Source organism: Vogesella margarita, from assembly GCF_028548475.1.
GTDB classification, from domain to species: domain Bacteria; phylum Pseudomonadota; class Gammaproteobacteria; order Burkholderiales; family Chromobacteriaceae; genus Vogesella; species Vogesella margarita.
Window position 1 is genome coordinate 1 of sequence record NZ_JAQQLE010000007.1, and the last position, 56976, is coordinate 56976.

The 56976-nt window shown below is 64.2% G+C and carries 51 protein-coding genes and 4 tRNA genes (1 of these 55 only partly in view); 8 read left to right on the forward strand and 47 right to left on the reverse strand.

Translation table 11 applies throughout. From position 1 onward, the window contains the following. Positions 1 to 282: 282 nt before the first annotated feature. Positions 283 to 2751: a ribonuclease R gene (gene rnr, locus PQU96_RS08665; protein WP_272771914.1), complete on the reverse strand. Its 2469-nt coding sequence runs from the start codon at positions 2749 to 2751 to the stop codon at positions 283 to 285. 85 nt (positions 2752 to 2836) lie between these two features. On the opposite strand from rnr, the gene PQU96_RS08670 reads away from it, so the two are divergent. The 4 genes from PQU96_RS08670 (at position 2837) to PQU96_RS08685 (ending at position 3344) form a co-directional block, all read left to right on the forward strand. Further along, positions 2837 to 2923: transfer RNA gene (locus tag PQU96_RS08670), tRNA-Leu, on the forward strand. Between the two features lie 49 nt (positions 2924 to 2972). Further along, positions 2973 to 3059 (forward strand) — tRNA-Leu (locus PQU96_RS08675). Between the two features lie 55 nt (positions 3060 to 3114). After that, a tRNA-Leu gene (locus PQU96_RS08680) sits at positions 3115 to 3201 on the forward strand. Positions 3202 to 3257: 56 nt separating this feature from the next. After that, positions 3258 to 3344: transfer RNA gene (locus PQU96_RS08685), tRNA-Leu, on the forward strand. Positions 3345 to 3438: 94 nt separating this feature from the next. Here PQU96_RS08685 and PQU96_RS08690 read toward each other — a convergent pair. The 16 genes from PQU96_RS08690 to ndk form a co-directional block, all read right to left on the reverse strand. Beyond that, a protein-coding gene (locus PQU96_RS08690) for an IS3 family transposase (RefSeq protein WP_373316285.1) occupies positions 3439 to 4559 on the reverse strand; the annotation gives its coding sequence in 2 pieces (ribosomal slippage) (positions 3439 to 4301 and positions 4301 to 4559; 1122 coding nt in all). Positions 4560 to 4879: 320 nt separating this feature from the next. Then, positions 4880 to 6175 (reverse strand): adenylosuccinate synthase, encoded by a 1296-nt coding sequence (locus PQU96_RS08695; protein WP_272771916.1) that lies wholly within the window; start codon positions 6173 to 6175, stop codon positions 4880 to 4882. Positions 6176 to 6204: 29 nt separating this feature from the next. After that, positions 6205 to 7356 carry an ATP phosphoribosyltransferase regulatory subunit gene (locus tag PQU96_RS08700; RefSeq protein WP_272771917.1) on the reverse strand — a complete coding sequence of 384 codons (1152 nt, stop codon included), beginning with the start codon at positions 7354 to 7356 and terminating at the stop codon, positions 6205 to 6207. Between the two features lie 84 nt (positions 7357 to 7440). After that, positions 7441 to 8316 carry a protease modulator HflC gene (hflC, locus tag PQU96_RS08705; protein ID WP_272771918.1) on the reverse strand — a complete coding sequence of 292 codons (876 nt, stop codon included), beginning with the start codon at positions 8314 to 8316 and terminating at the stop codon, positions 7441 to 7443. A gap of 11 nt (positions 8317 to 8327) precedes the next feature. Continuing rightward, on the reverse strand, positions 8328 to 9545 hold the full coding sequence (hflK, locus tag PQU96_RS08710; protein WP_272771919.1) for an FtsH protease activity modulator HflK: 1218 nt from the start codon (positions 9543 to 9545) through the stop codon (positions 8328 to 8330). Further along, positions 9532 to 10668, reverse strand: coding sequence for a ribosome rescue GTPase HflX (gene hflX, locus PQU96_RS08715; protein WP_272771920.1), 1137 nt, complete (start codon positions 10666 to 10668; stop codon positions 9532 to 9534). Before hflX ends, hflK begins: the two co-directional genes overlap by 14 nt. Positions 10669 to 10743: 75 nt before the next feature. Next, positions 10744 to 11001 (reverse strand): RNA chaperone Hfq, encoded by a 258-nt coding sequence (gene hfq / locus PQU96_RS08720; protein WP_047966110.1) that lies wholly within the window; start codon positions 10999 to 11001, stop codon positions 10744 to 10746. Positions 11002 to 11085: 84 nt separating this feature from the next. Beyond that, the gene (gene der, locus PQU96_RS08725; protein WP_272771922.1) at positions 11086 to 12450 is read right to left on the reverse strand and encodes a ribosome biogenesis GTPase Der; all 1365 of its coding nucleotides are present in this window, start codon (positions 12448 to 12450) and stop codon (positions 11086 to 11088) included. A gap of 12 nt (positions 12451 to 12462) precedes the next feature. Next, a complete protein-coding gene (gene bamB, locus PQU96_RS08730) occupies positions 12463 to 13602 on the reverse strand; it encodes an outer membrane protein assembly factor BamB (RefSeq protein WP_272771924.1) in 1140 nt (379 codons plus the stop codon). 2 nt (positions 13603 to 13604) lie between these two features. Beyond that, entirely contained in the window at positions 13605 to 14237 is a 633-nt protein-coding gene (locus tag PQU96_RS08735; protein WP_272771925.1) for a YfgM family protein, read from the reverse strand. 12 nt (positions 14238 to 14249) lie between these two features. Then, positions 14250 to 15521, reverse strand: a complete 1272-nt coding sequence (hisS, locus tag PQU96_RS08740; protein ID WP_272771927.1) for a histidine--tRNA ligase — start codon at positions 15519 to 15521, stop codon at positions 14250 to 14252. A 56-nt stretch (positions 15522 to 15577) separates the two neighbouring features. Further along, positions 15578 to 16852, reverse strand: coding sequence for a flavodoxin-dependent (E)-4-hydroxy-3-methylbut-2-enyl-diphosphate synthase (gene ispG, locus PQU96_RS08745; protein ID WP_272771928.1), 1275 nt, complete (start codon positions 16850 to 16852; stop codon positions 15578 to 15580). 7 nt (positions 16853 to 16859) lie between these two features. Beyond that, positions 16860 to 17714, reverse strand: coding sequence for a helix-turn-helix domain-containing protein (locus tag PQU96_RS08750; protein WP_272771929.1), 855 nt, complete (start codon positions 17712 to 17714; stop codon positions 16860 to 16862). Between the two features lie 5 nt (positions 17715 to 17719). Further along, complete coding sequence (gene pilW / locus PQU96_RS08755) at positions 17720 to 18490, reverse strand: type IV pilus biogenesis/stability protein PilW (protein WP_272771930.1); 771 nt, start codon at positions 18488 to 18490, stop codon at positions 17720 to 17722. Beyond that, positions 18457 to 19551: a dual-specificity RNA methyltransferase RlmN gene (gene rlmN, locus PQU96_RS08760; protein WP_272771932.1), complete on the reverse strand. Its 1095-nt coding sequence runs from the start codon at positions 19549 to 19551 to the stop codon at positions 18457 to 18459. The genes pilW and rlmN overlap by 34 nt, the downstream gene beginning before the upstream one ends. Before the next feature lie 48 nt (positions 19552 to 19599). Then, positions 19600 to 20025, reverse strand: a complete 426-nt coding sequence (gene ndk / locus PQU96_RS08765; protein WP_047966118.1) for a nucleoside-diphosphate kinase — start codon at positions 20023 to 20025, stop codon at positions 19600 to 19602. Positions 20026 to 20160: 135 nt separating this feature from the next. On the opposite strand from ndk, the gene PQU96_RS08770 reads away from it, so the two are divergent. Continuing rightward, a complete protein-coding gene (locus PQU96_RS08770) occupies positions 20161 to 20982 on the forward strand; it encodes an SPOR domain-containing protein (RefSeq protein ID WP_272771933.1) in 822 nt (273 codons plus the stop codon). Positions 20983 to 21057: 75 nt separating this feature from the next. Here PQU96_RS08770 and zapE read toward each other — a convergent pair whose 3' ends face one another. From zapE to cmk, 12 genes are all read right to left on the reverse strand, one after another. Continuing rightward, complete coding sequence (gene zapE, locus PQU96_RS08775; RefSeq protein ID WP_272771935.1) at positions 21058 to 22215, reverse strand: cell division protein ZapE; 1158 nt, start codon at positions 22213 to 22215, stop codon at positions 21058 to 21060. Between the two features lie 46 nt (positions 22216 to 22261). Continuing rightward, a complete protein-coding gene (gene cysM / locus PQU96_RS08780) occupies positions 22262 to 23158 on the reverse strand; it encodes a cysteine synthase CysM (RefSeq protein WP_272771936.1) in 897 nt (298 codons plus the stop codon). A 243-nt stretch (positions 23159 to 23401) separates the two neighbouring features. Then, the gene (rfaD, locus tag PQU96_RS08785) at positions 23402 to 24403 is read right to left on the reverse strand and encodes an ADP-glyceromanno-heptose 6-epimerase (protein ID WP_272771937.1); all 1002 of its coding nucleotides are present in this window, start codon (positions 24401 to 24403) and stop codon (positions 23402 to 23404) included. Between the two features lie 18 nt (positions 24404 to 24421). Beyond that, positions 24422 to 25003, reverse strand: coding sequence for a DUF924 family protein (locus PQU96_RS08790; RefSeq protein WP_272771938.1), 582 nt, complete (start codon positions 25001 to 25003; stop codon positions 24422 to 24424). A 17-nt stretch (positions 25004 to 25020) separates the two neighbouring features. After that, entirely contained in the window at positions 25021 to 25983 is a 963-nt protein-coding gene (rfaE1, locus tag PQU96_RS08795) for a D-glycero-beta-D-manno-heptose-7-phosphate kinase (protein ID WP_272771939.1), read from the reverse strand. Positions 25984 to 25990: 7 nt separating this feature from the next. After that, positions 25991 to 27310, reverse strand: a complete 1320-nt coding sequence (locus PQU96_RS08800) for a UDP-glucose dehydrogenase family protein (protein ID WP_272771940.1) — start codon at positions 27308 to 27310, stop codon at positions 25991 to 25993. After that, positions 27307 to 28053 (reverse strand): orotidine-5'-phosphate decarboxylase, encoded by a 747-nt coding sequence (gene pyrF, locus PQU96_RS08805; RefSeq protein ID WP_272771941.1) that lies wholly within the window; start codon positions 28051 to 28053, stop codon positions 27307 to 27309. The genes PQU96_RS08800 and pyrF overlap by 4 nt, the downstream gene beginning before the upstream one ends. A gap of 26 nt (positions 28054 to 28079) precedes the next feature. Continuing rightward, positions 28080 to 29243 carry a lipopolysaccharide assembly protein LapB gene (gene lapB / locus PQU96_RS08810; RefSeq protein ID WP_272771942.1) on the reverse strand — a complete coding sequence of 388 codons (1164 nt, stop codon included), beginning with the start codon at positions 29241 to 29243 and terminating at the stop codon, positions 28080 to 28082. Positions 29244 to 29287: 44 nt separating this feature from the next. After that, entirely contained in the window at positions 29288 to 29581 is a 294-nt protein-coding gene (locus PQU96_RS08815; protein WP_272771943.1) for a LapA family protein, read from the reverse strand. A gap of 126 nt (positions 29582 to 29707) precedes the next feature. Continuing rightward, positions 29708 to 30004, reverse strand: a complete 297-nt coding sequence (locus PQU96_RS08820; RefSeq protein WP_272772119.1) for an integration host factor subunit beta — start codon at positions 30002 to 30004, stop codon at positions 29708 to 29710. A gap of 9 nt (positions 30005 to 30013) precedes the next feature. Further along, positions 30014 to 31714: a 30S ribosomal protein S1 gene (gene rpsA, locus PQU96_RS08825; protein WP_272771944.1), complete on the reverse strand. Its 1701-nt coding sequence runs from the start codon at positions 31712 to 31714 to the stop codon at positions 30014 to 30016. Between the two features lie 107 nt (positions 31715 to 31821). After that, a complete protein-coding gene (gene cmk, locus PQU96_RS08830; protein WP_272772120.1) occupies positions 31822 to 32475 on the reverse strand; it encodes a (d)CMP kinase in 654 nt (217 codons plus the stop codon). A gap of 194 nt (positions 32476 to 32669) precedes the next feature. Between cmk and aroA the strand changes: the two genes are divergently transcribed. Next, a complete protein-coding gene (gene aroA, locus PQU96_RS08835; protein WP_272771945.1) occupies positions 32670 to 33962 on the forward strand; it encodes a 3-phosphoshikimate 1-carboxyvinyltransferase in 1293 nt (430 codons plus the stop codon). 121 nt (positions 33963 to 34083) lie between these two features. Further along, positions 34084 to 34503, forward strand: coding sequence for a pyrophosphohydrolase domain-containing protein (locus PQU96_RS08840; protein WP_272771946.1), 420 nt, complete (start codon positions 34084 to 34086; stop codon positions 34501 to 34503). A gap of 97 nt (positions 34504 to 34600) precedes the next feature. Here the strand turns inward: PQU96_RS08840 and PQU96_RS08845 are convergent, their stop codons facing one another. Continuing rightward, positions 34601 to 35074 carry a YaiI/YqxD family protein gene (locus PQU96_RS08845; RefSeq protein WP_272771947.1) on the reverse strand — a complete coding sequence of 158 codons (474 nt, stop codon included), beginning with the start codon at positions 35072 to 35074 and terminating at the stop codon, positions 34601 to 34603. Then, a complete protein-coding gene (locus PQU96_RS08850; RefSeq protein ID WP_272771948.1) occupies positions 35071 to 35964 on the reverse strand; it encodes a prephenate dehydrogenase in 894 nt (297 codons plus the stop codon). Before PQU96_RS08850 ends, PQU96_RS08845 begins: the two co-directional genes overlap by 4 nt. Positions 35965 to 36035: 71 nt before the next feature. On the opposite strand from PQU96_RS08850, the gene PQU96_RS08855 reads away from it, so the two are divergent. After that, complete coding sequence (locus PQU96_RS08855; RefSeq protein WP_272771949.1) at positions 36036 to 36308, forward strand: DUF4936 family protein; 273 nt, start codon at positions 36036 to 36038, stop codon at positions 36306 to 36308. A gap of 61 nt (positions 36309 to 36369) precedes the next feature. On the opposite strand, the gene PQU96_RS08860 is transcribed toward PQU96_RS08855, so the two are convergent. The 16 genes from PQU96_RS08860 to PQU96_RS08935 all read right to left on the reverse strand — a co-directional run. Further along, complete coding sequence (locus PQU96_RS08860; protein WP_272771950.1) at positions 36370 to 38724, reverse strand: heavy metal translocating P-type ATPase; 2355 nt, start codon at positions 38722 to 38724, stop codon at positions 36370 to 36372. A 163-nt stretch (positions 38725 to 38887) separates the two neighbouring features. Continuing rightward, positions 38888 to 40120 carry a GGDEF domain-containing protein gene (locus tag PQU96_RS08865; RefSeq protein ID WP_272771951.1) on the reverse strand — a complete coding sequence of 411 codons (1233 nt, stop codon included), beginning with the start codon at positions 40118 to 40120 and terminating at the stop codon, positions 38888 to 38890. Between the two features lie 12 nt (positions 40121 to 40132). Then, positions 40133 to 41221 carry an ABC transporter substrate-binding protein gene (locus PQU96_RS08870; RefSeq protein ID WP_272771952.1) on the reverse strand — a complete coding sequence of 363 codons (1089 nt, stop codon included), beginning with the start codon at positions 41219 to 41221 and terminating at the stop codon, positions 40133 to 40135. 173 nt (positions 41222 to 41394) lie between these two features. Continuing rightward, the gene (locus tag PQU96_RS08875; RefSeq protein ID WP_272771953.1) at positions 41395 to 42303 is read right to left on the reverse strand and encodes a carbohydrate kinase family protein; all 909 of its coding nucleotides are present in this window, start codon (positions 42301 to 42303) and stop codon (positions 41395 to 41397) included. A gap of 93 nt (positions 42304 to 42396) precedes the next feature. Beyond that, complete coding sequence (locus PQU96_RS08880) at positions 42397 to 43353, reverse strand: porin (RefSeq protein WP_272771954.1); 957 nt, start codon at positions 43351 to 43353, stop codon at positions 42397 to 42399. A gap of 226 nt (positions 43354 to 43579) precedes the next feature. Next, positions 43580 to 44725: an ABC transporter ATP-binding protein gene (locus tag PQU96_RS08885; protein WP_373316286.1), complete on the reverse strand. Its 1146-nt coding sequence runs from the start codon at positions 44723 to 44725 to the stop codon at positions 43580 to 43582. Beyond that, complete coding sequence (locus PQU96_RS08890; protein ID WP_272771956.1) at positions 44725 to 46353, reverse strand: alpha-glucosidase family protein; 1629 nt, start codon at positions 46351 to 46353, stop codon at positions 44725 to 44727. Before PQU96_RS08890 ends, PQU96_RS08885 begins: the two co-directional genes overlap by 1 nt. 6 nt (positions 46354 to 46359) lie before the next feature. Next, a complete protein-coding gene (locus PQU96_RS08895; RefSeq protein ID WP_272771957.1) occupies positions 46360 to 47190 on the reverse strand; it encodes a carbohydrate ABC transporter permease in 831 nt (276 codons plus the stop codon). A 1-nt stretch (position 47191) separates the two neighbouring features. Then, entirely contained in the window at positions 47192 to 48136 is a 945-nt protein-coding gene (locus PQU96_RS08900) for a carbohydrate ABC transporter permease (protein WP_272771958.1), read from the reverse strand. Positions 48137 to 48210: 74 nt separating this feature from the next. Next, positions 48211 to 49479 (reverse strand): ABC transporter substrate-binding protein, encoded by a 1269-nt coding sequence (locus PQU96_RS08905; protein WP_272771960.1) that lies wholly within the window; start codon positions 49477 to 49479, stop codon positions 48211 to 48213. Between the two features lie 172 nt (positions 49480 to 49651). Beyond that, positions 49652 to 52246: an ATP-binding protein gene (locus PQU96_RS08910; protein ID WP_272771961.1), complete on the reverse strand. Its 2595-nt coding sequence runs from the start codon at positions 52244 to 52246 to the stop codon at positions 49652 to 49654. Positions 52247 to 52254: 8 nt separating this feature from the next. Continuing rightward, the gene (locus PQU96_RS08915; RefSeq protein WP_272771962.1) at positions 52255 to 52983 is read right to left on the reverse strand and encodes a response regulator; all 729 of its coding nucleotides are present in this window, start codon (positions 52981 to 52983) and stop codon (positions 52255 to 52257) included. A gap of 134 nt (positions 52984 to 53117) precedes the next feature. Beyond that, on the reverse strand, positions 53118 to 53945 hold the full coding sequence (locus PQU96_RS08920; protein WP_272771963.1) for an ABC transporter permease: 828 nt from the start codon (positions 53943 to 53945) through the stop codon (positions 53118 to 53120). 3 nt (positions 53946 to 53948) lie between these two features. After that, the gene (locus PQU96_RS08925) at positions 53949 to 55211 is read right to left on the reverse strand and encodes an ABC transporter permease (protein WP_272771964.1); all 1263 of its coding nucleotides are present in this window, start codon (positions 55209 to 55211) and stop codon (positions 53949 to 53951) included. Positions 55212 to 55331: 120 nt separating this feature from the next. Beyond that, a complete protein-coding gene (locus PQU96_RS08930) occupies positions 55332 to 56372 on the reverse strand; it encodes an ABC transporter substrate-binding protein (RefSeq protein WP_272771965.1) in 1041 nt (346 codons plus the stop codon). 75 nt (positions 56373 to 56447) lie between these two features. After that, positions 56448 to 56976, reverse strand: partial view of an ABC transporter ATP-binding protein gene (locus tag PQU96_RS08935; protein WP_272771966.1) — the end only. The gene runs 587 nt beyond the window's last position; the window shows 529 of its 1116 coding nt (coding positions 588–1116); the start codon falls outside the window, past its right edge — the gene reads right to left on this strand; its stop codon occupies positions 56448 to 56450.

The window sequence follows — 56976 nt, forward strand, 5'->3', positions numbered from 1 at the left end:
GTTTCTTGAATCTTGACAGTGCAAGTATTTGGCTTGGCCAGACACTTACACCTATCGGTTATTCGTTTTGTTAAAGAGCAGTGCTGCGTCGCGTTTCGTTTGCGGCGTCAGCTGAGGAGGCGAACTATAGCGAAGCCGGCTACCGGCGTCAACACCCCGCCGCGCACTTTGTGACACAAAATCGGCAAGTCGTTGATTTCACAACCACCCAACCGTCAAGAAAAATGAAAAAGGTTGGCCGCAATACTTGCGGCCAACCTTTAAGAGTCACAACGACATGAATTACGAAGTACGTCGACGGCGCGGAGAACGCTTTGCCCCCTCTTCTACGACCACGTCCGGATTCGATGCAACTACGGGAGCCGAAGTCGGCTCCGGAGTTTCAGCTGGCGGCACCACCACCTCCGGTGCCACGGCAGGCTTTGCTCTGCGACGGCGAACCGGAGGCGGCAACTCGACTGGCACCACCTCTTCTACGAGCGGGGGTGCCACCTCTACCGCGGCCGCCGGCGGCTTTGCTTTTGAGCGGCGGCGAGACGACTTACGCTTGGACGGCGTTTTTTCCTCGCCATCGACAGACTCCCCGCGAGTTGCCAGCGCAAATTCGACCTGCACCGTTTCCAGGTTTGCCCGCACCACCCGCACCTGTACCGCATCGCCCAGCCGGTAGTGCAAACCGCTCTTCTCTCCAACGATGGCTTGCTGCTCTTTCTTGAAGTGGAAGTAGTCCTTGCCCAGCTCAGAAATGTGCAACAGGCCCTCGACATAGAGATCATCAAGCAACACAAACACGCCGAATCCGGTCACAGCACTGATCTTGCCGCTGAACACCTCGCCCACCTTGTCCTGCATATAGTAGGTTTTCAGCCACGCCTGCACTTCGCGGCTGGCGTCATCAGCGCGACGCTCTGTCATCGAGCAATGCTCGCCCAACGCCATCCACTTGCCCGGCTTGTACTTCTCTCCGGCCAGCACCGCCTTGATGGCACGATGCACCAGCAAGTCCGGATAGCGGCGGATCGGGGAAGTAAAGTGGGTATAAGCGTCATAAGCCAGGCCAAAGTGACCGACATTCTCCGGTGAGTAAACGGCCTGCTGCATCGAACGCAGCATCATGGTCTGCACCACCGGCGCATCCGGCCGCAAGGCGACTTTCTCGGCCAGTTCGGCGTAGTCCTTGGGACTCGGCTTGTCCTCCCCACCCAACGACAACCCCAGCAGGCGCAGGTAGTTGCGCAGATTGAGCAGCTTCTCGGGGGTCGGGCCCTCATGGATGCGGAACAAGCACTTGTGCCGGTTCTTGAGCAGAATATCCGCGGCACACACATTGGCCGCAAGCATGCACTCCTCGATCAGACGGTGGGCATCGTTGCGTGTCACCGGCACGATCTTGTCGATCTTGCCGTGCTCGTTGAACACCATCTGCGTTTCGACACTTTCAAATTCGACGGCTCCACGACGGGTACGCGCCGCCAGCAGCACCTGGAACAACTGGTGCAGGGTCTGCAATTGCGGCAACAAGAGACTGTCACTGCCCTGTTGCAGCCAATCCCACACCTGGTTGTAAGTCAGCCGCGCCTTGGAGTTCATCACCGCCGGATAGAAGCGATAGCCCTTGATCTTGCCTTTCGCCGAAATCTGCATGTCCGCCACCATGCACAGGCGATCCACATTGGCATTCAGCGAACAGATGCCGTTCGACAACTCCTCCGGCAGCATCGGAATCACGCGACGCGGGAAATACACCGAGGTACCGCGTGCTACCGCATCGCCATCCAGCGCGTCACCCGGTTGCACGTAATGACTGACATCGGCAATGGCCACCACCAAGCGGAAGCCCTTGCCCTGGCGCTCGGCAAAAACGGCATCGTCGTAATCGCGCGCCGTTTCACCGTCAATGGTGACCAATGGCAAGGGGCGCAGATCGACGCGCGATTTATCCAGGTCCTTCTTGCGCACCTTGGCCGGCGTTGCGGCAGCCTGTGCTAACGCCGCGTCGGAGAATACGTGTGGCAGGTCGTGCTTGCGCAGCGCCACCTCGATCTCCATGCCCGGATCCGCGTAGTTCCCCAGCACTTCGATGACCTTGGCGATGGCAGGACGATGCTCGTCGGGATAGGAAACGATCTCCAGCATCACTACTTGACCATGCCCGGCGCCGCCATGCCCTTCCGGTTCCAGCAGCAATTCCTGACCGATGCGGCGATCCTCGGCCCTGGCTACGCCAACACCGTGATCGAAGTAGACGCGGGCGACCAGCGTCGACTGCGCCCGTTCCAGCACCTCGACAATGCGCCCTTCGCGACGACCTCGGCGATCGGTGCCGGCCAATCGCACCATGACATGATCGCCGTGCATCGCCTTGCGCATCTCGCGCTCGGGCAGGTAGATATCCTCGCCAGTGACACCATCTGGCACCGCGAAGCCAAAGCCGTCCTTGTGACCGCTGACGCGGCAAGGCAGCAGATCGAGCTTGTCCGCAACGCAGACCTCACCCTTGCGATTGATCAGCACCTGGCCGGCCCGCTCCATCGCACGCAAGCGGCGCTCGAATAACGGCTGCTCTTGCTCCGTGATTTCCAGCAGGGCGGCAAGCTCGCCCAATTGCATTGGCACCCCTTGCTGCGCCAGAATCTGTAAAACAAATTCCCGACTAGGCAAGGGATTGTTATATTGGGACTTTTCCCGCTCCAGATAGGGGTCGGAGAGGCGGATTGCCGATTCAGGCGAAGATTTTTTAGTAATGACCATTGACACGTCCAGAAACTTCCTTATAATGCAGGGCTTCGTCGCTACCGCTGCAACGCAGTGAAAGCGATGATACAGCAAATGCATAGCCCAGGTGGCGGAATTGGTAGACGCACTAGGTTCAGGTCCTAGCGCCCGCAAGGGTGTGGAAGTTCGAGTCTTCTCTTGGGCACCATTCAACTGTAGTTGATTGATGCAATATGTATAGCTGAAAAATCTGGTTGGCCCAGGTGGCGGAATTGGTAGACGCACTAGGTTCAGGTCCTAGCGCCCGCAAGGGTGTGGAAGTTCGAGTCTTCTCTTGGGCACCAACACGATTTTTGCAGCACGTGCGAACGGGCTGTTGTTTGAAGCAGTAAAAGGTTTGCCCAGGTGGCGGAATTGGTAGACGCACTAGGTTCAGGTCCTAGCGCCCGCAAGGGTGTGGAAGTTCGAGTCTTCTCTTGGGCACCAACAGTATTTATTCAGCACGTGTAAACGGGCTGTTGCTTGTAGAAGTAAAAGTTTTAGCCCAGGTGGCGGAATTGGTAGACGCACTAGGTTCAGGTCCTAGCGCCCGCAAGGGTGTGGAAGTTCGAGTCTTCTCTTGGGCACCAAAACAAAAACACCGTTGAGACATCTCAACGGTGTTTTTGCATTTGCGCGACAAAAACCGCAGCACCGTCTTGCTTCCCCGACGTCCCCCCGTTTTCAGTAGCAGAGGGCTTTAGAGTCCGAGCTTAATTTACCTGATTTCTCTGCAAGTGATTTGGCGTAGGCAGCCGGCGTCAAACCACCCAGCGCTTTCTTGGGTCTTTCGTTGTTGTATTCCCTCCGCCAAGCTTCGATGACGACCTGTGCATGGCGCAGGCTGGTGAACCAGTGTTCGTTCAGGCACTCGTCCCGGAAGCGCCCATTGAACGATTCGATATAAGCGTTCTGATTCGGCTTGCCGGGCTCGATGAGGAAGAGTTGAACACCACGGGCATGCGCCCAGGAGAGCATGGCGCGGCTGCAGAACTCCTTGCCGTTATCGGTCCTGATCGCTTTGGGCAAGCCGCGTGTTTTCGCCAACTGGTCGAGGACGCGCGTCAGATGCAGACCACCCATCGCACGTTCTGGAACAATCGCGACCGCCTCATGCGTGGCATCATCGACCACGGTCAGATTCTTGATGACACGCCCCTCTGCGGTCCGGTCGAACACGAAGTCCATCGACCAGACCTGATTGGCGGCCAAGGGACGGGCCAGTGGGTGACGGTCTGCTACTGGGACTTTCTTGCGCTTCCGCCGGCGAATTTGCAGACCCGCCTCGGCATAGAGCCGATCCACCCGTTTGTGATTGACCTGCATGCCTTCCTGCCGCAGCTTCAAGTAAATCATGCTGGCGCCGTAACGGCGGTGCCGTTGCGCGAGCGCGATGATCTCCGCTTTCAAAGCGGCATTGCGGTCGGTGGCGGGCTGGTAGCGGAATGAACTGGGGCTGATGCCGGCCAGACGCAGCGACCGACGTTCACTGAGCCCCTTGCCTACCAGATGGCGCACCAGCTCCCGCCGTGATGGTGCGCTCACCACTTTTTTCGCAGGGCCTCTTTGGCAATCTCGTTTTCGAGCATCGTCTCGGCCAGAAGCTTCTTCAGGCGCGCATTCTCGGTCTCCAGCTCCTTGAGGCGCTTGGCTTCCGACACATTCATCCCGCCAAACTTGCTGCGCCAGAGGTAATAGCTGGCTTCCGAGAAGGCGTGCTTGCGGCACAGCTCGGCAACAGGCATGCCTGCCTCTGCTTCGCGCAGGAAGCCGATGATCTGTTCTTCGGTGAAACGTTTCTTCATGTCCAATCTCCTTGTCATGGTGGATTGGACTCTAAAGTCACGTGCTACTCAATACCGGGGGGACGTCGCCCGCCCTTGCCGGCCGGCTCCTCACGCGCCTTATCCTCAAAGCCTCACTGGCAGCATCGCACCACCAGTTCACAACACAAGCCTTACCCCTCCCCCGCCACACGCGGATATAACCATCATGCCGCTCTGTGACATCGCCGCACAGCAGTGGCCAGTGGTAATGCTGCGGCCAACCTTGGTCGGTTAGCGACTCAACGGCCACAGACGCAAAAAAGCCCGCCGAAGCGGGCTCTTGCGTGAAACACACCTCCTTACAGACCGTAAGGATGACGCAACACGATGGTCTCTTCGCGATCCGGACCGGTCGACACGATATCCACCGGTGCGCCGCACACTTCGGCGATACGGGTCAGGTAGGCTTGCGCATTGGCAGGCAGATCTTCCCAGCGTTTGGTACCGAAGGTGGACTCGCTCCAGCCTGGCAGGGTCTCGTACACCGGCTGGCACTTGGTCACCGCATCGGAGCCGAACGGCAGGATATCGACCTGCTGGCCATCCAGGGTGTAGCCAACGCACAGCTTGATCTCTTCCAGGCCGTCCATCACGTCCAGCTTGGTCACGCACAGGCCGGAAACGCCATTGATCTGGATCGAGCGCTTCAGCGCAGCGGCATCGAACCAGCCACAACGACGCGGACGACCGGTCACCGAACCGAACTCGTTACCGCGCTTGGCCAGGAAAGCACCGATTTCGTTGTCCTGCTCGGTCGGGAACGGACCGGAACCGACGCGGGTGGTGTAACCCTTCACGATACCCAGCACATAGTTGAGCATCTGCGGCGCCACACCGGCGCCAGGTGCCGCAGCACCGGCCACACAGTTGGACGAGGTCACGAACGGGTAGGTACCGTGGTCGATGTCCAGCAGCGTGCCCTGCGCGCCTTCGAACAGCAGCGGCACGTCGGCCTGGTTCAGGTCGTACAGCGTACGCGATACGTCGGCCACCATCGGCTTGATGCGCTCGGCCAGCAGCATCGTCTGCTCCAGGATCGCTTCGTAGCTTACCGGCTCGACCTTGAAGTACTGGGTCAGCTGGAAGTTGTAGTAGTCGACGTTTTCCTTCAGCTTGGCGGCAAAGGCGTCGCGATCGAACAGGTCGATCACGCGCAGCGCACGGCGTGCCACTTTGTCTTCGTAGGCCGGGCCGATGCCACGACCGGTGGTACCGATCTTGCCGGCACCCTTGGCCGCTTCACGTGCCAGATCCAGCGCCACGTGATAAGGCAGGATCAGCGGGCAGGCTTCGGCGATCTTTAGGCGGCTGGCGACATCGACGCCGGCGGTTTCCAGCTCGTCGATTTCCTTGAGCAGCGCCTCCGGCGACAGCACCACGCCGTTACCGATGAAGCACTCGACGCCGGCGCGCAGAATGCCGGACGGGATCAGACGCAGCACGGTCTTTTTGCCATTCACAACCAGAGTATGACCAGCGTTGTGACCACCCTGGAAGCGGACAACACCGCGAGCATGATCTGTCAGCCAGTCAACAATCTTGCCCTTGCCCTCGTCACCCCACTGGGTGCCGATTACGACGACATTCTTGGACATTGGTAAACCTCTTCTCTTCAGAAATCAAATTACTTAAACGGTACAAGCTGCCAGTTTTCGCCAGCCTTGACCAGTTCACGATCACAATTCAGGGCGGCAGCAGACTCGCCCAGATAATCCACAATGACCTTCTCGCCGCGCGCACGCAGTTCGGCCACTTTTATTGTCGCTTGCGGCAAAAGGTTGGCCGCAAGCTTGATTCCCTTGGCACTTTCGTTCTGCGGCAGGATACGGATCAGGTCGCGCAGGTCGAGACTGAAACCGGTTGCAGGACGAGCACGGCCGAAGCGGCGGCCAACGTTGTCGTAACGACCGCCACGCGCCAGCTCTTCCGCCCAGCCAGGGGCGTAGGCGGCAAACATCAGGCCGTTGTGGTAGTGGGTGCCACGCAATTCGGTCAGGTCAAAATTGAGCTCGACCTCGCCCTCCAGCGAGTTCGCTACCGCGGCCAGCTGCATCAGGCCGAGCTCGACTTCCGGCAGCGACGGCAAACGGGTGCGCGCCTTGTCCAGCACCGCACGCGAGCCGTACAGCTCCGGCAGCGCGAGGAAGGCGCTGCGATACGGCTCGGCAACATCGACCAGCAGTTCGCGCAGCGTCGACAGGTCCTTGGCCTGCAGCACCGAGAACACCTCGGCCGACAGCTCTGCGCCAAGGCCCGCAGCCTGTACCAGGCCTCGGAACAGGCCCATGTGGCCGACATCTAGGCGCAGCCCCTCTATACCGATCTGGCGCAACGAGGTCAGCATCAGACGAATGATTTCCAGGTCGGCCTCGATGCCGGCATAGCCGTACAGTTCGGCCCCCACCTGCAGCGGCTCACGCGAACTCATCAGGCCATCCGGACGCGAGTGCACCACGCTGCCGGCGTAGCACAGGCGGGTTACGCCGGTGCGCTGCGACAGCAGATGGGCATCGATACGGGCCACCTGCGGCGTGATGTCGGCGCGCAGCCCCAGCTGGCGACCGGAAAAATGGTCATCCAGCTTGAAGGTTTTGATCGCCAGCGCGCCGTCTTCCGGTGTCACCAGTGCATCGTAGTATTCAATCAGCGGCGGCAGAACCAGTTCGTAGCCGGAGGTACGAAACAGTTCAAGCATCGATGCCTTGGCAGACTCTACCTGACGCGCCGTGGCCGGCAGGATGTCCGCAACATATTCGGGTAACAGCCAATTACGCATCTATCTCTACACACAATAAAAGGCGGGATTCGCGATCCCGCCTTGTTGATAAGCTTGCCGTCTATCCCGGCTCGTTGCCCGCGTTTACTTGCCCGCGGGCTTGGTGCTCTTGAAGTACCGGAAGAATTCGGAACTCGGATCCAGTACCAGCACATCGTTCTTGTTGCGCATCGTCTGCTTGTAGGCATCCATGCTGCGCCAGAAAGCGTAGAACTCCGGATTCTTGCCGTAAGCCTGCGCATAAATCGCTGCGGCCTTGGCGTCGCCCTCGCCCTTCATGGTCTGCGCCTTGCGATAGGCCTCGGCCAGCAGCACTTCACGCTGGCGGTCGGCATCGGCACGGATACGCTCGGCCTCGGCCGCGCCTTCGCTGCGCAACTGGCTGGCCACGGTGCGACGCTCGGAGTTCATCCGCTCAAAAACCGAAGCACTGATTTTATCCGGAAAGTCGACTCTTTTTAAGCGCACATCCAGAATTTCCATACCAATTTTTTGCGCATCGAGGTTGGCCTTCTTGCGGACATCCTCCATGACTTGGTCACGCTGGCCGGATACGACATCGGCAACGCTCTTCTGGCCGAATTCGGCACGCAGGCCGTCGTTGATGGTTTGTTTCAGTCGAGCCACGGCAGCTAGCTCGTTGCCGCCCACACTCTTGTAGAACTGCTCGACATCACGCACGCGCCACTTGACGAAGCTGTCCACCAGCACGTTTTTCTTTTCGCGGGTGTTGAACAGTTCCGGCTCTTCCGGGTCGATCGTCTGGATGCGACGATCGTAGTAGCGCACGTTCTGCAGCACCGGCACCTTGAACTGGATGCCAGGCTGCTCGATGACGCGAACCACCTCACCAAACTGGAACACCATCGCGAACTGGCGCTGGTCTACGGTAAACAGTGACGATGAGGCAATCAGCAACAGCACGGCCACACCGATCAAAGAAGGAAGAAGTCGTTCCATGGGGGCTCCTGTTATTGGTTACGTCCGCGAGTCACATCGCGGCTGGTGGAACCGGACGAAGACGGCGCGACGGGAGCCACGACCGGTGGCACCTCGGCAGGCTGCGCGGCGCTACTGGTCTGTGGCGACGGCGCCGCAGCAGCGGACTGCTGGATCAGCTTGTCCAGCGGCAGGTACAACAGGTTGTTGCCGCCCTTCTGGTCAACCAGCACCTTGGTGGTGTTGCTCATCACCTGCTGCATCATGTCGAAGTACAGGCGGTCACGCATCACTTTCGGCGCCTTCGCGTACTCGGACAGCACACTGTTGAAACGTGCGGCATCGCCCTCGGCGGTGGCCACCACATTCTGGCGATAGCCCTCGGCCTCTTCCAGCAGGCGCGCGGCCATACCCTTGGCCTTCGGCACTACGTCATTGGCGTAAGCGACACCGTCGTTACGCAGTTTTTCCTTGTCCTGGCCAGCCTTTACCGCGTCATCGAACGCCGCCAGCACCGCTTCAGGCGGTTGCACGCCGTTGATGTTCACCTTGGCCACCCGCACGCCCAGCTTGTAGCGATCCAGGATAGCCTGAATGATGCGCTGGGTATCGGCCGCGATCTGAGCCCGACCCTCGTTCAACACGAAATCGACCTTGTTGCGGCCAACCACTTCGCGAATCGCGGTTTCCGTCGCCTGCTTCACCACGTCGCGGGCATCCGCCTCGGTCGCCAGGTTGTTGAACAGGAAGTCGCGTGCATCCTTGACGTCGTACTGCACCGACAGCTGTACATCGATGATGTTCTGGTCTTCGGTGAGCATCAGCGACTCTTCGTTAATGCGGTTCTTGGCACTGCCACGGTAACCGACCTCGATACTGCGCACTTCGGTCAGGTTGACGATCTCCACTGTTTCGAACGGATACGGTGCGCGCCATTGCAGACCGGAATCGGTGGTGCGGTTGAAGCTACCCATGCGCAGCACCACGCCCTGTTCGCGGGCATCGACGATGTAGAAACCGCTGAGCAACCACAGGCCGGCCAGTGCCGCCAGCACGCCGGCAGCGCCAAAGCGCATGCCGCGTGGCGACTCGCCACTGCCGTTGCCATTGCTGATCGGCGGCTCTTCGTCCGGGCCACGATTACCCAGCAGGCGCGACAGGCGCTGATTCAGCTTGCGGAAAATTTCGTCCAGATCCGGCGGGCCATCGTTCGGACGTTTACCACCCCAGTTAGGATCATTCTGTGCCATAGCGGTCTCGATCTTCTATGTTATGGTCATTATTAAAGCCGTGCAGCCGTTCGGCAATCGCCTGCCGCAAGAGTTCCAGCCCCTCGCCGGTCAGCGCCGACACGCGGACCGCGACCGGCTCGCCGTGTTCGCCGCGCTCGATCTGCGGCGGCAAGCCGCGCAGGTCGGTCTTGTTCCACACCAGTAGCTGGGGAGTGCCGCTGGCACCAATCTCGGCCAGCACCTTGTCTACCTCCTCGATCTGGCGATCCTTGTCCGGCGATGCCGAATCGACCACATGCAGCAGCATGTCGGCCTGGATCGTTTCTTCCAGTGTGGCGCGGAACGCGGCCACCAGCGAGTGCGGCAGGTCGCGGATGAAGCCCACGGTATCGGACAGCACGATGGACAGCTCCGGGCTGAGATACAGCTTGCGACTGGTGGTGTCCAGGGTCGCAAACAGCTGATCCGCAGCGTAGGCTTGCGCCTTGGTCATCGCATTGAACAGGGTGGACTTGCCTGCATTGGTATAGCCAACAATCGATACCGACTGCAATCCGGAGCGCTCGCGACCGCGGCGCTGCGTCTTGCGCTGGCGCGCAACGGCAGCCAGACGCTCTTTCAGCATCTTCACGCGCAAACCGAGCAGGCGGCGGTCGGTTTCCAGCTGGGTCTCGCCCGGCCCGCGCAGGCCGATACCGCCTTTTTGCCGTTCCAGATGGGTCCAGCCGCGAACGAGGCGGGTCGACATATGAGACAACTGCGCCAGCTCGACCTGCAGCTTGCCTTCGTGGCTGCGGGCGCGCTGGGCAAAGATATCCAGAATCAGGGTTACGCGGTCGATAACGCGGCACTGCAGCACCCGCTCCAGATTGCGCTCCTGCCCGGGGCCGAGGGCGTGATTGAAGATCACCACGTTGGCCCCCTCCGCTTTGACCAGGGCGGCGATCTCTTCGACCTTGCCTTTGCCGGCGAACAGCGCGGCATCGGGACGCTGCCGTTTGCCATGGATGGTACCGGCAACGGTGACACCGGCGCTGCGCACCAGGTCAACGCATTCCTGCACACCCTCTTCATAGTCGGGCGCACCAAAGTCGAGACAGACCAGTACGGCGATGTCTCCTAGATCCGGGCGATCAAACACGAAAGATCTTTCTGGGAGGGAAAACCGGTCGGCAAGGATTTGCCGGACCGGCATTCAGGCGGAACAGACAGTGACTCAAGCGTCGGCAGCGTCGGACTTGGCGCCGTGATTGTCATGCGGGATGTTTACCGGGCGGGCAGGCACCACGGTAGAAATGGCATGTTTGTAAACCATCTGGGTGACCGTGTTCTTCAGCAGCACCACATACTGGTCGAACGACTCGATCTGCCCTTGCAATTTGATGCCGTTGACGAGGTAGATGGAAACCGGCACATGCTCCTTACGCAGGATGTTAAGGAACGGGTCTTGTAACATTTGCCCTTTAGAGCTCATTTTATTCTCCGATTTCGTGGATTTGTAATTTCGTTTCTAGCAAGCGGCGCTAAGACTCTTTTTAGCATAAAAAAAACCGCCGGACTATTTTCGGCCCTTGTGAACCAGCAAACTCGGCTTGGTGCCTGTTGCTTCCTTCTCAAAGGGGTTGGTATTGGACTTGTATTGTACCCGCAGCGGCGTGCCTTGCAGCTGAAAAGCTTTACGGAACATGTTTTCCAGATAACGGGTGTAGCTGTCCGGAATCTTGCTCAGCGCATTGCCGTGCACCACGATGATAGGCGGGTTCATGCCGCCCTGGTGGGCGTAACGCAGCTTGGGACGAATCGGGCCGGTTCGCGGCGGCAGCTGGCGTTCGACGGCCAGTTGCAGGATACGGGTCAGCTTCGGCGTCTGCAGCTTGGTCATCGCCGCACGGTAGGCTTCGTCGATCGACTTGAACAGGTCGGCCACACCCTTGCGCTCCAGCGCCGAGATGTAGTGGAACTTGGCAAAATCAAGGAAACCGAGCTTGCGCGCGATTTCATGCTTGATGGTTTCCTTCTGGTGATTGTCGAGGTTGTCCCACTTGTTCACCGCAACCACCAGCGCACGGCCGGCCTCCAGCGCAAAACCGGCGATGGTGGCATCCTGCTCGGAAATGTCGAGCTGCGCGTCCAGCACCAGCACGGCCACGTTGGCGTCTTCGATCGCCTGCATGGTCTTGATCACCGAAAACTTCTCGATCGCCTCGTCCACCTTGCCGCGACGACGCACGCCGGCGGTGTCGATGATGGTGTACTGACGGCCTTCGCGCTCGAAATCGATGTAAATGCTGTCACGGGTGGTACCGGCCTGGTCAAAGGCGATCACGCGGTCTTCACCCAGCACCGCATTCACCAGCGTCGACTTGCCGACGTTGGGGCGACCGATGATGACGAACTTGGGATGGTTGACCTTCGGCTCTTCCTCGGCATCCGGGAAGTGCTCCAGCACCATCTCCATCAGTTCGCGCACACCGTCACCGTGCGAGGCGGAGATCGACATCGGCTCGCCCAGCGCCAGCTCGTGGAACTCGGCGGTTGCCACGGCGCTACGCATGCCTTCGGCTTTGTTCACCACCAGGTAAACCGGCTGGTTGCTGCGACGCAGGCGGTTGGCGATGATCTTGTCCTGCGGCGTGATGCCGGTGCGGCCATCCACCAGGAACACGATGGCATCGGCCTCGTCCACGGCCTGCAGTGTCTGCTTGGCCATTTCGAACAGGATGCCTTCGTCGACCACCGGCTCGAAACCACCGGTATCGATTACCAGATACGGCTTGCTGCCGACACGGCCGTGGCCATAGTGACGGTCACGGGTCAGGCCCGGCTGATCCGCTACCAGCGCATCGCGCGAACGGGTCAGACGGTTGAACAGGGTCGATTTGCCCACATTGGGGCGCCCTACCAGGGCAATAGTCGGTTTCATTCAGAACTGCTTTTAGAGTGTGACCGCCGACAAGGTGCCGTTGGTATCAAGAACGTAGGCAATATTGCCGAGCACGAGCGGGCGTGCAATGGTTCCTTCCACCTTCAGCTGGCTGCGGCCAACGATTTGTCCATCAACAGGCGAGAGCAAATGTGCATAGCCCTCGCCATCTACTGCCAGTAAGTTGTTACCCAGCTTGACCGGGGCGGTCACGTTGCGATAACGCAGTGCATCCTGCTTCCACAGGTTGCGGCCGGTATCCGGGTCGAACGCCCAGATCGAGCCGTCATCGGCAGTGGAGTACACCCCCTTGGCATCCATCGACAGGCCGCGGCTGCTGGCCAGCTCACGTGCCCATGCCTGCTCGCCGCCACGCGCCTCGAAGCAGCCGATGCGCCCCTGATAGGCCACGGCGCAAACGCGGCGGCCATCAAAAACCGGCTGACTGACCACGTCCGTCACCCGTTCCAGTTCACTGGCGCCACGCGGCGAAGCGACTACCGCTTCCCACAGCATGCGCCCCTGTTCCAGCGCATACACCGCCAGCTTGCCGGAGGCGGAGCCGACCAGCAGCACGTCGTCACCTTCCACCTTCAGCTGCGGTGTGGTCTGTTTGACGGTCAGCGCCGGCAATGGTTGCCATTCGGTCCACAGCTGGCGGCCGCTCTGGATGTCGAAGGCGCTGATGCGACCGTCGTTGCTGCGCGTCACCACGGCCTTGCCGCCAACCTGCGGCGGCTCGGCCAGCACGCTGGTCAGCGTCTGCTCCCATACCACCTTCCCGGTCTCAAGGTTGGCCGCAATCAGTTTGCCCTCCTCGTTACCGGCAAAAATCAGCTTGTCGGCGATGGCGACACCAGCGCTGAGTTTCTGTTCGAAGTCGAACCAGCGGCTCTCGCTGCCGTTCAGCACATTGATGGCGCTGACCTTGCCATCACCACCGGCGACCCACAGCAGGCCCTGATCGTAGAATGGCGTGAACAGACCACCCTTCGCCGCCGGCACGCTGGCCTGCCACTGCACTTTCAGCGCGCTTTGCTGCGCAAGCGGCTGCAACGGCGTCGGCTCGAAACCGGCGGAGCCTTCAAACCAGCTGGCGCAGCCCCCCAACAACGGCAAGACAAGGGCGGCACAAATGAGACGTCGCTTCATGATCAATTTCCCAGGGAGTCGAGCTTGGTCTGGATAAAGTCGCGCAAAGTTGCATCCGGCGCGGCTTTGGCCAGGGCGGCCTTGTAGCTGTCGCGGGCACCGGACATGTCGCCACGCGCCACCAGCACATCGCCTTTCAGGTCAAGGAACAGCGTGTCGAAGCTGGCCGGATGCGCCTGCGCCAGTTCGGCCAAGGCTGCATCGTACTGTTTCTCGTCGAGCAGTACCGTCGCCAGACGCAGGCGGGCGACCGCCTGCAGCGAGGCATCCTGATTGCCACTGGCCAGCAGCCACTTCAGCTGCGCACGGGCAAAGGCGAGATCACCCTTGTCGAAAGCGGCCTTGGCGGCCACCAGCGCCGCATTGGCGGCATAGGCAGAGCCGGGATGCGCGCTTTGCAGCACGGCAGCGGTCGCCTTGGCCTTGTCGAGGCTGCCGGCCTGGATCTGCTGTTCCAGCTGTGCATAGATGGTGGCCGCCTTGGCGCTTTCCGCCGCGCGGTACATCTGCCAGCCCTTGTACCCCAGATAGGACAGCAACGCAGCCAGCACGACGGCGGACAACAGCTTGCCCCACTGTGCCCAGAAGGCCTTGATCGAGTCAATCTGTTCCTGTTCCTGCAAATCGAAAGCCATGCATCCCCCTCGTCAAGACTTGAAGCGGGAAACCGCCGCAGCCACATCGGCCACGGCAAGGGTTTCCTGCGCGGCGTCGGCACGCAGTGGCTTGACCACCACCTGCGCATTCGCCACTTCGTTTTCACCGATGATCAGCGCCACCGCGGCACCGCTGCCATCAGCCTTTTTCATTTGCGACTTGAAACTGGCTTCGCCCATGTGCTGGATCACGCTGTGACCTGCCACACGCAGCAACTGCGCCAGCTGCATGGCGTAGGCGGTGGCGCCCTGCCCCTGGTTGACGATGAACACGTCGACACTGCGACGCGCCGGCAGCAGACCCTTCTCGGCCAGCAGCAGCAGCACGCGCTCCATGCCCATGCCGAAACCGATGCCCGGCGCCGGTTTGCCGCCCAGCTGCTCAATCAGGCCGTCGTAGCGGCCGCCGGCACACACGGTACCCTGCGCGCCCAGCTCGGTGGTCACCCACTCGAACACCGACTGGTTGTAGTAGTCGAGGCCACGCACCAGGCGCGGGTTTTCCACGTAACGAATGCCCAGCGCGTCGATCAGCGCCTTCCAGCCCTCGTAGTGCGCGCGCGAGGCGTCGCCGAGGTAGTCGCTCAGCCGTGGCGCGGCGTTGGCCATTTCCTGCAGTGCCGGATTCTTGGTGTCCAGCACCCGCAGCGGGTTGCTGTACAGGCGGCGCTTGCCGTCCTCGTCCAGAATGTCGACGTGCTGTTCCAGGTAGGCGATCAGCGCCTCGCGATGCGCGGCGCGTTCTTCCTTGTTGCCCAGGGTGTTGATTTCCAGCTGCACGCTGTCGGCCAGACCCAGGCGGTGCCACAGATCGGCGGTCATCGCGATGATCTCGGCGTCGATGTCCGGGCCGTTCATGCCCAGCGCCTCGACACCGATCTGGTGGAACTGGCGATAGCGGCCCTTCTGCGGACGCTCGTGGCGGTACATCGGGCCCATGTACCACAGCTTTTGCGTGGTGTTGTACAGCAGGTTGTGTTCTACCACCGCGCGCAGGGTGCCGGCAGTGCCTTCCGGGCGCAGGGTCAGCGGGTCACCATTGAGTTTGTCTTCGAAGGAGTACATTTCCTTCTCGACGATGTCGGTCACTTCGCCGATGGAGCGCACGAACAGCGGTGTCGGCTCCACGATCGGGGTGCGGATGTTCTGGTAGCCATAGTCGGCCAGCCAGCCACGCAGCGTGTTTTCAAAATATTCCCACTGGTGCGACTCGGCCGGCAGCACATCATTCATGCCGCGAATCGCTTGCAACTTTTGAGCCATTACGATTGTTCTTCCGGAATTCTGTGGATTCGATTCTTAAAGGTTGGCCGCAAGCCCTATACGGACTTGATCGGGATGGTGCGCGCCACCACTTCGCGGCGCTTGGCCCCACCCTCGCCGTAGCGGGTCTGCACGTAGTTGTCGACGATGGTCTTGAATTCGGTGGCGATATTGTCGCCCTTCAGCGTCACATCCTTGTGGCCGTCGACGTAGACCGGTGCCACCGGCACTTCGCCGGTGCCCGGCAGGCTGATGCCGATGTCGGCGAGCTTGGACTCACCCGGGCCGTTGACCACACAGCCCATCACCGCCACCTTCATGTCCTCCACCCCCGGATACTGCAGACGCCAGATCGGCATCTGCTCGCGCAGATAGGTCTGGATGCTGTCCGCCAGCTCCTGGAAGAAGGTACTGGTGGTACGGCCGCAGCCGGGACAGGCGGTGACCAGCGGCGTGAACGAGCGCAGGCCCATGGTCTGCAGCAGCTCCTGCGCCACCACCACTTCCCTGGTGCGCGCCTCGCCCGGCTGCGGGGTCAGCGAGATACGGATGGTATCGCCGATGCCTTCCTGCAGCAGGATCGCCAGCGCGGCGCTGGAGGCAACGATGCCCTTGCTGCCCATGCCGGCCTCGGTCAGGCCCAGGTGCAGCGGGAAATCGCAGCGGCTGCCCAGGTCGCGGTACACGGTAATCAGGTCCTGCACATTGCTGACCTTGCACGACAGCAGGATGTGGTCGGCCGGCAGGCCGAGCTCCATCGCCTTGTCGGCCGATTCCAGCGCGGAGACGATCAGCGCCTCGCGCATCACCACGTCCAGCGCCTTGGGGGTGGCCGCATGATTATTGGCATCCAGCATGCGCGCCAGCAACGCCTGGTCCAGGCTGCCCCAGTTGACGCCGATACGCACCGGCTTGTCGTACTCGATGGCGGTGCGGATCATGAACGCGAACTTGTCGTCGCCCTTGGCGCCCTTGCCGACGTTGCCGGGGTTGATACGGTACTTGGCCAGCGCTCGCGCGCAGTCCGGGTAGTCTTTCAGCAGACGGTCGCCGTTGAAATGGAAGTCGCCGACCAGCGGCACGTCGCAACCGAGGTCGTCCAGGCGCTGGCGGATTTCGGCCACGCGGGCGGCAGCCTCGGGACTGTTGACGGTAATGCGTACCACCTCGGAGCCGGCCAGCGCCAGTTCCTGTACCTGCTGCACGGTGGCGGCGGCATCGGCGGTATCGGTATTGGTCATCGACTGCACCACCACCGGGTGCTCGGAACCCACCATCACGTGGCCGATGGCCACCTGCCGGGTTTGACGACGTTTGATCGTTGCGTCCATCTGCGTGTTAATTCAGTTCCAGTTTGGCGGTAGTCCCGCGAATCTTGCCGGCCAGATCGACCGGCTGGCCGTTATAGGCCAGTTCGGCGTTGGCGGCATTGCCGATCACCACGCGGAACGGCGGTCGGCCCTGCAGCTGGCGGCGGTCGTTGGCGGCCAGCGTGGCGTACACCAGTTTTTTGCCATCGGCATCGGTGATCGACACCCAGGCCTCTTGCCGCACGCGCAATTCGATACGGCCCTGCCCGGTAACCGGTGCGGCGGCACTTGCTGCCGACGCGGCGGCGGCGGCGGGCGCCGTCACCGGTGCTGCGACCACTGGTGCAACCGCCTGCGGCGCCGACGCCGTCACTAGCGGCGGCGCGACCGCGACCACATCGGAAGTAGTCGGCTGCAAGGCACTGGCATCGGGATCGGCCACGGTCGGCACCAGGGCCAGCGGCACCGAGGACTGCACTTCCGGCTCGGCACTGCCCGGCAGCAGGAACCAGCCGCCGGCAATCACCAGCAGCGCGCCCAGCGACAGGGGCAAGGCCAGCGAGGTCTTTCGCGCCGCCGGTTCGTCCAGCGGTACCAGGCCGGCGGCCGGTGCATCCAGCGGCACACACTGGTCGAGGCGAGCCACCAGCGCGTCGGCATCGATTTCCATATAACGCGCATAGCTGCGTACAAAACCACGGGCAAAGGTCGCCCCCGGCAGGCTGGCGAAATCGCCGCTCTCGATGGCGTTCAGCTGCTTGACCGACAATTTCAGGCGGTCGGCCACTTCGCCGATGCTCAGCCCCCTGCCCTCACGGGCGGCGCGCAGCTCACGCCCGATGGCCACGGCAGTGCTGTCTTGTTGTGGGTTATCCGCTTCCATGCTTTTCAGTTTCCGCTAAGCAACATCTGGGCTTCCCCGGTATCGGGAAAACGCGTTTTCAGATAATCGGCCAGGCGCGTCTCCATCGCCTGATCCTGTTTCAAACGTGCCAGACGAATGCCCATCATCAATTCCGCCGGCGACATGCGACGCTCGTCAAATTTCAGGCGTTCGTAATAAAAGGTCGCCAGCGTGACATTTTTATCCAACAAAGACAAGTTCAGCAGCTCGCGCAATGCGGACGGGTCATTCGGCGCGCGGCGCAGCGCGGCCAGCAGCCACTGGTTGGCCAGCGGGCGCTGGTCCATGCGCACCAGGCAGGCCGCCTTGTTCACCATCGCCGATTGCGGCGACTGGTACAGCGGATCGGCCAGCGCGCGATCGAAGCGCGCGATCGCCTCTTCGTAACGGCCGCGGCTGCACAGATACCAGCCGAAATTATTGTTGACCTCGGGGTTGGCCGCATCCAGCTTCAGCGCGCGGTTGAAGGCGGCCTCCGCCTCGGCATCGACCCCCAGCTGCATGTAGATCAGGGCGCGGGCGAGGTAGCCGGCCTGAAAGGTAGGATCAAACTTGATGGACTGATCGGCATTTTCCAGCGCCACGCGCATGTTGCCGATCTTCATGTACTCGATTGCCAACAGGGCCCGTGTCTGTGCCAGCTCGCGCGGGGTGGCGCCGTCGGCGAATGTCAGCGTACTGGCCAGCAGGGCGGCCAACAGGACGACGACACGGGCTGGCTTCATTGGTCTTTTTCCTCGGCAATGCGTATCCACTTTTCCTGGCGCCGGGTCTTGTCCTGCACCTGGCCGGCCAGCTGGCCGCAGGCGGCGTCGATATCGTCGCCACGCGTCTTGCGCACGGTGACGATGAAGCCGGCTTCCTGCAGGATTTCGCGGAAATTGCGGATCGCGTTGTTGCTGGAACGCTCGTAGCCGGAATTCGGGAACGGGTTGAACGGAATCAGGTTGAACTTGCACGGCACGTCGCGCACCAGCGCGATCAGCTCCCGCGCATGTTCCGGTCTGTCGTTGACCCCGTCAAGCATCACATACTCGAAGGTGATGAAGTCGCGCGGCGCCTTCACCAGATAGCGCTGGCAGGCCGCCATCAGCTCTTTCAGCGGGTACTTCTTGTTCAACGGCACGATCTCGTCGCGGATGCGGTCGTTGGACGCGTGCAGGCTCACCGCCAGCGCCACCGGACACGCCTCTTTCAGACGATCCATCTGCGGCACCATGCCGGAGGTGGACACCGTCACGCGGCGGCGGCTCAGGCCGTAACCGTGGTCGTCGAGCATGATCTGCAGCGCCGACACCACGTTGTCGAAGTTGGCCAGCGGCTCACCCATGCCCATCATCACCACATTGGAGACGACGCGCTCGTTCTTCGGGGTCACCCCCATGGCCTTGTTCGCCCACCACAGCTGGCCGATGATCTCGGCGGTGCTGAGGTTGCGGTTGAAGCCCTGGCGGCCGGTGGAGCAGAAGGTGCACTCCAGCGCACAGCCGACCTGAGATGATATGCACAAGGTGCCGCGGTCATCCTCGGGGATGAACACGGTTTCGACGCCGTTGCCGGTGCCGACGTCCAGCAGCCACTTGCGGGTACCATCTTCCGATTCCTGCGACACCATCAGGTCCGGCACACCGACAATGGCCGTGTCGTGCAGCTTGGCACGCAGGCTCTTGGCGATATCGGTCATGGCGTCGAAGTCGGCTTCGCCCATCTGGTGCATCCAGCGCATGATCTGCTTGGCGCGGAACGGCTTTTCGCCCATCGCGGCAAAGTGGTCGGTGAGCTGGGGAAGGTTGAAGTCGAGCAGGTTGGTCTTCATGTCAATCTCTGGAAATGGCGGCCGCCACAGGCAGCCGCCGGGTACAACTTAGCGTGCGCAGATCTCGGTAGCGGCGAAGAAGTAGGCTACTTCGATCGCGGCGTTTTCGAGGCTGTCGGAGCCGTGAACGGCGTTGGCGTCGATGGAATCAGCGAAATCGGCGCGGATGGTACCGGCTTCGGCTTTCTTCGGATCGGTCGCACCCATCAGTTCGCGGTTTTTCAGGACGGCGTTTTCGCCTTCCAGCGCCTGGATCATCACCGGACCGGAGATCATGAAGCTCACCAGGTCGTTGAAGAAAGGACGCTCTTTGTGCACGGCGTAGAAGCCTTCGGCTTCGGCGCGGGACAGTTGCTTCAGCTTGGCGGCCACGACTTTCAGGCCGGCGGACTCGAAGCGGTCGTAGATCTTGCCGATAACGTTCTTGGCGACTGCGTCCGGTTTGATGATGGACAGCGTACGTTCGATTGCCATATAAATTCTCCCTGTTTACAAGCGAAATGGTTACACTTGCCAAGCTGTTTTCAAGCTTGACGGGTTACCCAATTTTGAGGAACCCGGTATTTTACCAGTGTTCACCAGCGTTTGCTGCACAGAATGTAAACCGAGATGAATCCAACGCCACAACAGCGCCCCCCCGACGGCGACGGCGGGCTGTCGCCCCAGATCAAGAAACGGATTGCGATTGCCAGTGGCCTAGTTCTGATCGCGCTGGCGGCGATTCCCATCATCGACAGTTTCAATACGCCGGCAACCCCGCCGACCCCGGCCAGCACCCCGATCAGCTCCGGCCGCATCATCCAGAAAGACAGCAGCGACAGCGCCTCGCTGAGCCTCAGCGCCATCGACAGCAGCGCACCGCTGGAGGCCAGTGCCCCCAGCGCCAGTGCGCCGGCCGGCCATTCGCCGCTGGCACCGGCACCCGGCAGCCCGGCAGGTGTCACCACTCTCACCCCGCCGCAGATCCAGACGCCACAGCTCGAAACGCAGCAAGCGCGCCCGCCGGCCATCGCCGCCAATACGGCACCGCCAGCCGGGAACGGCAAGAGCGTCACCAGCGTCGCACCGCGCAGCGAGCCACCACGCCGTGACAGCGCCGTGCCGGCCCCGGCCATCACGGCGACACCGGCTCCCGCACCCGCCATCCGCGTGCCACTGGCCGAAAAACCGGCCACGGCGCCACGCCTGACTGCACCCGGCATCGCGCCGCAAGGCAGCTCTTTCGGCTACCAGGTGCAACTGGGCCTGTTCTCCAGTCCGGACAATGCCGAACGGCTGGTCAGCGACCTGAAAAAACACGGCATTACCGCGCGCACCGAAACCCGCGTCCAGCTCGGGCCGTTCCGCACCCGCGCCGAGGCGGAAGAGTCGATGCAGCGCCTGCGCACCCTGGGCTACCAGCCGCTGCTGATTCCGGCCGGCCAGCGCTAAACACCGTCCCGCAACGCAAAAAGGTTGGCCGCAATATTGCGGCCAACCTTTTTCATATCCGGAGCCAGATACGGCTCAGGTCTCGGTAATACCGTCGGCGATCCTGAAGTCGCCCACCAGGTGCGGCAGCTCCAGATAAGTGCGCGACTGCATCTCGGTCAGGCGGCTGGCGGTGCGGAAAAACTCGCTGGCCTGCGGCCCCTCGGTATAGATCAGCTCCGGCGCCACCGCACTGGACGCCACCAGCTTGACGCGATGATCGTAAAACACGTCCACCAGCCAGGTGAAGCGCCGCGCCATCGACGCGTCACGCACCGCCAGCTGCGGAATGCCGGACACGAACACGGTGTGGTACTCGCTGGCGATCTCCAGATAGTCGGTCTGCGCGCGCGGGCCGTCGCAGATGGCGCGGAAATCGAACCAGATCACCCCCGGCGCGTGACGCTTGAGCGGGATGTCGCGCCCCAGCACCGTCAGCGAATGTTCCAGCTCGCCGGAGGCGCCGGCCAGACGCTCGAACATGTCCTGCATCTTCGCTTCGGCGTCGGCATCGGCCGGCACATAGAACAACGGCTCGCGCGTCAACTCGCGCAGGCGGTAGTCGTTGCCGCCGTCGACATTCAATACCTCCAGATGCTGCTGCAGCAGCGCGATGGTGGGCAGGAAGTTGCTGCGCATCAGGCCGTTCGGATACAGGTTTTCCGGGGGGTAGTTAGAGGTCATCACGCAGATGATGCCCTGCTCGAACAGGGCGGCGAACAGGCGGCCGAGGATCATCGCGTCGGCGATGTCGCTGACGTGAAACTCGTCGAAACACAGCAGGCGCACGTCGCGGGCGATGCGCGCCGCCACCGTTTTCAGCGGGTCAGCCTCGTTCGATACCGTGCGCAGCTGCTTGTGGATTTCCGCCATGAAGTGGTGGAAGTGCACGCGGCGCTTGCGCTGGTAGGGCACGCAGCCGAAGAAGGCGTCCATCAGGAAGCTCTTGCCGCGGCCGACGCCGCCCCAGAAATACAGGCCGCGCGGCACTTCCGGCTTGCGCAGGCTGCGACCGAGGAAGCGGTTGCGCTTGTCCTTGAACTCCACCAGCGTCTGCCACAGTTCGTCCAGCCGCTCGATGGCGGCGGCCTGAGCCGCGTCGTGGATAAAACCCGGCTGCTGGCTGGCCGCCTGGTACCAGGTCTTGGGGCTCATCGAGCCGTCGCTCGGCGGCGAAAAAACGTGTTGGGACATAATCGCTTCGGTTCGGGGTTGGCCGCAGCGTGCGGCCAACGTTGACTCAGGAAAACAGGCCGGTGGACAGGTAGCGGTCGCCGCGGTCGCAAACGATGGACACGATCACCGCGTTCTCCAGCTGCTCGTTCAGGCGCAGCGCCACCGCCAGCGCGCCGCCGGACGACGGACCGGCCAGGATGCCTTCCTCGCGCGCCAGCCGGCGGGCGGTGTCTTCCGCCGTCTGCTGGTCGACCAGCAGCAGCTCGTCGATGCGCGTGAAGTCGCAGATTTTGGGCAGGTATTCGTCTTCCCACTTGCGGATGCCGGGGATCTGGCTGCCGGGCTGCGGCTGCACGCCGATGATCTGGATGGCAGGATTCTGCTGTTTCAGGTAGGCGCTGGTGCCCATGATGGTGCCGGTGGTGCCCATGCTGGACACGAAGTGGGTGACCGTGCCGGCGGTATCGCGCCAGATCTCCGGACCGGTGCCCTCTATATGCGCCAGCGGGTTATCGGGATTACCGAACTGGTCGAGGATGCGACCAACCCCGGCGGCCTCCAGCCGGCGCGCCTCGTCGATGGCGCCGGGCATCGACGCCGCCTTCGGCGTCAGGATCACCTCGGCGCCGTAGGCGCGCATGGTGTCGATGCGTTCCTGGCTGGAGTTCTCCGGCATCACCAGGATCATCTTGTAGCCCATCATGGTTGCGGCCATCGACAGCGCGATGCCGGTGTTGCCGCTGGTCGGCTCGATCAGTGTGTCGCCAGGCTTGATCTCGCCGCGCGCCTCGGCGTGGCGAATCATCGACAGCGCCGGCCTGTCCTTCACCGAGCCGGCCGGGTTGTTGCCCTCCAGCTTGACCAGCACCACGTTGCTGCTGTTGCCCGGCAGGCGCTTGAGGCGCACCAGCGGGGTGTTACCGACGAAATCTTCGAGATGTTTGAATACGGGCAGGGTCATTGGTGTCTCCTAGTGCGCCGCATTATACCGGCTTGCATCCCGCTGTCGCCGCCCCGCGGCCAGACCCGCCGCCGCATGGCAAAACAAATCCATCAAAATCAACAACTTGACAGCACAACGGCCTTTGGAATTTTGCATGCCTTGGATATAACCGGATGTCGCAGCCGCCACTCGGCCACGCCCCACGAGGCAAAGACAAAGCCCCGTCCGGGGACGGGGCTTGCGGATGGCAAGGCGCGGGACTCAGCCCTGGCGCGCGATCAGCCAGTCCACGTAACGGTCGACGCCCTGCTCCACGGTCAGCATCGGCGCGTCGTAGCCTGCTTCGCGCAGCTTGCCGATATCGGCACGGGTGAAGCTCTGGTACTTGCCCTTCAGCGCGTCTGGGAAGTCGATGTACTCCAGGATTCCCTGCTCGACCAGTTCGGCCAGCGTCAGCGCAGGCAGCCCTTCGTGACGGCGGCAGGCGTTGACGGTGGCGACCGCCACGTCGTTGAACGGCTGTGCACGGCCGGAGCCGAGGTTGAAGATACCGGACTGGTCCGGGTTGTCGAGGAAGTACAGGTTCACCTTGACCACGTCCTCCACCGACACGAAGTCACGGCTCTGGGTGCCGTCGGCGTAGCCATCGTAGCCGCCGAACAGCTTGACCTTGCCGGTTTCGCGGTACTGGTTGAAGTTATGGAAGGCCACCGAGGCCATGCGGCCCTTGTGCTGCTCCTGCGGGCCGTAAACGTTGAAGTAGCGGAAGCCGGCCACCTGCGCGGTCAGGCCTTCCTTCATGCGGCGACGAAGCACCTGGTCGAACAGGAACTTGGAGTAGCCGTAGACGTTGAGCGGGCCTTCGTGCTGGCGCTCTTCCTTGAACACGCTGCCCTTGCCGTAGGTGGCGGCGCTGGACGCGTACAGGAAGGGGATTTCCTCGGCCTGGCAGAATTCGAACAGCTCCAGCGTGTACTGGTAGTTGTTCTCCATCATGTACTTGCCGTCGTGGTTCATGGTGTCCGAGCAGGCGCCCTGATGCAGGATGGCGCGGATCTCGCCGTCGAAGTCGCCGCTGCCGATCAGGCTGATGAAGTCCTGCTTGTCCAGGTAGTCGCTGATCTCGCAATCCACCAGGTTGACGAACTTGTCGCCACGGGTGAGGTTGTCGACGGCGATGATGTCGGTTTCGCCGCGGGCGTTGAGCGCCTTGACGATGTTGGAGCCGATAAAGCCGGCAGCGCCGGTCACCACGATGGTCATAGCATTTCCTTTAGGAAGTCAGAACGAGCTGCCCGGCTGGGCCAGAAACTGCAGCTCGTCCGCGGTAGAGGGGCGTCCCAGCGCGGCATTGCGGTGGGGAAAACGGCCAAAGCGGGCGATGATGACCCGATGCTTTTCGGCGTAGTCGATGACACCGGCGCGTTCCGGGCTGTCCGGCGGCAGGCTCTCGAAGCGGCGGACGGATTCGTCCTGGTCGGCCAGCGCTTCACTGTGCTCCAGCGGCAGGTAGAAGAACCAGCGCGCCACCGGCAGCAGTTGTTGCTCCAGGCCGCTGGCCAGCGCCGCCTTCGCCACCGTCCGCGCCGCCGCATCCAGCGCAAACGCCTGCGCCTCACCGCGGAACAGGTTGCGCGAGAACTGGTCGGCCACGATCAGCCACGCCAGCACCGCGTGCGCATCGGTCGGGTCCGGCAGCAACTCGCCGGCGGCGACGCGCTGCCATAGCGGCAGGAAACGCTGGCGGATGGCGTCGTCGAAGGCGGCATCCTTGCGGAACCAGGCGCTGCGGCTCGTGCCCAGCTGCGCCGCGTCCGTGCCGTCAAACCAGAACCGTACTACCTGCGTCGCCCAGTCCGTCATCGCCGCCTCGCTTCACATTACAGTGCAAACAGTTCGCGCTGGTGACACACCGCGGTGCCCAGCTTGGCCACCACGATACCGGCGGCGGCATTGGCCAGGCGCATCGCCAGCGGCAGCTCCAGACCTGCAGCCAACATCAGGCCCAGGGTGCCGATCACGGTATCGCCGGCACCGGACACGTCGTACACCTCCTGCGCCAGCGTCGGCTCGTGCACCGCGCCACCGGCACGGTACAGCGTCATGCCCTCCTCGCTGCGCGTCACCAGCAAGGCGTCGAGATTCAGCTCGCCACGCAAGGCTTCGGCCTTGGCGCTGAGCTGCGCCTCGTTCTGCCAGCTGCCGGCGACCTGCTTGAATTCGCTGCGGTTGGGCGTCAGCAGCGTGGCGCCGGCGTACTTGCTGTAGTCGTCGCCTTTCGGGTCGATCAGCACCGGCTTGCCGGCCGCCCGCGCCAGTTCGATCATGCGCGCGACGTGGGTCAGGCCGCCCTTGCCGTAGTCGGACAGGATCACCACATCGTGTGCGGCGACGATGGCGGCGTACTCATCCAGCTTGTCGGCCAGGATCTCGTGGCTGGGTGCGTCCTCGAAATCGAGGCGGATCAGCTGCTGCTGACGCGCCACGACGCGCAGTTTCACAGTGGTGGCAATGTCCGGGTCGCGTTTGAGCGAGGCGCGGATGCCGTCGGCGGCCAGCAGCCGCTCCAGCGCGGTCGCGGCCTCGTCGTCGCCGACCACAGACAGGATGGTGGCCTGACCGCCGAGGCTGGCGATATTGCGCGCCACGTTGGCCGCGCCGCCGGCACGTTCTTCCATGCGGCTGATCTTGGCCACCGGTACCGGCGCCTCCGGCGAAATACGGCTCACATCGCCGAACCAGTAGCGGTCCAGCATCACGTCGCCGACCACCAGCACCTTGGCTGTGGCCAGCTGTGCGGCCAACGTTGCGGGCACGAGGCCCAGCTTGTTCAACAGGTTCATGCTCACCTCAACGGCCGATGGCGTGGTATTCGAAGCCTTGCGCGCGCAGCCAGGCCGGATCGTACATATTGCGGCCGTCGAAAATCAGCGGCTGCAGCAGCAGGCGTTTCAGTTCGCCAAAGTCCGGGCTGCGGAATGCCTTCCACTCGGTGGCGATCAGCAGCGCATCGGCGCCGTCCAGCGGGCTCATCATGTCGTCGGCAAAGGCGAAACCGGCGATGCCGGCCATGGTGCGCGACGCCTCGTGCATCGCCACCGGATCGAAGGCCAGCACCTGTGCGCCACGACGGGTCAGCTCGTCGACGATCACCCGGCTCGGCGCCTCGCGCATGTCGTCGGTGTTGGGCTTGAACGCGAGCCCCCACAGCGCGAAGCGGCGGCCTGTCAGATCGGCGCCGAACTTGGCGACCACCTTTTCCACCAGCCGCAGCTTCTGCGCGTCGTTGGCCGCTTCCACCGCGGTCAGCACGCGCATCGCGTGGCCGTTGTCACGGCCGGTGGCCACCAGCGCCTTCACGTCTTTCGGGAAGCACGAGCCGCCGTAGCCGGTACCCGGATACAGGAAGTGGTAGCCGATGCGCGGATCGGAGCCGATCCCCTTGCGCACCAGCTCGATGTCGGCACCCAGCGTTTCCGCGAGGTTGGCCAGCTCGTTCATGAACGAGATGCGGGTCGCCAGCATCGCGTTGGCCGCGTACTTGGTCAGCTCGGCGGAGCGCACGTCCATGAACAGGATGCGCTCGTGGCTGCGCTGGAACGGTGCGTACAGGCGGCGCATCATGTCGATGGCACGCTCGTCCCCGGCGCCGACCACGATGCGGTCCGGCTTCATGAAGTCCTCGATCGCGGCGCCCTCTTTCAGGAATTCCGGATTGGACACCACGCTGTAGTCGAGGCTGACGCCGCGTGCGGCCAACGTTGCCGCGATCGCGGCGTTGACCTTGTCGGCGGTGCCGACCGGCACCGTCGACTTGTCGACGATGACCTTGTAGCCATCCATGTGCTGGCCGATATTGCGCGCGGCGGCCAGCACGTACTGCAGGTCGGCGGAGCCGTCCTCGTCCGGCGGCGTGCCGACGGCGATGAACTGGATGTCGCCGAACGCGACCGACTCGGCCACGTCGGTGGTAAAGCTGAGGCGACCGGCAGCGACGTTGCGCTTGACCATCTCCTCCAGCCCCGGTTCGTAGATCGGGATGCCGCCAGCCTGCAGCATGGCGATCTTGGCCGGATCCACGTCCAGGCACAGTACGTGGTTGCCCACTTCGGCGAGGCAGGTGCCGGTGACCAGGCCGACATAACCCGATCCGATTACGGTGATTTTCATGCTTTTGTCGCCAGATAGGATTGAATGTCGGCATTGATTGCCGTCAGCGCGGCCAGCGGATCGGCGGCCTGGGTGATCGGACGGCCGATCACCAGGTAGTCGGCGCCGGCCTGCAGCGCGGCCACCGGCGTCATCACCCGGCGCTGGTCGTCGGCGACGCTGTCGGCAAGACGGATGCCCGGCGTCACCAGCTTGAAGTCCTGGCCCAGTTCGGCTTTCAGCAGCGACGCTTCCTGCGCCGAGCACACCACGCCGTCCAGACCGCTGTCGCGCGTCAGGCGCGCGAGGCGCAGCACCTGCTCCTGCGGCGATGCGGTGATGCCGATCTCGGCCAGGTCGCTGGCCTCCATGCTGGTCAAGACCGTGACCGCGATCAGCAGCGGGCGCTGGCTGTACTGTGCCAGTGCCTCGGCGGCGGCGGTCATCATGCGGCGACCGCCGGAGGCGTGCACGTTGACCATCCACACCCCGGCCTCGGCCGCCATCTTGCAGGCGTGCGCCACGGTATTGGGGATGTCGTGGAATTTCAGGTCCAGGAATACCTGGAAGCCGCGCGCCTGCAACTGCTCCAGCAGCTGCGGGCCAGCGGCGGTAAACAGCTCCTTGCCGACTTTCAGCCGGCACTGCAACGGGTCAAGACGGGAGGCAAAGGCCAGCGCGGCATCGGCGGTGGCAAAATCCAGTGCCACCAGCACCGGCGAGGTAACGTTGGCCGCAAGGCCGGGCGCCATCAAGGGATTCATGTTGTTCCAGTCTTCAATGCTTGAAATCAATGGGTTTCCGAGCGGTTGGGGGTGAAGCTCTCCCACTCGCCGCAGGCCGGGCAGTGCCAGAAGAAGGCCCGCGAGCGGAAATTGCAGCGTTTGCAGCGGTGCACGGTCAGGCGCTGCGCGTGCTTCATGATCAGCGCGCGCGCCACTTCCGCGTCCATGCGCCCTTCCGGACTCAGCTCGTCCATCTGCGCTTCCACCAGGCGGTAGACGCCCAGCAAGTTCGGCCGCGCATGAACCGCCTCGCGCACCGCCTCCAAGGCCTTGGCCTCACCTTCGTAGGTGGCCACCTTCTGGTACAGCAGATCGGTCAGCTCCAGCTGCGAAAAGGTGCGCTGGTAGCCACGCAACAGCGCAATGCCTTCTGCGGCCTTGCCCAGCGACTCGTAGGCGTCGAACAGGCGCTCGGCGACCATCGCCAGGTACTCGTAGTTCTGCTTCTCGACCGCCTGCCACGCGGCGATGGCGGCTTCCGGCTGGCCGGTGGCGACCTCGATGTCACCGAGCAAAATGCTGGCGCGCACGCACTTGCGGTTGGCCGCAAACGCTTCCTGCACGTAGCGGCGTGCCTTGTCGTAGTCGGACTGGTAGAGCGCACCCTGCGCCAGTTCGCAGAAAAACTGCGCCACTTCGTGCTGGAAAGAGTGGGCGTCGCTGCGCAGCTCGCGCGCGGTGGCGACCGCCTTCTCCCAGTCGCGGTCCTGCTGGTAGATGCTCAGCAGCTGTTCGCGCGCGGCGCGGCCCATGGTCTGGCTGGGCAGCAGCTTGACCAGGATTTCCTCGGCGCGATCGACCAGCCCGGCCTTGTGAAAGTCCTGCGACAGCTCGAAGCGCACCAGTGCCTTTTGCTCGTTGCTGAGGTCGGGCAGCTCCAGCACCTGCTGGTGCAGGCGGATGGCACGGTCGTTCTCGCCGCGGCGGCGGTACAGCTTGCCCAGACTCAGCTGCACTTCCAGCGCGTGCGGATGGGCGCGCGCCACTTCGGCCAGCGAGCGGGCGGCGACGTCGGTCTTGTCATCGACCAGCGCGTCCAGCCCCTTGTAAAAACCGGCCGGCACTTCGCGCGCCTGTTTCAGTACGGCGCGCATGTCGACGCGCGCGGCCAGCCAGCCCAGACCGAAAAACGCCGGGAACAGCAACAGCCACCACAGATCAATATCCAAAATCCAACCTCGGTACGGGAATGCCGGCAAACGGCAGATGCAAATCAGTCAGCCAGCGCGTCGCTCGGGTCCTTGGTGACCCGGCTGCTGGCTTGTCTGGAGCGCAATTCCTTCTTGAGCTGCGACAGCTCGCGACGGACACGCAGGGAATAGGTAAAGGTGGCCAGCATCGCGATCAGCACGCCGGCGACAAAAAACACCAGCAACAGCAGGATCAGCGGCGCATTCCAGCTGTGTCCAAAAAACAGCTTGAACTCGACGATGGCACTGTTCTGCACGGTTACCGCCACCAGCAGCACCAGCAACAGCAGCTCCAGCAAGCGAACGAGGTAACGCATAACGACTCCGGCCTGGGCAAAAATTATGGCAAGTTTAAACGAAAGCGTGCGCCCCCCCAAGCCGGAAGCGGAATAAAAAAACGCTGCGGTAAACCGCAGCGTTTTGCAGACAGGCACATCGGAAGCTTACTCGGAAGCCCCCTGGGTCAGATCCACGCGTTCGCGCAGCTCCTTGCCTGCCTTGAAGTGAGGCACGTATTTCTCAGGAACGACAACGCTGGAGCCGGACTTGGGGTTGCGGCCAACCCGCGGCGGACGGTAGTTCAGATCGAAGCTACCGAAGCCGCGAATCTCGATTCGCTGCCCTTTTGCCAGGCTGCCGGCCATCGCATCCAGAATGGTTTTGACGGCCAGCTCAGCATCTTTGGCGACCAACTGAGGATAACGCTCGGCAAGCCTCGCAATAAGCTCAGATTTGGTCATATCCATCACTTATTCGTTGCCGCCGGACAGTTTAGCCTTGAGCAGGGCGCCCAGGCTGGTAGTACCGGCAGACACGTTCGCGCTGGCATCAGCAGAGATCGCGCCCAGAGCGGCTTTCTCTTCCTGCATGTCTTTCGCCTTGATCGACAGGCTGATGGAGCGGGCCTTGCGGTCAACAGCGATGATCACGGTTTCAACTTCGTCACCCTCTTTAACGTGGGTGCGGATGTCTTCAACGCGGTCACGCGACACTTCGGAAGCACGCAGGTAACCTTCAACGTCGTTATCCAGCTGGATCACGGCGCCTTTGGCGTCAGCAGACTTCACCACGCCCTTAACCAGCGCGCCCTTGTCGTTCATGGCAACGTAGTTGTTGAACGGATCGCCTTCCAGCTGCTTGATGCCGAGGGAGATGCGCTCTTTCTCAACGTCGATGGACATAACCACGGCTTCAACTTCGTCGCCCTTCTTGAAGCGGCGAACGGCTTCTTCGCCGGTCTCGTTCCAGGACAGGTCGGACAGGTGAACCAGGCCGTCGATGCCGCCTGGCAGACCAACGAACACGCCGAAGTCGGTGATCGACTTGATGGCGCCCTTGATCTTGTCACCCTTCTTGAAGTCGTCAGCGAAGGCGTTCCATGGGTTGGCCTGGCACTGCTTCATGCCCAGGCTGATACGACGACGGTCTTCGTCGATCTCGAGGATCATGACTTCAACTTCGTCGCCCACCTGAACTACCTTGGATGGGTGTACGTTCTTGTTGGTCCAGTCCATTTCGGACACGTGAACCAGACCTTCGATACCCTGTTCGATTTCGACAAAGCCACCGTAGTCGGTCAGGTTGGTTACCTTGCCGAACAGGCGGGTGCCGGCAGGGTAACGGCGGGACAGGCCCACCCACGGATCTTCGCCCAGCTGCTTGAGACCCAGCGAAACGCGGTTCTTGTCTTGGTCGAACTTGAGAACCTTGGCTTCCACTTCGTCACCAACGGCCAGAACTTCGGACGGGTGCTTCACACGGCGCCATGCCAGGTCGGTGATATGCAGCAGACCATCGATACCGCCCAGGTCAACGAACGCACCGTAGTCGGTGATGTTCTTGACGATACCTTTAACCACCAGGCCTTCACGCAGGGTTTCCAGCAGTGCCTTGCGCTCTTCGCCCAGGGTTTCTTCCAGAACCGCACGACGCGAAACAACCACGTTGTTGCGCTTGCGATCCAGCTTGATAACCTTGAACTCAACTTCCTTACCTTCGTAAGGAGTGGTGTCTTTCACCGGACGTACATCTACCAGCGAACCCGGCAGGAAGGCGCGGATGCCGTTAACCATAACGGTCAGACCACCCTTGACTTTACCGCTGATCACGCCAGACAGGATCTTGCCAGCTTCCAGAGCCTCTTCCAGGTCAATCCACGCAGCCAGACGCTTGGCTTTTTCGCGGGACAGCTTGGTTTCGCCAAAGCCGTTTTCCAGGGAGTCGATGGCAACAGTGACGAAATCGCCAATTGCTACTTCAACCTGGCCATTGTCACCCTTGAATTCTTCAACAGGGATCAGGGACTCGGACTTCAGACCGGCGTTAACGGTAACGAAGTTGGAGTCGATGGACACGACTTCAGCAGTGATTACTTCACCGGCGCGCATTTCTTGCAGAGCCAGGCTCTCTTCAAACAGGGCGGCGAAGCTATCCATTACGAGGTTAGTCATCAGATTTACTCTTGTTGCATGCCTTGCGTCACGCGGGGTTAGGTTTGAGGGCTGCCGGTGCAAGGAAACCGAAGCAGCGTGCTACAAAAATGAACAACCGGGCGCCTTTATCGTTCGCGAAACCACTGCAGCACCTGATTGACCGCCTGGTCAATGGTCAGGGCGGAGGTATCCAGCAAACGGGCATCCGGTTCTTGTCTCAACGGGGCAACGCTCCGTGCCGCGTCGCGCGCGTCACGATCACAAATATCCTGCTGAATCTGAAGGAGATTAGCAGATTCCCCTTTTGCGATCAACTGCTTATAGCGCCGCGCGGCACGTTCCTCGGCGCTGGCGGTCAGGAAAACCTTGAGCTCGGCGCGCGGGAACACCACCGAGCCCATGTCTCGGCCGTCGGCCACCAGTCCCGGTGTCTGCTGATAGGCACGCTGGCGCTCAAGCAGCGCGGCACGCACGCTGGGCAGCGCGGCGATGCGGGAGGCGCCCATGCCGATATCCTCGGCGCGGATCGCGGCGCTGACGTCGTGGCCATCCAGCCACACCTTGTCGTCGTGGAAGGCCGCCGGCAGCTGTGCGGCCAACCTGGCGACCTGGTTTTCGTCCTCCCAGCTCACCCCCTCGCGCAGCGCGTACAGCGCGGCCAGGCGGTACAGCGCGCCGGAATCGAGATAATGGAAACCCAGTTCGCGGGCAACGAGCGCCGCCACGGTGCCCTTGCCGGACGCGGACGGGCCATCGATGGTAATAACGGATCGGAGCATGGGCATGACAGAAAAGCCTGACTGAAAAACCGGTTATTGTAACGCAGCCGCCGCCACAGCGGATGTTTGCGCGGCAATGCACAATAACGGTACAGTCGGTACAGAGATCATCCGATGCCGGCGCGCCCCGCGCGCGACCGGCGCAGACCGCGGCCCCTACCGCCCCCCGAACAGAATCAACGAACAAGAGCACCATGGAACAACTGACGCTGCACCCGATTCCCCGCCTCGCCGGCACGGTAAAACTGCCCGGCTCCAAAAGCATCTCCAACCGCACCCTGCTGCTGGCCGCGCTGGCCGACGGCCCGACCCTGGTGCGCGAGCTGCTGGATTCCGACGACATCCGCCGCATGCTGGAAGCGCTGGCCACGCTGGGCGTGAGCGTCCAGCAGCAAGGCAACAGCCGCGACTTCCTGGTGCACGGCACCGGCGGCATGTTTGCGGTCAAGGAAGCCGACCTGTTCCTCGGCAACGCCGGCACCGCCTTCCGCCCGCTGACCGCAGCGCTGGCGCTGATGCAGGGCCACTACCACCTGCACGGCGTGGCGCGCATGCACGAGCGCCCGATCGGCGACCTGGTCGATGCGCTGCGCGTGGCCGGAGCCGATATCGCCTACCTCGGCAACGACGGCTACCCGCCGCTGCAGATCAAGCCGGCCGGCGTCAACAGCGGCAAGGTCATTCCGGTGAAGGGCAACGTCTCCAGCCAGTTCCTCACCGCGCTCTTGATGGCACTGCCGCTGACCGGCGAGGCAGTCACCATCGAGGTGGTCGGCGAGCTGATCTCCAAGCCCTATATCGAGATCACCCTCAACCTGATGGCGCGCTTCGGTGTGCCGGTGCAGCGTGACGGCTGGCAGCGCTTCAGCATCGCCGGCGGCCAGCGCTACCGCTCGCCGGGCGAGATCCACGTCGAGGGCGATGCCTCCAGCGCCTCCTACTTCCTGGCGGCCGGCGCGCTGGCCGGTGGCCCGGTACGGGTGGAAGGGGTTGGCCTCAGCAGCATCCAGGGCGACGTGAAATTCGCCGACGCGCTGGCGCTGATGGGGGCCGAGATCAGCATCGGCGACAACTGGATCGAGGCGCGCGCGCCGGCCGGCGGCCTGCAGGCGATCGACGTCGACCTCAACCACATTCCGGACGCGGCGATGACCATCGCGGTGGCGGCGCTGGCCGCCAACGGCACCACCACCATCCGCAACGTGGAAAGCTGGCGCGTGAAGGAAACCGACCGCCTGGCGGCGATGGCCACCGAACTGCGCAAGGTTGGCGCCACGGTGGTGGAGACGCAGGACAGCATCAGCGTCACCCCGCCGGCAACGCTGACGCCCAATGCCGAGATCGACACCTACGACGACCACCGCATGGCGATGTGCTTCTCGCTGGTAGCGCTGCTGGGCACGCCGGTGGTGATCAACGACCCCAAGTGCGTAGCCAAGACCTTCCCGGACTACTTCGAGGTGCTGGGCAAGCTGACGGCCAACTGATCGCCCCCCCCCCTGCCCCGACAAGGCCGCTGCCATGCAGCGGCTTTTTTCATGCCATCGACTTGCCAGCCGCCACGCAAGAACACAAAATATTGCGTTTCAAAACCACATCAAACACAAGATGAGCAATCCATTCGCTCTGCGCCGCGATTTCATGCAGCGCTTCGACATGAACCTCCCCGCCCAGCCGCAGTATCACGCCGAAGCGCTGAGCATGTGGCAAACCATGTTGCAGGAGGAATGGCAGGAATTCATGACCGCGCTGCAGGACTACCGACAGCTGCCGCAGGCGGACGCAGCCGGGCAGACGCGGCTACGCGCCGAGCTGGCGGCCGAGGGCGTCGACGTGTTGAACGTGCTGATCGGCCTGCTGCTGTCGCAAGGCCTGCCGCTGGAAGAGATGTTCGCGGCCATCCATGCGGCCAACCTCGCCAAGTGCGTGGACGGCAAGGTCGTGCGCCGTGAAGACGGCAAGATACTGAAACCGGAAGGCTGGCAGCCGGCGGATAAGGAGGGGGTGATTCGCGCCAGTGGCGGTTAAGCGCCGCCAGTAACACCCCTGTGTGTTGCACCGTCTTGGCTCAGATGCGCTACGAGGCCTTGCTGCCGGCACGCTCCTCGGCTCAATGGCCGATGCCTTAGCGCCTTGCGGCCAACCTGTGCAGCAGCTTGTCCAGCTGCGCGGCGAAGTTGGCGCGGTCGCGCTGGCTGAATGCTGCCGGGCCGCCGGTTTGCACGCCACTGTCGCGCAGCTCAGTCATGAAGTTGCGCAGCGCCAGCGCCTCGCGGATGGTGGCGTCGCTGTACAGCTCGCCGCGCGGGTTCAGCGCCAGCGCGCCCTTGGCCACCACCTGCGCCGCCAGCGGAATATCCGCCGTCACCACGATATCACCCGGCTGCGCCTGCTGCGCGATGTGGTTGTCGGCCACATCGAAACCGGCCGGCACCTGCAGCGCACGGATGTGCGGCGATGGCGGCACGCGCAAGAGCTGGTTGGCGACCAGCACGGTGCGGGTGGCGGTGCGCTCGGCAGCGCGGAACAGGATGTCCTTGATCACCGCCGGACAGGCGTCGGCGTCGACCCAGATGGTGGTGGCGTGCGGCGCGCTCATGCATTGCCCCGCAGGAATTTCTGGTGCCAGCCGTGGCGCGCCTCGCGGGCGCGCTCGAAACGCGCGGTCAGTGCCGCCGCGTCGCCGCTGGCCAGCTCGGCGCGCAGGCTGTCCAGCGCCGCGCGGTAACCGTCCAGCTCCGCCAGCAGCGCGTCGCGGTTGGCCAGCGCGATGTCGCGCCACATTTCCGGATGGCTGCCGGCGATGCGGGTGAAGTCGCGAAAACCGGTGGCGGCGAAATCGAAACAGCGCTCGCCGTCCGGCTTGCCGACGATCATGTCGACGTAGGCGAAAGCCAGCAGGTGCGGCAGGTGGCTGACGGTGGCAAACACCGCGTCGTGCTCGGCGGCACTCATCTCGTAGACGCGTGCGCCGCAGGCCTGCCACAGCTCGCGCACCAGTCCGGCGGCCGCCGGCGCCGTTTCCGGCAGCGGCGTGACCACGATGCGGCGGTTGTCGTACAGGCCGTACTGCGCGGCGGCGGCGCCGGACAGGTCGGAGCCGGCAATCGGGTGCGCCGGCACGCACTGCGCCAGCTGGGCAGACAGATGCTCGCGCATCAGCGCCACCACGTCGCTCTTGGTGCTGCCGCCGTCGGTGACCACGCAGTGCGCCGGCAGCTGCGGCGCGATCTCGGCGAACACGCGCGCCATCTGGCCCACCGGCGTCGCCACCAGCACGATGTCGGCGTGGCGCACCGCGTCGACGGCACTGTGGCTGGCCTCGTCGATCACGCCCAGCTCGACGGCGCGCGCAAGGTTGGCCGCAGAGCGCCCGACCCCGATCACGCGGCCAACCTTGCCGGCACGCTTCAGCGCCAGCGCGAACGAGCCACCGATCAGGCCGACGCCGATCACCACCAGGGTCAACTTGCCCTCACCCGCCTGCATGCTACCGTCCCGTTCTGTCGCTATCGAAGCGGCTATCATAACCTTATTTTTGCAGTGCAAAAGGAGTAAACATGGCCGCCGCGCTTTACGTCTACTACCGCGTGCAGGACAACATTCTGCCAATCCGGCAACAGATAGCGTCGCTAATGGCAGAAATAGAAAAAACAACCGGCATCAAGGGCAGATTATTGCAACGCCGCGATGATGCGCAGACCTGGATGGAAGTGTACGAGCCGGTGGCCGACGCCGACGCGCTGCAGCAGGTGCTGCAAGACGCGCTGGCGACGCGGCCGCTGCTGGCGGCGCTGGCGCGGCACGAGGAGTGGTTCGTGCCGCTGGGCTGAGGAGAAGAACGCAGCCGGATCGCGGGCCGCGCACAAGGTTGGCCGCAACACCCACTACCAGCTAGCGCCAGCGGCGCAGCAGCAGCGAATTGCTGACCACCGACACCGAGCTTAACGCCATCGCCGCGCCGGCGATCACCGGATTGAGCAGGCCCAGCGCCGCCAGCGGCAGGCCGAGCACGTTGTAGACGAAGGCGAAGAACAGGTTCTGGCGGATCTTGCCCAGCGTGGCGCGCGACAGGCGGATGGCGTCGACCAGGTGCAGCAGGTCGCCGGCCATCAGCGTCACGTCGGCGGTGTCGATGGCGACATCGGAGCCGGCGCCCATGGCGAAGCTGACGTTGGCCGCGGCCAGCGCCGGCGCGTCGTTGACGCCGTCGCCGACCATCGCCACCACCTGCCCCTGTTCTTGCCACGTTTTGACCAGCGCCGCCTTGTCCTCCGGCCGCAGCGCGGCGTGCACCTCGGCGATGCCGGCCTGCGCGGCGATGTGCCCGGCACTGGCCGGCTTGTCGCCGGTCAGCATCACCACGCGGATGCCCTGCGCCTGCAGCGCGCTCACCGCCTGCGCCGAGCTGGCGCGCAGCTGGTCGGCCAGCGCGATCAGCCCCAGCGCCACGCCGTCGCGGCTGACCGCCAGCACCGTCTTGCCCTGCGCGTACCACGGCTGCGCCGCCGCCGGCACGCTGCCCAGCGCCCAGTCCGGCACCCCGACCCGCAGCGTGCTGCCGGCCAGCGTGACGCTGACCCCTTGGCCGACGTGCGCCCGGAAGTCGCTCACCGCCGGCAGGGACAGGCCGCGGGCGCCGGCGGCGGCCACCACCGCACGCCCCAGTGGATGCTCGGAGCCGGTCTCGGCAGCGGCGGCCAGCGCCAGCAGGCCATTCTCGTCCACCTCCGTCAGCGGCAGCAGGTCGCTGACTTGCGGCTTGCCTTCGGTGAGGGTGCCGGTCTTGTCCACTACCAGCAGTTGGATCCCCGCCGCGTGCTCCAGCGCCGCGGCATTGCGGAACAGCACGCCGCGGCGCGCGCCGTTGCCCATGCCCACCATCACCGCGGTCGGCGTCGCCAGCCCCAGCGCGCAGGGGCAGGCGATCACCAGCACCGCCACCGCGTGGATCAGCGCCTGTTGCCAGTCACCGGTCAGCAGCCCGGTGGCGGCGAAGGTCAACGCGGCGATGACCACCACCACCGGCACGAACACCCCGGAGATGCGGTCGGCCAGCTGCTGGATCGGCGCCTTGCTGCCCTGCGCCTCGGCCACGCGGCGCACGATGGCGGCCAGCTGGGTACGCTTGCCGACCGCGGTGGCGCTCACCTTCAGCATGCCGCCCTGGTTGTGGGTGCCGGCGTAGACGCTGTCACCCGCGCGGCGCTCCACCGGCAGGCTTTCGCCGGTGAGCAGGCTCTCGTCCAGCACCGCCGCGCCGTCGATCACGGTGCCGTCCACCGCCACCCGTTCGCCGTGCTGCACCAGCACCACGTCGCCGGCCTGCAGCGCCGACAGCGGCTTCTCCAGCACCACGCCGTCCTGCTCGACGCGGGCGGTTTTCGGCGTCAGCGCCAGCAGGCTGCGGATGGCGCCGGCGGTGCGGCCCTTGGCGCGCGCCTCCAGCAGCTTGCCCAGCAACACCAGCGTGATCACCGCCGCGCTGGCCTCGAAATAGACGTGCTGCTGCGACCAGCCGGCCACCGTCACCCACGCCGACCACAGCCACGCCATGCCGGTGCCCAGCGCCACCAGCACGTCCATATTGGCGCCGCCGCCGCGCAGCGCGTGCCAGGCGCCGCGGTAGAAGCGCCAGCCGACCAGCCACTGCACCGGCGTGGCCAGCAGCAGCTGCCAGTCGCGCGGCAGATAGCCGTGATGGCGGCCCAGCAGCATCGGCACCATTTCCAGCAGCAGCGGCAGGGTCAGCGCCGCCGACAGCCAGAACCAGCGCAGCTCCTGCCGGTAGCGCGCGGCGGCGCGCTCTTCGCGGCCGTCCTCGCCCTGTTCCTCGGCGATGCGGGCGCCGTAGCCGGCCTGGCTCACCACCGCCAGCAGCTGCGTGCTGTCGGGTGCGCCCGGCGCCAGCTGCAGCCGCGCCGTTTCGCTGGCAAAATTGACCGTCGCGCTGACCCCCGGCTGGCGGTTGAGCACCTTCTCGATGCGCGCGGCGCAGGCGGCGCAGGTCATGCCCTCGATCTCCAGCTGCAGCGTTTGCGGCGGCACGCTGAAGCCGGCCTGCTCGATCGCCGCCACCAGCTGCCCGACATTGCGCTGCTGCGGGTCGTAGCTGATCTGCGCGCTTTCGCTGGCAAAGCTGACGCTGGCGCTGACCCCCGGCTGGCGTGACAGCACTTTCTCGATGCGCAGCGCGCAGGCGGCGCAGGTCATGCCCTCGACAGGCAGGGTGATGCGGGTAGCAGACATGGCACGGCTCCGGAGATGATCGGTACTTGCTCCATACTATACCCCCATAGGGTATGAAGCAAGTTGCCGACGGCGGTGATGCTGCGCGCAAAACATTGCGGCCAACCTTGAAGCAAGGTTGGCCGCAATGCGACGACAGACGCGGACATGCCGCCGCGGACGATCAGCCCATCACCCGGTTACGCCCGCCCTGCTTCGCCAGGTACAGCTGGGTGTCGGCGCGGTTGAGCAGGCTCTCCACGTCCTCGCCGCTCTGGAACGCGGCCACCCCCAGGCTGGCGGTGATCTGCACCGTGCGCCCGTCGGCGAGAATCACCGAGGTGCTGATCGCCGCGCGCAGTCGCTCCGCGGTCACCAGCGCCGCGGCAAGGTCGGTCTCCGGCAGCACGATGACGAACTCCTCGCCGCCGAAGCGCACCACCCAGTCGATGTCCTGCCGCAGCTGGCTGCTGATGCGCTGCGCGATGGCGCGCAGCACCTCGTCGCCGGCGAGATGGCCGAAGCGGTCGTTGACCGGCTTGAAGTGGTCGGCGTCGCAGAACACCACCGCCAGCGGCCGCCGGTAGCGCTGCGCGCGCTCCAGCTCCGACGGCAGGCGCTCGCTGAGCAGCGCGCGGTTGTAGCAGCCGGTCAGCCCGTCGCGGATCGACAGCTCGCGGATGTCGCTGAGCGCGGCGTCCAGCTGCCGGGTGCGCTCCTCCACCTGCTGGTCCAGGGTGTCGATGTGGCGGCTGATCGCCGCCTGCAGCGTGGCGAAGCCGTGCGCCACCAGGTCGATCTCGTCGTGATGCGGCCGCGCCGGGCGCGACAGCTGCAGCGGCGCGGTCAGCGACGACGGCGCCAGCCGGCTGGCGAAATCGGCCATGCCGCGCAGCGGGCGCTCCACCTCGCGGCGCAGCACGTAGGCGACCAGGCTGCAGATCAGCAGCGTCAGCAGCAGGTAGCCGATGAAGACGGCGAGCAGCGCCTGCGTCAGCGCCTGGTACAGCAGCGCCGGCTGCACCGCGATCAGCAGCGTGCCCAGCGGCTCGCCACGGTTGTTCGGCGGCGGGATCTCGAAACGGCGCAAGGGTTGCGCCCGCAACAGCGCGGCGTCGCCGGCTTCGAACACCTGGCCGGTGGCGACATTCAGCCGCGCGTAGCCGATCTCCGGCTTGGCGACGATGGTTTCCACCTGACGGCGCACCGCCTCGGTCTCGATGTCCCAGATCCCCACCGACAGCATCGGCAGGTTGCTGCTGACGATGTCCTGCAGCGTGGCCTCGAAGCGCTGCTGCACCTGGCGGTAGGTCAGCACGCCCTGCACCACGCTGAGCAGCAGCGCGCAGGCGGTCGCCAGCAGCACGATGCGGCGGATCAGCACATGGGCGAGCGGTCGGTAGTTGGCGGTTTTCATGCTGGTTTTTACTTACAGCAACTGGCGGAAATCGAAGTTGTAACGGCGCAAGCGCGGGTTGTGCTGCTTGCTGTAACGGCGGAAATCGACACGGCTGAAATCCAGCTTGCCGTAGTGCTGCATGAAGCGCGCCGCGCTGCGGTCGTCGAACAGGGTGAACATCGGCCGCACCAGCTCCAGTCCTTCGTCGGCAAAGTCGTGCCCATGATGGAAATCATAGAGCACCACCAGCGACCAGGCACCGGCAATGAAGTGGCCGCCGGCCAGCGCGCTGAGGCTGTCGTCGCGCAGTGCCGCCATCGCCTGCGCCGAGGTATTGATGCCGCTGAAGAAGGCATCCTTGCCCGGCGTGCCGCCACGACGGCGCCAGGCGTCCATCGCGCCAAAGGCCATCAGGTCGTTGCCGGCCCACAGCAGTCGCGCCTGCGGATAGCGCCGGAACAGCCAATCGCCCTGCTCCTGCGCCCGTTGCTGGCTCCAGCCGGCGTGGACCTCCTGCAGCAGCACCACGTCGCCGGCTTCGCTCACCGCGCGGCGCAGGCCTTCGCTGCGCCGCAGCGAGCTGGGCGTGGAACGGTCACCGCCGATGGCCAGCAGCGGCAGCTTGCCATTGATACGCGGCAGGCCGGCACGGCGCCCGCGCTCGATCAGCGCGCGCGCGGTGAGATAGCCGGCGTCCTCGGCGCGCGGCTCCAGCGAGCCGAGCCAGTGGCGGAAGTTCATGCGCGGCAGGCCGATCGCCGGCTGGCCCGGCTGGTCGTCGCGGCCACTGAAGGCCATGAAACTGCAGATGCCGGCGGCCTCGAACAGGCGCAATAGCTCCGGCGCGGTGCCGTAGTCGTTGCTGAACACCACGTAATCCGGCCGCTGCGCCGCCGGCTGCGCGATGATCTGCTGCGCCAGCGCCAGCACGCGCGGATGCTCGCGCTCGGCATACAACACCTGCAACCGGATGCCGAGATCGTCGGCCGCCGCCTGCATCGCCCGCGTCGCGGTCAGCCAGAACACCTCGTCGTGCTTGCCCGGATTGATGAAGGTCACCGACAGCGCCATCGCGGGCAGGCTGAAGCAACACAGTAGCAGGGCAAGCATTCGGCGCATGGGGCGGACCTGTGGCGGGACGATGGCGATTGCATTGCCGCCCCGCGACGGCGCGAAGGCGTTAATGCCGGCAAACCATCGATTATCGCGCGCGCGACGGCCAGCGCCAACCCTGCTGCAGGAAGGGTTGCCGCCGGCATCGCCCCCGCCTGCGGCCAACCTTGCGCGCTGCGTCAGTCTAGCAAGGCCGTCACCTCCGCCAACGCGGGCACATTGGCGCCGGCGAGGCGGCAGGCGGCGCTGCCGCTGGCCACCGCCTGCTGCAGGTGCTGTTGCGCCGTCGCCTGCGGCCGGGTGATCAGGCTGTACAGCAGTCCGGCCATGCTGGCATCACCGGCGCCCACGGTATCGACCACCCGCAGCGAGGGCGGCACGCAACGGGCCAGGCAGACGCCGCCCTGCCACAGCTCGGCCCCTGCCGCGCCCCGGGTCAGCATAATCAGCGCCTGCGGCTGCCACTCTTGCAGCGTGGCCAGCGCCGCCGTCACGTCGTGGTGACGGAACAGCCCGTGCAGATCCTCATCCGATACCTTGATCACGTCGGCCAGTCCGGTCATGCCCCGCAACATCGGGTCGTAGCGCTCGTCCATCAGCACCCGGAAATTCGGGTCGTAGCACAGGCGCACGCCCTGCCGTTTCAGCGCTTGCGCCACCTGCAGCAGCCGCCCGGCCAGCGGCGGCCGCGCCAGGCTGATACCGCCGAACAGCGCCCACTGCGCGTGTTGCGGCCAACCTTGCGGCAGCAAAGTCGGATCGAAGTACAAGTCGGCGCTGTCGTCGCCGACAAAAAAGTAGCGCGGCGGCTGCGTGCCGTACACCATCGCCAGCAGCGGCGACTGGTCGTACTGCTGCAAGAAGCGCAGGTCCAGGCCGGCGTCGCGGCTGGCCGCGAGGAGGCGCTCGCCAAAGCAGTCGCGGCTGACCGCACCGGCAAAGGCACTGCCCACGCCCCACTGCGCCATGATGCGCGCCACATTCCACGGCGCCCCGCCGCAGCGCTCCAGCCAGCGGCCAGCGCCATCGTCGATCAGGTCGGTCAGCGCCTCGCCCAGCGCGACCAGTTGCGGCCATTCCGTCTTCATCGTGTTGTCCTTCCTGGCCGGACAGGATGCCGGCCGTTGCCAAATGAAAAACGCCTGCCACCAACGGCAGGCGCGGTTGCCGCACGGCGTCGCTCAGAAGCCGATGTGCACGCCGGCGATCAGGTCGCGATTGCGCGGGCCGCCGTCCAGCTTGTCCGATCTCGCCTCCACGAACAGGCTGGTCTGGAAGCGGCTGTTCCTGGCGGACAGATCGTAGTCCACCCCCAGCAAGGCCGTACGCTGCCGGCTGCCGGCCACAAAGCCCGCGTCGCTGGCGGTCAGGTAACCGGCACGCAGCCCCAGCCGCGCCGGCTTGTATTCCGCATAGGTCGCGCTAGCCAGCTGGCGCTGCCCCGATTCGTTGCGGGCGCGGTCCAGCTCCAGCGACAGCGTGAGGCCCGGCGTGGGCAGTACCTTGAAGGCCAGCAGGGTGTCCTGCTTGCTGCGGCCATCGACGCTGCTCTGCCCGGCCTGCGACAGGCGCATGCCGAAGCGGCCCTTTTCGTAGGTGCCGCTGACCGCCCAGGCGTCGGTGGCACGGGTGCTGTCGGTCTTGTCCTTGCCCGGGGCGTAGCTCAGCGACAGCGCCAGGCCGTCCAGCAACGGCGCCTCATACTTGAATGCGCCACGGTTGTCGCCACCGCCGGACGGAATGCCGGCATTGGCCGGGCTGATGTCGTACTTGTAGAAATTGGCCTTGAAATAGCCGTCGCCATAGGCATTGATGCCGCGGCCCAGCTTGACGGTACCGAAATCGCCGCGCAGGCCGACAAAGGTATCGCCATTGGCGAAATGGTCACTGCCCTTGCTGTTGTCGAGCTTGACGTCGGTATTGACCTGCAGCAAGGCGGTCAGGCCATTGCCGATATCGGCCTGGCCGACGACATTCAGTTCGGAGCCGGCATCCTGGAATTCGCGTTTCGATACGCCGTTTTCCCTGAAGGCGTGAAAACCGATTTCCGCCTTGCCGGTCAGTTTAATAAAATCCTCCGCCATCGCTGCGGAAGAAAAGGCGCCCATAATCGCCACGGCGATAAAAGTATTTTTCATGCTGTCTCTCCAGTGTTTTTATTTGCCAATAAAACCGGCTGAGAGACATTAAAATCAACAAAAACCATGTAGACAATTCACTACACCGAAAAAACATTTGCCGATAAAAATCAATTGGTTAAACGCAACAAAATTTAAATAACAAAATTAACACCGGATTAATATTTGAAATAAACCCGGCAAAACAAAAGGCGCAGCGCGCCTTTTGCCTTTTTCATGTCATTAATCACGCCGCCGCGCTAACCGCCCGCATTGCCGCCGGCGGTAATGCGGCCAACCTTGGCAGCGCCTCGCCGTCGGCGACAAAGGCGTGCAGTTGTCCGGCGGGCAGCGCGAAGCGCAGCGTGTCGCCGATCGCCAGCGCCGACTGCATCACCTTCACCACCAGCGGCGCCTTGGACAGCGCGCAGTCGAGATAGGCGTAGCTGTGTTCGCCCAGGTGCTCCAGGTGGGTGACGCGGCCCTGATGCGGGCCTTCGCCGCACAGCACGTGCTCCGGGCGCACACCCAGCGTCAGCGTGCTGCCGGGGGCACAGGTACGGCCGTTCACCGCCGCGTCCAGGACCTGGCCACCGGCGCGGCACTGCACGCCGTCGCCGCTGGCGGCCAGCACCTCGGCATCGAAGAAGTTCATCCCCGGGGAGCCGATGAAGCTGGCGACAAAACGGCTGCGCGGGTGGTGATACAGCTCCAGCGGATGGCCGACCTGGGCGATGCTGGGCACGCCCTCCTGCCCGGCCAGCGGCTTGAGCAGCACGATCTTGTCGGCCAGCGTCATCGCCTCGGTCTGGTCGTGGGTGACGTAGATCATGCTGGCGCGGCCCAGCTCGCGGTGCAGGCGGGCGATTTCCACGCGCGTCTTGACCCGCAGCGAGGCGTCGAGGTTGGACAGCGGCTCGTCGAACAGGAACACCTTGGGCTGGCGCACGATGGCGCGGCCGATGGCCACCCGCTGGCGCTGGCCGCCGGACAGTGCGCCGGGCTTGCGCGTGAGCAGCGGTGTGAGGTGCAGCGACTCGGCGGCGACACGCACGCGACGTTCGATTTCGACCTCGCCCAGCTTCAGGTGACGCAGGCCGAAGGCCATGTTGTCGTACACCGTCATGTGCGGGTACAGCGCGTAGCTCTGGAACACCATGGCCACGTCGCGCCGGGCCGGCGGCAAGTCGTTGACGCGCACGCCGTCGATGTGGATGTTGCCGGCGCTGACGTCTTCCAGCCCGGCGATCAGGCGCAACAGGGTGGACTTGCCGCAGCCGGAGGGGCCGATGAAGACGCAGAACTCGCCGGCCTCCACGGTCAGCTGGATGTCGGCCAGGATAGGCGTATCGCCGAAGCGTTTCTGGACATTATCGAGACGGATCTGGCACATCATGCATCTCCTGCAGAAAGACGGAGGAAGGCGGCGGACAGCGGCGGCAGGGCCAGCTCGCTGCCCGAGAGGGTGGCGTCAAAGCCGCTGCCATCGAGCAGCTGGCCGGCGTCCGCCACTGGCTGCGTGGCGGGGCGGTCGGACAGGTTGAAGGCGCACAGCACGCGCTCGCCGTCGTGCTCGCGCACGAAGGCCAGCACCTGCTCGTGCGGCGCCCGCAGCGTCATGTTGCCAAGGCGCAGCGCCGGATAGGCGCGACGCCATTCGATCAGCTGGCGGTAGAACGCCAGCGTCGAGCCGGCATCCGCCTGCTGCCGGGCCACCGCGTATTCGAGGTGTTCCAGCGACACCGGCAACCACGGTGTGCCATCGCTGAAACCGCCGTTGGCGCTGCCATCCCACACCATCGGGGTGCGGCAGCCGTCGCGCCCCTTGTACTCCGGCCACATGGTCTTGCCGTACGGGTCTTGCAGCAGCTCGAACGGCACCTCGGCCTCGGCCAGCGCCAGTTCCTCGCCCTGGTACAGGCACACCGCGCCGGGCAGGGACAGCAGGAAGGTCAGCAGCAGCCGGGCACGGGCCTCGGGGCTGCCGCCCAGCGCCTGCCAGCGGCTGACGATGCGCGGCACGTCGTGGTTGCCGAGCGACCAGCAGGCGTAGGCGTCACCCGCTTCACGCAGGTAGTCGGCCAGCACGCCGTGCAGGTAAGGCGCGGAGCAGAGCTCGGTGAGCAGCGTGAACACGTAGGCCATGTGCAGGTGCTCGTCGCCGCGGGTGTAGGCGGCCAGCGTCGGGTATTGCAGGTCGTCGCCGATCTCGCCGATGGTGACCGCGCCCGGGTACTGGTCGATCACCTGGCGCAGCCGCGCCAGGAACAGCAGGTTCTCCGGCTGGGTCTTGTCGTACAGGTGGCGCTGGTGGGTGTAGGGGTTGCTGCGCGGCGCGCCCGGGCTGTCCATCTCGGCCGGACGCGGCGGGTTGCTGCGCAGTTGCGCGTCGTGGGTACCGAAGTTGATCGCGTCGAGGCGGAAGCCGTCCACGCCGCGATCGAGCCAGAAGCGCGCCACGTCGAGCAGTGCGTCCTGCACGTCGGGGTTGTGGAAGTTGAGGTCCGGCTGGCTGGCCAGGAAGTTGTGCAGGTAGTACTGCTCGCGCCGGGTATCCCACTGCCAGGACGAGCCGCCGAACACGCTCAGCCAGTTGTTGGGCGGCGTGCCGTCCGCTTGCGGGTCGGCCCATACGTACCAGTCGGCGCGCGCGTTGTCGCGGTTGGCGCGGCTCTCTGCAAACCACGGATGCTGGTCCGAGGTGTGGCTGAGCACCAGGTCGATCAGCACCTTGAGGCCCAGTTCGTGGGCACGCGCCACCAGTGCGTCGAAGTCGGCCAGGGTGCCGAACATCGGGTCGACGTCGCAGTAGTCCGACACGTCGTAGCCGAAGTCGGCCATCGGGCTCTTGAAGAATGGCGAGATCCAGATCGCCTCGGCGCCCAGTGACGCAATGTGCGGCAGGCGGCGGGTGATGCCCGGCAGATCGCCGATGCCGTCGTTATTGCTGTCCTGGAAGCTGCGCGGATAAACTTGGTAGATGACTGCGCCGCGCCACCAGTTCGGATTGTGCTGTTGCATGATGTCTTACCCCTTGACTGCGCCGGCGGTGAGGCCGGAGACGATTTGGCGCTGGCACAGCAGTACCAGCAGGATCAGTGGAACGGTCACGATCACCGAGGCGGCCATGATGGTGCCCCACGGCAGCTCGAAGCTGCTGCCGCCGGAGATCATCGAGATGGCAATCGGCACGGTGCGCTGCTCGGGCGAGATGGTGAAGGTGAGCGCGAACAGGAACTCGTTCCAGGCCCCGATGAAGGCCAGGAGCGAGGTTGCGGCCAACGCCGGCAGCAACAGCGGCATGAAGATGCGGAAGATGAGCGTGAACACGCCGGCCCCGTCCATCAGCGCCGCTTCTTCCAGCTCCTTGGGCAGCTCGCGCATGAAGGTGACCAGCACCCAGATGGTGAACGGCAGCGTGAAGATCAGGTCGGTCAGCACCAGCGCGCCGAGGTGGTCGTACAGGCCGAGCCCGCGCACCAGCTCGAACAGGCCGGACAGGATCGCCACCTGCGGAAACATCGATACGCCGAGGATGGTCATCATCAGCACGCCGCGACCGCGGAACGACACGCGCCCGAGCGCGTAGGCCGCCAGCACCGCGACACCGAGCGACAGCAGCACCGCCCCGCCCGACACCAGCACCGAGTTGAGCAGGTAGTCGCCGAACGGCTGGTCCTGGAACAGCTTGGCGTAGTTGCTGAACGACGGGTGCTCCGGCCACAGCGAGGTCGAGAACAGCTCGCTGCCGCGCTTGAGCGAGGAACTGATGGTGTAGAAGAACGGGAACAGGCTGATCACCATCACCAGCGCCACCGCCAGGTAATACAGCAGGGTCTCGACAGGATGCTTTTTCATCTCATACTCCTTGCATGCGACGGCGGGTAAAGGCCATGTAGGCGACGGTGAACAGCACGATGATCAGGAACAGCACGGTGGCCGACGCCGAACCGAAGCCGACCTGCTGGAAATCCACCAGCTGTTCGCGCACATACACCGACATGCTCTTGGTCAGGCGGCTGTTCGAGGTCATCACGTAGATCAGGTCGAACACGCGCAGCGCATCCAGCGCGCGGAACACCATGGCCACCAGTACCGCCGGCAGGATCAGCGGCAGCGTGATGTGGGTGAACACCCGCCAGCGCGGCACGCCATCGACACGCGCGGCCTCGTAGCAGTCGGTGGGCACCATCTGCAGTGCGGCCAACATCAGCAAGGCCATGAAGGGGGTGGTCTTCCACACGTCGACCAGGATGATGGTGAAAAAGCTCAGGTCCGGATCCGCGATGAAAGCCAGCGGGGTGTCGATCAGGCCGAGGCCTTGCAGCATCACGTTGATCACGCCGTACTGGTCGTTCAGCATCCAGCTCCACATCTTGGCCGAGACGATGGTCGGGATTGCCCACGGCACCAGCACAGCGGCGCGCAGCAGGGTGCGGGCGCGCGATGGCGTGTTGAGCAGCAGCGCCACGCTCAGCCCGAGCACGGTTTCGAGCGTGACCGAAATCACGGAGAACTGCAGCGTGTTGGCCACCGCGCTCCACCATTCGGCATCGCGCAGCACGCCGTTCTCGCCGATGTAGTTGTCGAGACCGACGAACTGCATTTGCGTCAGGTCGCCCAGCTGCGCATCGGTCAGGCTGAACCAGATGGTGCGCAGCAGCGGCCAGCCGGCGATCGCCAGCAGCACCAGCAGCGCCGGCGCCACCAGCAGCCAGGCCATGCGCTGGCGCGAGCGCTGCAGCGAGGACTGGACGGAGGGCGCACGCACCGGGGGCGCCGCGGTCAGGGTTTGACTTGTCATGGAAGACTCTCCAGAGTGTAAAAGGGCCCGCGCACCGCCAGGCAGCGGGGCGTTGTCGCGGGCGATAAGGAGAATTACTTGGCGGAGACGAAGCCTGCCGGCGCAAGCCGCTTGAGCGAGCGGTCCAGTTGCGCCAGTGCGTCAGACGACTTGGCGTTGCCGGACAGCACGTCGTGGGTGGCGTTCCAGAATTGGTTGCTCACCTGGTTGTACTTGCCGGTCGTCACCGTCGACGGGCGCGGCACGGCGCTGGAGAAGGTGGGATAGAGTTCGGCCATGAACGGGCTGGCCTTGATGATGTCCGGGTCCTTGTACAGCGCCGGAATGGTCGGGTTGAACGAGCCCTTGATGGCGCGGTACTTCTGCACTTGCGCGCCGGTCATGTACAGCAGCAGGTCGGCGGCCAGCTGGGGATTCTTCGAGTACTTCGACACGGCCAGCTGCCAGCCGCCCAGCGTGGCGGCATGACGGCCGCCGTTGCCGCCCTTGGGCAGCGGCATCACGCCGACCTTGCCCTTGACCGCACTGCCGTCCTGGTTCATCACCGACCAGGCGTACGGCCAGTTGCGCATGAACACCGCGTTGCCGGACTGGAACACGCCGCGCGCCTCTTCTTCGGCAAAATTCAGCACCGCCTTGGGCGAGATGGTCCCCACCCACTTGGCCGCCGTATCCAGCGCCTTGCCGGCATACGGGTTGTTGACGCTGACCTTGCCTTGGGCATCGACGACGGTGCCGCCATTGAAGCTCGCCAGCCATTCGAGTGCGTTGCAGGTCAGGCCTTCATAGGCACGCCCTTGCCATACAAAGCCCCACATCTTGTCGTTGCCGGCGGCGCGCTCCGCATCCTGGATCTTCCTGGCCGTTGCCGCCATCTCGTCCCAGGTGCTGGGCGCCGGGAGGCGGTATTTACCGAGCAGGTCCTTGCGGTAGTACATCATGCCAGTGTCGATGTACCAGGGCATGGCGACCAGTTTGCCCGCCACGGTGTTGTTGGTGATGATGCTGCCAAAGTGCTGCGCCTCCGCCCCCTTGCTGTAGGGCTTCAGATCCAGCAGCTGGTTGGCCAGGATGCCGGGCCAGACCACGTCGATCTGCATCACGTCGATCTTGTCCGAGCCACTGCCGAGCAGTTGCTGCAGCAGCGCCAGTTGCTCGTTCGAGTCGTTCGGCGTCGCCACGAACTTCACTTCATGGCCGGTCTTTTTCGCCCACTCCTTGGCCGAATCGATGCACACATTCTGGCCAGGCCCCGGTGCGCCACATGCCATGCGCAGGGTGGCGGCTTCGGCAGTGCCGGCCAGCGCCAGCAAGGCGGCGGTGCTCATCAACGCGATCTTCATGACAGGTCTCTCCTCTATGTTGTGATGGCTAGCGCGTCGTGCAGCGCAGTGCGGCACGCACGACTCGCTATGCCCTGTCCCTATCTAACCGCGCGGGCGTTAATGGCAAATTTCAGAATGCGGAGCATGGCGTTAACAATTGCAACAGAGCGGTTGCGGCCAACCTTTGGGGTCAGGAAACGTCCGTGGCCAGCAAGCTTGCCAGGGTCGGCAGGGTGTAGGGCTTGGCCAGGAAACGCACGCCGGCCGGCCAGTCGCTGCGCCGGGCGTGGTATTCCGGCGGCAGGCCGGAGGTCAGCACCATCACCAGTCCGGGGCGCTCCTGCTGCAGGCGGCGGTAGAGATGCACGCCATCACCGCCCTCGCCCAGCATCACGTCGGACAGCACCAGATCGGCCTCGCCGCCGGAGGCAAGCCAGGCCAGTGCCGCCGCCTCGCCTCCTACCGCGTGCACCGTGGCCCCCAACTGTTGCAGCAACGCCACGGCGGTATCGCGCACGTCGGGATCGTCGTCCACCAGCAGCACGCGGCGCGGTGGCAGTACGGTGGGCAGCGGGCCAGGGCCGCGCTCCAGGGCGCAATGCGGCGCCGCCGGCGGCAGCCACAGCCGGATCGTGGTGCCCCGCCCCGGTGTGCTGTCGATGCCGACATCGCCGCCGCTCTGGCGCAGGAAGCCGTACACGATGGACAGCCCGAGCCCGCTGCCCTTGCCCTGCTCCTTGGTGGTGAAGAACGGCTCCAGTACGTGCGGCAACACCTCGGGCGGGATGCCGCTCCCGGTATCGCGCACCTCCAGGCACAGCGCCGGGGCGGCGAGCGGGTTGGCGCCCTCTTCCCGTCGTGCCACAAGGTCGAGGTGGCCGCCGTCCGGCATCGCCTGCGCCGCGTTGAGCGCCAGGTTAAGCACGGCATTCTCCAGCTGGCCGCGGTCGATGCAGACGTGCAAGCCCGGCTCGGCCTGCACGGTGACGACGATACCGTCGCCGACGCTGTATTCGATCAGGTCGAGCATTTCCTGCAGCATGTCGTCGAGGTCGACGATCTCCGTCGTCAGCGGCTGGCGCCGGGCAAAGGCCAACAGCCGGCGCGTCAGCGCCGCCGCCTTGTTGGCCGCGCCATGGGCACGCTCCAGACGGCGGCGCGCATCGTCGGGCAGGTCGGTACGCTGTTCGAGCAGTTCGAGGTTGCCAAGGATCGCCACCAGGAAGTTGTTGAAGTCGTGCGCCACGCCGCCGGTGAGCTGGCCCAGCACCTCCATCTTCTGCATCTGCTGCAGCTGCGCCTCGGCGGCGCGGCGCGCCGAGACATCGCGGCACACCGCCACCCAGCCGCCCTCCGGCATGGCACGGCTGCAGAATTCCAGCACCCGGCCACCGGGCAGGTGCAGCTCGGCGGCACTGGCGATGCGCTCGCGGCCGTCGGCGGTATGCGCCGCCGTATCCGTCGCCACCGCCTGCCAGCGCGTGCCGGCCGGCATCGCGGTACGCAGCGCGGTGTAGGGCAACCCGGTGCTGAGGCGCGCCGGATCGATGCCGAGCAGCGCCGGAAACTGCGGGTTCCACACCATCAGCGCCCCGTCGGCGTCGTAGACCGACAGGCCGTCGTTCATGTTAGCGAACACCGTCTGCAGCAGGCGGCGCTGCGTTTCCAGCCCCTGTGTCAGGCGCTGCTTTTCAAGCAGGTTGTCGCGGAACACCTGGAACGCCCGCGCCAGCTCGCCGATCTCGTCCGCCCGCTCGGTGGCGGGAGTGGCCTGTGCCGTATCGCCGGCGGCGAGCCGGCCCATCACGCGCGAGATCGACTGCATCTGCTGCGCCACGCGCCGCACGTAGCCGGCCGCCAGCAGCGCCACCAGCACGCCGACCGCGGCCAACACGGTCAGCCCGCTGATGCCGGAGCGGATGCTGCCCTGCACGCTGCGGCTGCGCTGGTCGGCCAGGGTGCGCAGTTCCTGCACGTAGGCGGCGGTGCGCAGGCTGAGGTTTTCGGCGTTGCTGCGGTAGAGCTGCAACAGCAGCGCGATGCGGCCCTCGGTATGAAGCACCTGACGGCGGCGCTCGAACAGATTTTGCGGCGCACTGCAGATCACTTCCAGCTCGATGCCGAGCCAGGACGGCAGCCGTTGCAGCTCTCCACGCCGCAGCATCGCCGCCAGCTGTGCCTCGGCATTGGCCTCCAGCATGCCCAGTGCCGCATTATCGCGTGCTAGCGGCACCGTCTGGAGCGTTTGCCACAAGGGCAGCAGCGTCGGGGCGCGCAGCGCGGGGCTGGCCGGGCCGCTTCCCAGCTGGTCAAGCAGGTAATCCAGGCGCAGGCGGTAGGAATCGAGTTGCTGCTGCTGCAGGCGCTTGTCGCCGGAGAGCAGCAGCAGCTGTTCCAGATCGCGTCCCGAGCCTTCCAGCATACTGTCGACTTCGAGCTTGCTCGCGGCCTGCGGCGGCAGCGTCAGCGACAGATGCTGGATGTCACCCATCAGCGCCTGCAGTCGCTGCACATCGGCGGGCAATGTGTCCGGGGCGTAGCTGTCGGCCAGGGTGGGCGCGATGGCGGCGAGCTGCGACACCTTTTCCGCCAGCTCCAGCACCCGCGCCAGCTCCGGCATCACCTCCTCGCGAAAGCCGGTCAGGGTTTCGAGCGTGGTGCGCATGCCGCCGACGCCGACCAGCGCAATGGCCAGCATCAGCACGAACATCACCCCGAACGCCGCCTGCAGCCGGGTGCGGATCGGCTGCGACCAGGCGGAATACGGACGCGAGGGCATGGACATGGCGGGCCTCAGCTACGGCTGACGGCTGCCCTGAACAGGTAACCGGCACCGCGTTCGGTACAGATCAGCTGCGGACAGCGCGGATTGGGTTCGATCTTGCGCCGCAGGCGCAGGATCAGCACATCGATGGTACGGTCGAACACCTCGGTATCCAGACCGCGGGTGTGCTCCAGCAACTGTTCGCGGCTCCAGATACGGCCGGGGTGCTGCACCAGCGTCGCCAGCAGCTGGAACTCGCCCTGCGTCAGCGCACAGTCCTGCCCGTCCGGCTGCTGCAGGGTCCGCGCGGTCAGGTCCAGCGTCCAGCCGGCAAAGTGGTAGCACTCGTGCGCCTCGTCCTGCCTGGGCAGGGCCGGGCGCGACAGCTCGGTGGTGCGGCGCAGTGCGGCGCGGATGCGGGCCAGGAACTCGCGGCCGGAGAACGGCTTGGTCAGATAGTCGTCTGCCGCCATTTCCAGCCCGACCACGCGGTCGGTTTCGTCGCCCTTGCCGCTCATCATGATGATGGGAATGGCCGACTTCTGCCGCCACTCGCGCGCCAGTTGCAGGCCGTCCTCGCCACGCAGCCGCAAATCCAGCACCAAGAGCGCATACGTCCGCTCGGCCAGCGCCGCGCGCATGGCCTTACCGTCGGCCACGCCGTCCACGACAAAGCCCGCATCCTGCAACAGGCTTTGCAACCAGTCGCGCACATCCGCCTCGTCATCCACCACCAGAATCCGGTGCACCGCTTCCATTGTCTGTCTCCCTGTTTTTTCGACCTTCTTATCAGATAAATCCGGCTTGCGTGTTTCAATTATTACAAAAGGCCGCACGCAAACAAAAACGCCCGTACCGGCAGGTACGGGCGTGAAGGCCATGAACAGGTGACTCAGTGTTCGACCGCGGTACGCATCTTCTCGGCGCGGCCGCGCAGCCATTCCAGTGTCAGCAGCAGCGCGATGGAGAACAGGATCAGCACCGTGGCCGCGGCGGCGATCGCCGGGCTGATGTTTTCCTTGATACCGCCGAACATCTGCCGTGGCAGCGTCGACTGCTCCGGACCGGCCAGGAACAGCGTCACCACCACTTCGTCGAACGAGGTGGCGAAGGCGAACAGGCCGCCGGAGATCACGCCCGGCGCGATCAGCGGGAACACCACGCGACGGTAGGTGGTCAGCGGGTTGGCGCCGAGGTTGGCGCTGGCCTTGATCAGGTTGACGTTGAAGTTGCCCAGCGTCGCAGACACGGTGATCACCACGAACGGCACGCCCAGCGCGGCGTGTACCAGGATCAGGCCGAGGTAGCTGTTGGTCAGCCCCAGCGGCGCGAAGAACAGGTAGGAGCCGACACCGACGATCACCACCGGCACCACCATCGGCGAGATCAGGATGCTCATCAGCAGCGCCTTGCCGGGGAAGTTGCTGGAGGTCAGACCGACCGCGGCCAGCGAACCGAGCACCATCGCCAGCAGCGTCGCCGCCGGCGCCACGATGAAGCTGTTCTTCAGCGAATTCAGCCACACCTCGTTGCCGAAGAATTCCTGATACCAGCGCAGCGAGAAATGCTCGATCGGGTACAGCAGGAAGGTGTTGTCCGAGAACGACAGCGGAACGATCACCAGCAGCGGCGACACCAGGAAGATCAGGACCGACACGCACAGGGCGCGGAACGTCCAGAACCAGATGCGCTCGATCGGGGAAGCGTAGTTTGGCAGCATGATTTACCCCAGACTCAGTTTGTTAGCACCCACCAGCTTGCTGTACACCGCGTACAGCGTCATGGTGGCAACCAGCAGCAGCGAACCCAGTGCTGCAGCCATGCCCCAGTTGATGGTGACGTTGGTGTAGAACGCGACGTAGTAGCTGACCATCTGCTCTTGCGGGCCGCCCAGCAGTGCCGGGGTGATGTAGTAGCCCATGCACATGATGAACACCAGCAAGGCACCGGCAGCCACACCAGCCACAGTCTGCGGGAAGTAGATCTTCCAGAACGCGGCGAACGGATGGTCGCCCAGCGAGATGGCGGCACGCATATAGGTCGGCGGAATGCTCTTCATCACGCTGTAGGCCGGCAGGATCACGAACGGCAGCAGGATGTGCACCATGGCGATGTAGACGCCGGTACGGTTGAACGCCAGCTGCAGCGGCTCGCCGATGATGCCCAGCCCCATCAGTGCGGAGTTGATCAGGCCTTCCTGTTGCAAGAGCACGATCCACGACGCCACGCGCACCAGTACCGAGGTCCAGAACGGCAGCAGCACCAGGATCATCAGCAGGTTGCTCTTGCGCGCCGGCAGGTTGGCCAGCCAGTAGGCCACCGGATACCCCAGCAGCACGCTGAACAGCGTGATCCACATGCTCATCCACAGCGTACGGCCGAAGATGCTGAGGAAGGCGCGCTCTTCTTCCGGTGCCAGCTCCGGTGTGCCGGCCTTGGTTTCACGCAGGTCCATCGCGCTGTACAGGTAGTACGGCGTCCACGACTTCGCGTTCTTGGCGATCACGTGCCAGTGGTCGGGATCACCCCAGCGCTCGTCGATAGCGATGAAATGATCACGGACCGATTCGCCGGGCGCGAGCTCCAGCGGCATCTTGCGCGCACTGCGCTGGATCAGCGAGCGGAAGCCGCTGATGTCCATGTTCAGGCGCTTGGAGATTTCGGGAACGGTTTTCTGTTCCTTGGCGACGGTCAGGTCGCGTGCCATCGCGGCAAACACCGTTTCCGATGGCAGGCCGCGGCGATCCCAGCCGGCAATGGCCGCCGAGGTCTGCGGCAGGTAGGTAATGACTTCCGGGTTGTCCACACTGCGCTTGAGCAGCATGGCAATCGGCACCAGGAAGGTCAGCAACAGGAACAGCGCCAGTGGCGCAACCAGCGCGATAGCCTTCAGCTGCTTGTTGCGACGTTCGCGGGCCAGCTTGACTTTCAGGGATTCGCCGTCGGCGGCAGTCAGTGGCGCATTCATGGTCATGGTCTCGGACATGGGCAAACACTTGATGAGTGCAGCCCGGTCGGAACCGGGCCGCATGGCAGCAGACAACGGCAACCCTCCCCCGCTGCGGCCAACGTTGGCCGCAACGGCGTCAGGCTGCCAGGACAGCGATTAGCGTGCAGCCCAAGCGTTGAAACGCTCTTCCAGCTCTTCGCCATTCTCGACCCAGAAGTTCACGTCCAGAGGCAGGGCGTTCTTCAGGTTGGCCGGCCAGGTCGGCAGGTTGGATGCCGACTTCGGATCCACCTTCTGGATCGCCTTCATGTTGGTCGGACCGTAGGCGATCTTGCTGGAGTAGATGGCCTGGTATTGCGGCTGGCTGGCGTGCTTGATGAAGTCCATCGCCTCTTTGGCCTTTGGCGAACCCTTCGGAATCGCCCACGAATCGACGTCGTAGACGCTGCCGGCCCATACCACTTTCAGGTTCTTGCCTTCCTTCTGCGCGGTATCGATACGGCCGTTGTAGGCCGAGCTCATCACCACGTCACCGGAGGCCAGGAACTGTGGCGGCTGCGCGCCGGCTTCCCACCACTGGATGTTCGGCTTCAGCTGGTCCAGTTTCTTGAAGGCGCGGTCCACACCGGCCTTGGTCGACAGTACCTTGTACACATCGGCCGGCTTCACGCCGTCAGCCTGGATCGCGAATTCCAGGGTGTACTTGGCGCCCTTGCGCAGGCCGCGCTTGCCCGGGAATTTCTTCACGTCCCAGAAATCGGCCCAGCTCTTCGGTGCCACTTTCAGCTTGTCGGCGTTGTAGGCCATCGCGGTGGACCATACGAACATGCCGACACCGCACTCGGTGACCGCCGGTTTCACGAAGTCGGCCTTGTTGCCCACTTTCGCCCAGTTGATCTTCTCGAACATGCCCTCTTCACAGCCACGCAGCAGTTCCGGCGACTCGACTTCCACCAGATCCCAGCTGACTTTCTTGGTGTCGACCATGGCCTTGATCTTGGCCATTTCGCCGTTGTAGTCACCGGCGGTGATCTTGTGGCCGGTGGCCTTTTCGAAGGTCTGGTAGTAGGCCGCAACCTGGGCGTCCTTGTTGGCACCACCAAACGAAATCACGGTCAGGTCCTTGGCCATTGCCGGGGCGGCCAGCGCCATGGCAACCGACAACACAGCAACGCGTGGCAGGTATTTCTTGTTCATTGGTCATTCTCCTCTGGGGTATTGCTCATTTGCATTACGTGGGGGGTTGGTACGCCTGTAGGCAGGCTTGTTTTTTTAGTGGCTGACGATGGCCGAATCCAGTGCGCGGATATCACGGGCCATCCAGCCGACATCGAGCATGTCGCCGGTTTTCCAGCTGCTGTCCAGCTCGCCGACCGGCACCTTGACCATGAAACCGCTCTGGCCGGCGACATCGAGGCGCAGGCGGACGTGGTCGCCGAAGTAGATGAACTCCGCCAGTTTGGCCTTGAGGCGGTTTTCGCAGGCCTCGGCCAGACGGTTCAGGCGCACGCGCTCCGGACGGATGGACATCGAGGTCGGCTCGCCGTTGCGGCCAACGCAGATCGCCGAGGCCTTGACCACTTCGCCGCTGGCCAGACGCACTGCACAGTGCTGGCCGGCAACGTCGACCACTTCGCCGTGCAGGGTGTTGTTCTCGCCGATGAAGTTGGCGACGAAGGAGTTGACCGGCGCCTCGTACAGCACGTTGGCCGCATCGATCTGCTGGATCACGCCGTCCTTGAACACCGCCACGCGGTCGGACATGGTCAGCGCCTCGCCCTGGTCGTGGGTCACGTACACC

What these genes read in the sequence shown, in the direction of transcription:
- PQU96_RS08770 (WP_272771933.1), top strand. Translation starts at nt 20,161, where the DNA reads ATGAATCCAACGCCACAACAGCGCCCCCCCGACGGCGACGGCGGGCTG.
- pyrF (WP_272771941.1), bottom strand. Translation starts at nt 28,053, where the DNA reads ATGAATCCCTTGATGGCGCCCGGCCTTGCGGCCAACGTTACCTCGCCG.
- PQU96_RS08895 (WP_272771957.1), bottom strand. Translation starts at nt 47,190, where the DNA reads ATGAAAAAGCATCCTGTCGAGACCCTGCTGTATTACCTGGCGGTGGCG.
- aroA (WP_272771945.1), top strand. Translation starts at nt 32,670, where the DNA reads ATGGAACAACTGACGCTGCACCCGATTCCCCGCCTCGCCGGCACGGTA.
- ndk (WP_047966118.1), bottom strand. Translation starts at nt 20,025, where the DNA reads ATGGCAATCGAACGTACGCTGTCCATCATCAAACCGGACGCAGTCGCC.
- rpsA (WP_272771944.1), bottom strand. Translation starts at nt 31,714, where the DNA reads ATGACTAACCTCGTAATGGATAGCTTCGCCGCCCTGTTTGAAGAGAGC.
- PQU96_RS08700 (WP_272771917.1), bottom strand. Translation starts at nt 7,356, where the DNA reads ATGCGTAATTGGCTGTTACCCGAATATGTTGCGGACATCCTGCCGGCC.
- hflC (WP_272771918.1), bottom strand. Translation starts at nt 8,316, where the DNA reads ATGGAACGACTTCTTCCTTCTTTGATCGGTGTGGCCGTGCTGTTGCTG.
- PQU96_RS08860 (WP_272771950.1), bottom strand. Translation starts at nt 38,724, where the DNA reads ATGTCTGCTACCCGCATCACCCTGCCTGTCGAGGGCATGACCTGCGCC.
- PQU96_RS08920 (WP_272771963.1), bottom strand. Translation starts at nt 53,945, where the DNA reads ATGCTGCCAAACTACGCTTCCCCGATCGAGCGCATCTGGTTCTGGACG.
- PQU96_RS08915 (WP_272771962.1), bottom strand. Translation starts at nt 52,983, where the DNA reads ATGGAAGCGGTGCACCGGATTCTGGTGGTGGATGACGAGGCGGATGTG.
- hflK (WP_272771919.1), bottom strand. Translation starts at nt 9,545, where the DNA reads ATGGCACAGAATGATCCTAACTGGGGTGGTAAACGTCCGAACGATGGC.
- PQU96_RS08930 (WP_272771965.1), bottom strand. Translation starts at nt 56,372, where the DNA reads ATGAACAAGAAATACCTGCCACGCGTTGCTGTGTTGTCGGTTGCCATG.
- der (WP_272771922.1), bottom strand. Translation starts at nt 12,450, where the DNA reads ATGAAACCGACTATTGCCCTGGTAGGGCGCCCCAATGTGGGCAAATCG.
- PQU96_RS08695 (WP_272771916.1), bottom strand. Translation starts at nt 6,175, where the DNA reads ATGTCCAAGAATGTCGTCGTAATCGGCACCCAGTGGGGTGACGAGGGC.
- cmk (WP_272772120.1), bottom strand. Translation starts at nt 32,475, where the DNA reads ATGCTCCGATCCGTTATTACCATCGATGGCCCGTCCGCGTCCGGCAAG.
- PQU96_RS08925 (WP_272771964.1), bottom strand. Translation starts at nt 55,211, where the DNA reads ATGTCCGAGACCATGACCATGAATGCGCCACTGACTGCCGCCGACGGC.
- hfq (WP_047966110.1), bottom strand. Translation starts at nt 11,001, where the DNA reads ATGAGCTCTAAAGGGCAAATGTTACAAGACCCGTTCCTTAACATCCTG.
- rnr (WP_272771914.1), bottom strand. Translation starts at nt 2,751, where the DNA reads ATGGTCATTACTAAAAAATCTTCGCCTGAATCGGCAATCCGCCTCTCC.
- PQU96_RS08865 (WP_272771951.1), bottom strand. Translation starts at nt 40,120, where the DNA reads ATGAAAACCGCCAACTACCGACCGCTCGCCCATGTGCTGATCCGCCGC.
- PQU96_RS08870 (WP_272771952.1), bottom strand. Translation starts at nt 41,221, where the DNA reads ATGCGCCGAATGCTTGCCCTGCTACTGTGTTGCTTCAGCCTGCCCGCG.
- rfaE1 (WP_272771939.1), bottom strand. Translation starts at nt 25,983, where the DNA reads ATGAACCTGTTGAACAAGCTGGGCCTCGTGCCCGCAACGTTGGCCGCA.
- PQU96_RS08820 (WP_272772119.1), bottom strand. Translation starts at nt 30,004, where the DNA reads ATGACCAAATCTGAGCTTATTGCGAGGCTTGCCGAGCGTTATCCTCAG.
- PQU96_RS08905 (WP_272771960.1), bottom strand. Translation starts at nt 49,479, where the DNA reads ATGAAGATCGCGTTGATGAGCACCGCCGCCTTGCTGGCGCTGGCCGGC.
- PQU96_RS08735 (WP_272771925.1), bottom strand. Translation starts at nt 14,237, where the DNA reads ATGGCTTTCGATTTGCAGGAACAGGAACAGATTGACTCGATCAAGGCC.
- PQU96_RS08800 (WP_272771940.1), bottom strand. Translation starts at nt 27,310, where the DNA reads ATGAAAATCACCGTAATCGGATCGGGTTATGTCGGCCTGGTCACCGGC.
- rlmN (WP_272771932.1), bottom strand. Translation starts at nt 19,551, where the DNA reads ATGAAGACCAACCTGCTCGACTTCAACCTTCCCCAGCTCACCGACCAC.
- PQU96_RS08885 (WP_373316286.1), bottom strand. Translation starts at nt 44,725, where the DNA reads ATGTGCCAGATCCGTCTCGATAATGTCCAGAAACGCTTCGGCGATACG.
- hisS (WP_272771927.1), bottom strand. Translation starts at nt 15,521, where the DNA reads ATGGCTCAAAAGTTGCAAGCGATTCGCGGCATGAATGATGTGCTGCCG.
- PQU96_RS08890 (WP_272771956.1), bottom strand. Translation starts at nt 46,353, where the DNA reads ATGCAACAGCACAATCCGAACTGGTGGCGCGGCGCAGTCATCTACCAA.
- cysM (WP_272771936.1), bottom strand. Translation starts at nt 23,158, where the DNA reads ATGACCCTGCCCGTATTCAAACATCTCGAAGATTTCGTCGGTAACACC.
- PQU96_RS08900 (WP_272771958.1), bottom strand. Translation starts at nt 48,136, where the DNA reads ATGACAAGTCAAACCCTGACCGCGGCGCCCCCGGTGCGTGCGCCCTCC.
- PQU96_RS08850 (WP_272771948.1), bottom strand. Translation starts at nt 35,964, where the DNA reads ATGCAGGCGGGTGAGGGCAAGTTGACCCTGGTGGTGATCGGCGTCGGC.
- PQU96_RS08910 (WP_272771961.1), bottom strand. Translation starts at nt 52,246, where the DNA reads ATGTCCATGCCCTCGCGTCCGTATTCCGCCTGGTCGCAGCCGATCCGC.
- PQU96_RS08840 (WP_272771946.1), top strand. Translation starts at nt 34,084, where the DNA reads ATGAGCAATCCATTCGCTCTGCGCCGCGATTTCATGCAGCGCTTCGAC.
- PQU96_RS08750 (WP_272771929.1), bottom strand. Translation starts at nt 17,714, where the DNA reads ATGGAAGCGGATAACCCACAACAAGACAGCACTGCCGTGGCCATCGGG.
- PQU96_RS08845 (WP_272771947.1), bottom strand. Translation starts at nt 35,074, where the DNA reads ATGAGCGCGCCGCACGCCACCACCATCTGGGTCGACGCCGACGCCTGT.
- PQU96_RS08790 (WP_272771938.1), bottom strand. Translation starts at nt 25,003, where the DNA reads ATGACGGACTGGGCGACGCAGGTAGTACGGTTCTGGTTTGACGGCACG.
- zapE (WP_272771935.1), bottom strand. Translation starts at nt 22,215, where the DNA reads ATGTCCCAACACGTTTTTTCGCCGCCGAGCGACGGCTCGATGAGCCCC.
- PQU96_RS08880 (WP_272771954.1), bottom strand. Translation starts at nt 43,353, where the DNA reads ATGAAAAATACTTTTATCGCCGTGGCGATTATGGGCGCCTTTTCTTCC.
- PQU96_RS08855 (WP_272771949.1), top strand. Translation starts at nt 36,036, where the DNA reads ATGGCCGCCGCGCTTTACGTCTACTACCGCGTGCAGGACAACATTCTG.
- bamB (WP_272771924.1), bottom strand. Translation starts at nt 13,602, where the DNA reads ATGAAGCGACGTCTCATTTGTGCCGCCCTTGTCTTGCCGTTGTTGGGG.
- PQU96_RS08875 (WP_272771953.1), bottom strand. Translation starts at nt 42,303, where the DNA reads ATGAAGACGGAATGGCCGCAACTGGTCGCGCTGGGCGAGGCGCTGACC.
- PQU96_RS08815 (WP_272771943.1), bottom strand. Translation starts at nt 29,581, where the DNA reads ATGCGTTACCTCGTTCGCTTGCTGGAGCTGCTGTTGCTGGTGCTGCTG.
- ispG (WP_272771928.1), bottom strand. Translation starts at nt 16,852, where the DNA reads ATGGACGCAACGATCAAACGTCGTCAAACCCGGCAGGTGGCCATCGGC.
- rfaD (WP_272771937.1), bottom strand. Translation starts at nt 24,403, where the DNA reads ATGACCATCGTGGTGACCGGCGCTGCCGGCTTTATCGGCTCCAACATC.